The organism is Proteiniclasticum ruminis, assembly GCF_900115135.1.
Taxonomy (GTDB): Bacteria; Bacillota; Clostridia; order Clostridiales; family Clostridiaceae; genus Proteiniclasticum; species Proteiniclasticum ruminis_A.
This window is the reverse complement of sequence record NZ_FOVK01000008.1, coordinates 55567-101746: the sequence shown is the minus strand read 5'-3', so window position 1 is coordinate 101746 and position 46180 is coordinate 55567. Positions and strand designations below refer to the sequence as shown.

Here is a 46180-nt window from a genome sequence, read left to right as displayed (position 1 = left end):
CCATCTCCTGATAGATAGACTGTTCTAACTTTTTCCATATCATAGGTTTCTTCCAGATAATTGGCTACATCCAACCATAGAGACTCATTATCCGACAGAGCGGTAAAATAGCGTTTATGGATCAGCTGATGGCGATTTTTGGATAAGGGCTTACGCCCTTCATGGACATACACAATCTTGGCGATGGTGGATTTTCCATTCTGCAATGCAACATGATCCTCATCTGCTTCAATATAGAGCACAGAGGGTGTGCTATCCTTTCTGTCGGACATTTCCGCAGCCTCATTGGGGATAGGCTCTCTGCCTTTTATGACGTTCATCACACTCATCTTGGAAGTTATTCCACTGTAGGACAAAGCATCGATCGTTTTCTGATATGACATAGACGTTGCATGTTCCATAATCCTAGCTTTCAAGCCTAAATCCATTCTCTCATGTGGAGTGAGTCCTACCTGGTCGTCAGACAGGTAAGCGTACGCTCCTGTCTGCTTATGGACATAATACGTCCTCCTGAAAGTGATTTCGCCTAAAACCGTATTGAGTGTCTTCTCGTCGCCATTTCTTTCCACATACCAGTCTTTCTTTCTGCTTTTGCTTTCTTTGATTGCCTGATCCAGATTCTCCATGATTTCTTTTGCCACTAGGGCCGCTGTCTTTCTGAAATCCTCTTCCAATCTTGTTGTCATCTCACTGAAGTTTATCGTTCCAGCTAGAGCTCTATGAAGATTCTCCCCATAACTCCTAGTGATAATTTCCATAGCCTGTTGTATAATGTTCATGAGAATAGTCCTCCCGAGTGTGTTTTTTGGTTGCATATTAAGCATATCATACGGGGTTCTATTCTCTTTTATTTTTCCTACAATAATTTTACACTAGCAGTTTAAAGAAATCATGAACGAATGCATAAGAAAAGAGAGCCCTAAAGCTCTCTTTAAAGAACATTTTCTCATTTTGCTGAAAGACTGATGGTGACCTTCACATCCGTGACCTCTTTCAGCTCTTCTTTGCTTACAGGAAACAAGACATGCCGTGTGGCAATATCCATGGTGCCGATCTCTGCAGCCCGTCTTCTGATAAATACTTCAGCCACATTTCCTTTCACAAGGAGACTCTCTCCAGTGACTTCATTGGACCCTGAGCTTTCCACAAGTATCACTGCGATAAATCCTTGGGTTTTAAAATATTCCTCATTCACTTTTTGCAGGGCATTGAGGCTTTCATCATCAATAAAAAACGGATTTTCGAGGATGGTGTACTCCTCATTGTAGTCCGTGAACTCCTCATAGGTTCTGATGATTCTATGTTCACTCTTCATATCCAAGGAGTCTGAAGTTCTAAAATTCATCACATCCAGAATCTGGCCACTGTAATTCACAGCAACCTTTGGTGCCATCTCTAGGACCTCTTCTGCTGGAGCCTCTGCTGGAGCTTCCGCCGTATCCTCCGGAGCACTTTCGGTTACGCCAACCATATCTCTTTCTACAGCAGTCTCTTCCGCTGCCATTTCCTGTGCTCCACAGGCTGTCAGGAATAATAAAGATAGTATAATGAGTATTCCTTTCATCGCTTCACCTCCTATACTTATTTAAACATACACCGGCATGTCATAGATTGCGAAATAATAACAAAAATAATACAAATCATAACAGGAAAATGAGAACGGTGCAGCTATCTTCTGCACTGTTCTCACTTATTTTTTTATGCAATCTTACTCTTGATGAGGTCTGCGATTTTATGGGCAGCGGCATTGATCTCATCCTGATCTTCGCCTTCCAGCATGATTCTTACGAGAGGCTCGGTTCCGGATGGACGGATCAGCACCCGGCCTTTTCCTTCCAGACTTTCTTCCACTTCACGGATGAGGTCCATGACCTCTTCATCCACCTCATGGATGTTCTTGAACTCGTTTGGTATCTTCACATTGACCAGCACCTGTGGCAGCATTCTCATGACGGATGCCAGTTCAGAGAGGGTCTTTCCTTTCTTCTTGACAATGCCAGCCAGCTGAATGGCGGTGACAATACCGTCTCCTGTGGTGTTGAAGTCTTTAAAGATCACATGACCGGACTGCTCTCCGCCGATGGAGTAGTTGTTTAAAAGAATATCCTCCAGCACATAGCGGTCTCCCACAGCAGTGATGGATACCTTAAGTCCCAGTTCCTTCGCCGCAAGCATCAGTCCAAGATTACTCATAACGGTGACCACGATGGTGTCATCCTTGAGTTTTCCCATCTCTTTCAAATAAAGTCCTGCGATGAGGATGATGAAGTCTCCATTGACCAGTTCGCCCTTTTCATTCACTGCAAGGCATCTGTCAGAGTCTCCATCAAAAGCAAGACCCAGATCACAGCCCTTTTCCACCACAAACTTCATGAGATCCTCCGGATGGGTGGATCCGCACTTTTCGTTGATGTTCACGCCATTGGGCTCATGATGGATGACAAAGACTTCTGCACCCAGCTTTTCAAAAGCTTCCGCTGCAGCCAGGTAGCTTGCGCCATTGGCGCAGTCCAATGCAATCTTCAGTCCAGAGAGATCTCCCTCTAAAGTATTCACTGCAAAAGCCACATAATCTTTTGTGGCATTTTCTGCACGGCTCACATGTCCAATGTCTTTTCCTGTTGGCACTGAAACACCTTCAAAATCCCCTTCAATGAGCTTTTGGATTTCATCTTCCAACGCATCAGACAGCTTCAGACCTTCGCGGTTGAAGAACTTGATGCCGTTGAACTCCACAGGATTATGGGAGGCAGAGATCATGACACCCGCATCCGCATCATATTCACGGACAAGATAGGCCACAGCAGGTGTAGGCACCACGCCAAGGAGTACAGCTTCTGCACCAACACTTAGGATTCCTGCCACCATGGCAGACTCCAGCAAATCTCCTGAGATTCTTGTGTCTTTCGCCACCAGAATCTTTGGCTTATGCGCACCTTTCGTTAATACCAAAGCACCAGCCTTACCCAGCTGAAACGCCAGCTCCGGTGTCAGCTCACTGTTGGCGATTCCTCGAACGCCATCTGTTCCAAACATTCTTCCCATACAATACCTTCCTTATTTCAAATTAATTCTCTTGTGTTCTCTTAAACAATTTTCACATGTCTTATTATATATCAGATGTCGAAATCATAGCAAACCTTTTAGCCTTTTCCTTGATTTCCAAGGCATAATTCACTTTTTTACAGGTATATCCTATATTGACATTTACCCGGACAGATTATACTATGAAATCCTGGAGTGTCACGGTGATACCAACCTTTTTTCACAAGTCAGGCACCTGGGAAGGAACCCTATCATGATCAGTACCTTAAAAGAAATCTATGGCAGCTATCCTCTGAAAAAATGGGATATCGCCTTACTCTTTTTCTTCGTCCTCCTAAGTTTCATGCCACCCCTTTATTTCCACCTTACCCAGTCTCCCGCAGAAGGAGATAAAGTCATCATCGTGGAGAAGGATGGAAAAGAAATATTCAGGCATCCATTGGACGAATCCATGGCCCATGAAGTCCAGTTTCCCTTTGTCCACAACGGAGAATCCTATGAAGGGAATCTTGAACTGAAAGACGGCGCTGTGAAGCTTCACAGATTGCCGGAAGAGATTGTTCCCTTATCCATTCATGAGGATATGGGCTGGATCTCTGAAAGCTATGAAGTCATCGTGGCACTGCCTGTGAAAATGGTCGTCAGAATATCAAGCAGCGAAGTAGATGAGGTGGACATTACCACCTAGTCTACTTTTCTTTTTCTCCATTTCTGTTTTTATCATGATCTTTATGGAATCCAGGCTCCTGAACGAGATTGTCCATACCGCCCACACCAAAAGGCATGCCTTGGGACAGCATCTTGTCGTAGACCACCTTGGTGGGCATGAGCCACACTTCACCGGTGCCTCTGAAGACTTTGAGAAGTCCTTCACCGGAAAAACCGGAACCAATCAGGGTCTTGGTGGTTTTTTCCACAGTAAACTGTATGCCTGCCGTCCTTAAGATGGAGAAGCTTCCATCAATCTTCAGCACATCATCCACTAAAGAGTACTTGAAGATTTCAGTTTCAGGAACCGGAATCTCCAGCACCACAATGCCTGTGCCGGAGAGCTTTGTCTGAAAAAAGCCTTCCGAACCAAAAAGAGCACTGCTGATGCTTTTCATGGTGGTGACACTGATGTCGATGGTATCTTCTGCTGCAAAGAACAGTTCATCATCGATGATGATTTCTTCCTTTTCCAGCTGAAGGATGGCGTAATGTCCAAAGGATGGTTCCAGAAGGATCTCACCAACGCCTTTAAAGAGGGGTTTGATCACGGGTTCTCCCGAAATCTTGGAGGAGACAAACTTCTTGGACAGTCCCATGAGACCACCTGTGTTTGTGGAAACCTCAATGGGTCCTCTCATAAAGCTCAAGGCATTGGGCTCTGTATAGACGCCGCCTCCCTGCAGCACAATACGAAGCTGACGCAGCTTGATGTTCGCATCTCTCATATAAGAGAGCATGAACGCTGTTTTCACATCCGTTCCTCCGCGAAGATCATCATACTCCAGAACCTGAAAGGTGGAATTGTTTTTAAACTCGCTGAGCTTTGTCAGGGTGTTGTTCATTTCGATATTGGTTTTCAAGGACATCGCCGCCTTTTTCAGTATTTTCTCTCATTATAGCACTTGGTGGATGATCTTGTGAACCAATGAAAAAAGCTTCCCACTGCTGAGAAGCTCTCCTGAATCTTTACTCTTGTAAAACTCTATTCTACACTTCGATATAATGATCTACTATATCTAAAATACGTAGGATTTTTTCAATTCTGTTTTCCAAATCAAAACCATCCTTAGACTGCTTTATTCTCAGTATATTTTCTTCATCAAGATATCCACTTAATCTCAACTGGTCAAGTAACTGAATGTCATCTTGATTAGTACCAGTAAATACAAAGCCTTCATTGCTATTTCTTATAATTACTGTATTTTTCCCATTTCCATAGATTAGAGGTTGACCATAGTCTCCGAGACTCACAAATTTCGTTTTTTGCTCCTTGATGGCCATTAGATATGGATCCCAATGCTTTCCACTAAGTATTGTTCTATTCATCATCAAACACTCATACGTACGATTCGAATCAGGCCAGTAGTAATACCCATCCCAGTGGTATCTAAATGAACTGTAATTAATATAGTAATCAGCCCATTTCCAATTTATTCCCGATCTCTGGTATAGACTATTCTTCTTTTCATCAATTAGGGATTGGATCGTGATATCAGGATCCGAAAGCCTGTCCAATAAATTCATAAGAACGAATCTGGTTTTTTCAAATCCTCCTCTCCTATTGCTTGGAGTAAATAAATCTCTCCAAGTTACCCGTTTATTACTTGCCAAGAATGTTCGCCATTTTGCATTCTGAGTATAATCACCAATGGTCAGCATCGCCAAGATTATTGGGGTAAAGTTGCAGTTTGCCTCGAAGACATTTCTAAATACTTTTCCTCGTTCAGCAATCTTTTCTGTCAGCTCAAATATTGAGATGCTGCCTTGCAATAAATCATGATCCTCCAAACGAAATACTTCTTCTTGTAGCTGTGGAAACCGAGAAATAAAGCTAACCTTCTGATTCTCTTCCTCTACCTGTGACTTGTTGAACTTTGTATCTTGATCGACTTTACCATACTTCACTATTTCTTCAACTGATACTAGCAATGCCCCTAAGTTCTCATTACGCACGGTATCCTCAGATTTTTGTATTAAATTTCGTATTAACCTAATTTTCTTTCCAAATTCTTTCGTTGGACTTTCCATCTGTAGAATAAATGCGTAAAGAAGTATTTGTTCACCCAACGAGAACGGATTGATTCTTGAATCTGGTTGATAACTTGATGCACATTTTTTTAGCAGGTTCACAGTCGGACTTGTAAAAAAAATCCTCGTTTTTTCTAGTACAAACTCCGCTTCATTTATGTACAGAAATTCTTGAAAGAGAATGTTCCCATTCTTATAATAAAGAGCCAGAGTATCTAGAATACTGAACAGTCTATCAATATTATTATGATCACGAAAAACTCTCTCATATCTTATGAAATAGTCTTCCTCTTCTATCACATCGTTCAGTTTTGATTCCAAAATATCAGTTATATAGTTAAAAACTCTTATGAATCCATTGTCAACTTCGTGTGCGATATCATTAGTTTGGTTATCCTTAAACATGCTCCAAAATAAGTCAGACCATTCCTGATCAACTTTATGAATGAACTCATCCGTATAGTTTTTGGGAAGAAGCTCAGAGAACCTTATCTTAAAGTATTCAAATTCCGTAAGCTCCTTACCTCTGGAGTTCATTTTAATATAGAGTTCATCTGGCAAGTTAAGCTCATCAGTATACAGTATATGGAAAACAAAAGGAGCGTTTTCTAGCGATATCAACCTATCCCAAACATCCGTTTTACAATACTCTTCATATTTCATCTCAATTGCATCAAGCATTATCAGCATAGAATGAATTGTTGGGTCATTAATCCAACCTGCAAAAAACCAGGAAGCATCCATAATGCCTTTTGAAACAGTCATCCCTGACCAATCAGGCTGATATCTGACAAGTCCATTACAAAATACTCGTGAGCTGTGACGGACATCATAGGTAAATCCCCTCAGCACAGATTCTGATTCCTGAAGTTTTCCCTCCTTTGCTGCAATAAACCAATGCAGAAGAAACAATGTAGTTAATCTCTGCTGTCCATCTAATGGGTAAAACTTCTTATTAGCGCTGCCTTCACACTCTTCACTGAATCCGTATATAAAGTCTAATTCAAGAATAACATCAGAAGTGATGATTGTTTTGAACATAGCATTAAGAATATTCTCTCGAACTTTAGAAACCTTTTTAGAAGTTCTTCCGTGAACATAATCTCTTTGAATAACAGGAATTACAATATCATTATTGCTTAACAGCTTCCAAAAGCTAGTTTCCATCTTTAGACCTCACCTTCTATTTTAATAAGATATCCACTTCTTCTCAGCACAGCCTTAATTTCTTCGAGATAATTCTTTCGATCCTCATAACTCCAGAAATAGTAATTTCCTTGAGTTGCATTTTTATTATAGTATTTCAAAAACACCCTTTTAGTACATATCGGGATGTATTTACCGTCCTTATCCATTGATATGATGGTCCGTCTCTTGAGTTCAAACACCCCATTATTTAAAGCCGAATTTTCAGCTTGACCTAGTAATGCGAGGTTTGATAGTCCATGCATCTCATCAGAATATATCGTTTCTTTTTCAGAAAAGAATATTCCAATACGATTTGCTAGTAACATGAATTTATCCCAGTTAAGAACTTCATAATTAACCTCTAGAATTTCAGACTCCAATTTTCTGAGTTGCTCTTTCAGTTGTATATCTTCTATTTGATTCTGAAAGTCTACAATCAGCTTCAGATGAGAATCGGTCCATTGCTTCCATTGTTCTTTTTTGGTTTTATCAAGCCCTTCCGCATTCTGAGCATGTATATGCTCAATACTCCAGTTTGATTTTTTATGGAGACTGAATGGATAATAATCTAGTGCAGACTCGTTTGTTCTTAACGACTCTATGTTAAACAATGTTAGTACTCTATAGATTTTAGAATAGTCTCCTTTATTCTCATAACTTAATGACTCAAGATTAAATCTGATACTCTTAGCAATTTCTGAATCAATATAGTATGTAAATGCACTTTTGGGCTCCCCAAGCGATCTCTCCACAAGATCTGCTAAACTTACACCTATGGTAATTAGATATCCAATCTTATGATACAAATCTCTATTTTTATACCATTCAACTAAGGTCTGATCATATTTTTCAATATCTAACCACAAACTCCATAAATCTTTACTTTTACCATTCACCACTTTATAGAAGTGTAGAAAGGTAGACAACGGATCTTTATTTTTATCTGACTTCTTGGCGATCAAATCCAGAAGAAGTTCTATTTTATTTGAATAATCTTCTGGATTTTCATTTGTGATAAAAGCCCAGTATTTTTCATCATTAAGTCTTTGCTCCATGCTATCCCACAGGATTGCTATCTCTGTCTTCTTCTGTTCTTGCTTATCATCTTTCTCAAAACTCGTCTCTGAAAGAAATAATGCTTTTACAAGTTCTGAGTTTGTTAGCGGAATCTTGCCAAGATTAAGACGAGTAAAAAGCTCATTGCTGTTAACTTCAACAGGTACTTCATACCAGATGACTTGAACTGATTTCTCCTTGCCTTTTCTTCCTAGTAACGTACTCAAAAAATTAAACCTATCCGTTCTATTTTCAATATTATTGGAGTCAGTAAACCACTCTTTAATCGTCTCATATGTTGTATGCATATAATAATAGTCGATATTTGAATTGTCCTTTTCTAGATTTTTAAGAAATTTTGCACTTCCAGGTCGAGTTTCATACGATATTGTGAAGATTTCTTTTCCGTACTCTTCTTTGAGACTGTCAACTTTAAGAACTTCTTTCGTTAAATAGTACAGGAGAATATACAGCGTTGTGAGACGCTGTTGTCCGTCAACAACTTCCCAATATTCTTCATTGATTATCGTATTAAGGACCTTTTTCACAACCACAGGCTGCAAACAATAAAATTTGTCATTACCTTCTTTTTGAGTAAAACCCCATATATCGTTCAAAAGATCAATTACTTGTTGTTTCGTCCATCTGTACCCTCTTTGGTAATATGGAACATAGAACTTTTCATCCAACAAATCATTAACAGATTTGAACATCAAACGCGTTGACACATACAATCCCCCTTCTTTTCGATTTTAACCTTATAGAATAACTTATAAACGGATAATTGTTTAGAATTTTCAATCTATTATTATTGTATATCCTTTGCATTCTAAGTTCAACCTAACCTGTTTGGTATTTCTTATATATACTAAACAAGGCTTCCCATTGCTGAGAAACCTCGTCTATCTTTTTCTTCTATTACAGCTCTACTTTTTCTTTCACTTCTGCACTGCTGTGCACTTCAAGCTTTTCATTATACTCCACACGCTGGATTCTGCACCCAGGACCAACCTTGATTTTGTTCCCCCGGACCATCTTCGCTGTTGTGTTTTCCAGGTAGATGTCATCTCCTTCTATGAGATCGGAAGTTAAAGTGCCGCTTTTCCCTCTGGAAATGAGCCCTGAAAGCACTCCGTTAAAAAACTCCCCATCGGATTTCACAGAAAGACTTTCGCAGTAGATTTCTTCTACTTTAGAGTCTCCTACAAGCTTAAACTCTCCATGTCCCACATTAAGAACTCCCGCAATCTGAACTTCTCCGCTGAACTCCGCTTTTTCTGCATTGACTTCCTCTGCTCTTTCCAAAGCACCAAAGACGGTAAGCTTCTCTGCATCCAGCTTTTTCAAAGAGCATTCCCCGAATACCTTGAGATCCTGACATTGAAAGTGCCCAAAAATTTCTGCGTCTCCATAGATTTTCGCTTCTATGGCTTCCACATCTTTTCTGAACTCCGCATCTCCGTAAACTCTTAAGCTCTCCACCTTCACATTCTCTATGGCTTCCAGGTCCCCTGCCGCTTTTATGCTGTAAGCTTCCACTTCTCCCTTCAGGAGAAGATCTCCTGCACAGGAGATCTTCCCATAGAATCCTTTTTCCAGCGTGATGTCTCCAACACTTTTCACATCTTGTCTATCCATCCTTTACCTCCTACCAGCGCATCTTGATGATCCAATCTCTCATGGCTTCCAGCTGTACTTTATACATGTCATCTGTCTGATAATCTGTAGCAAACTCACGGCCATTCAGGAGATTTTTCATCTGGTAGCTGATGCCTTCTTCTTTTTGGTCCAGGATTTTCCCATCATGGGTCAGAACATGCATATTGAATTTATTACGTTTCATTTTTATCCTTCCTTTATTTCCAGAGATCCTATCTCTGATGAAGTCCTTTTGCCGACTGGTCTAAAACTCTTCTCTCCTGCCGCTGTACTGGGATTGACGCATATTCTACAGTTCGATTTTCTCGTCCACTTTTGCCTGCTGGTGCACTTCCAGTTTTTCGCTGTACTCCACTTTTTTCACTTTACATCCAGGTCCTATGGTTACTTTCGCTCCACGTACCACTTCTGCAGCAGTATTCTCCAGATAGATGTCATCTCCTTCTACGAGGGTGACCTTCAGTTGTCCGTTCCCTCCTCCAAAGAGGCTCTTCAGAAGCCCACCAGAGCTGAGTCCTTCTTTTACTACAATTTCAGAGCCTACCAATTCTCCCAAAGAAGAGCTGCTGGCTATTTTCAGTTCGCATTTTTCACAGTTTACGGTTCCTTTGGAGGTGATGGCTCCAGAGAGGTAAAACTCTTCGCATTCCATATTCCCATCCACCGTGATTTCTCCACTGAGCTTCAGGTGGTTGCTTCTGATGTCTCCATGAACCTTGATGCCTCCAGAAAGGGATATCTCATTTCCTTCCAGGAAGTCTCCTATAGAACTTCCCCCGGAGATCTTGATCTCCTCGGATCTTACATACCCCCTGACTTTACAGGCACCGGAGATTTTACAGGAGGTGGCGTCCACATTGCCGTCCACCGTGATGGCACCGGAGATGGACATGGTCTCGCAGGATATATCAGAAGTAATCTTACTGGCTCCGGATACCTTCACATCTCTATATTCTCCACCGGTGGCCACCGATGCACCGCTGATTCTTAAATCTCTTTTTTCCATGTTTTTTACCTCCCGCTATATAAGTTTCAGTTTCAGTTTTTCCAGAGCACCACGAATGCTGTAATTATCCACGATGGGTGCCTGGTCTGAGTAGAAGATTTCTCCTGATTTATGGAGAAGGGATACGGTTACGCCAAATCTTCTGTAGACAGATAAGGCGGGATCTTTATCCTTGATGTTTTCATACTGGTCACTGAGCATCTTGAGAATCCTTGAAAGGTCCTCTACACTAATATTCCCCTGGTGAAGCAGATCTTCCGAGATATACATATAGAGAATATCCTGAAAGTTATACTCTTCCTTGCCTTTGAAGATTTCCTCGTAAAGTCTGATGATCTCTGTGTGGAGCACCCCTAGTCCAATAAGGTCTTCCTTTTTTCTCATAAGCTCTTCTGGTATATCCGAGGAGAACTTGTCTGCAAGGTCATCCAAGGATGCACCATCTTTCATATTGAGAATCTGCTGAATCCTCTCGAGAATTCTTTCTCTTGGGAAGAAGGTTTCATGTCCTGTGTAGGTGGACTTTTTCATGAACCATTCTTCCGGAATCAGTTTCTTCCGTTTCCACCGATACAGCTGTCCATAAGAAATGTCCATTTCTGTCAGCAGATCTTTCTTGGAGATTAATTCTTCCATATCTCTCACCTCTTGAATATAATGTAACATAACATTGTTACGTTGTAAACCCCTAGGACAAAACAAACCTGAAAACTACGATATATTATGAATTTCAATCCAAATTACACTCCAAAATCAGATAGTATTACCATTTTTAGATAAAAACCCCGCCGATTTTTCACTTTATCAACGTAACAACCCTGATGACATTGGAAGGTTTGTTTTATTTCCTTTAATACAGCGTAATAACCCTATGCTGTCATTTCCTTTTCATCAGAAAAAACTGAATCATACTATGTGAATTATGGATATTTTCATAGAAAGATTACTTTTTTTTTGTTATGATATAGTTAACAGATATTTTTGAGGTGATGCTTTGACTACTGGAAATGCCTATATCAAACCAAGCCCCCTGGATCTTTATCTGGAGACATACAAAGCCATGCCAAAGTCAAATCTCTACATTGTTCTCTTCGCTCAGTTCGTATGGCTGGTCCTCCTCATTGCCTTTGTATGGCGATATATACAAGTGAAAAAAGGAAACCATGAAAGGATCAACGACTACATCGAAGACCTCTACAAAGGGGATGGTGTGTATGAGACCATGCTGAAAGGCGTCACAAGTTATGCCTTCTTTAATATGATCATCGCAATCTTGATTTTTACCGCTGGACTGCTCTTCCCCTCTTACCAGATTCAGCTCTTCAATACTTTACTTTTCACAGGAAACCGGCAGTACTGGAAGCAGCGGTTTGGCGAAAATCCAAACCCTACGTTTATTCATAGAGATTGACAAAAAACATTACCTGGAATCCTTTAAACTCTCTTTTGATCCCTATATCGGAATAATAGGATACCCATAATCCCTACTCCATATTCACACTTTTACTTAGAGGAGGCGGTATTTTGAAAGTCACAAGTAAGACTCTATTTTTAGTTACAATATTTGTTGGAGGTGGTTACTTACTTTTCTTCATCATGAAGAAAGACTGGTTCGGTGTAGCATTCTCTGGATATCTATTCCTAAAAGGTCTTCATCTGTCCTTTGATCAGGAAGCCTATGATGAAGGCAACAAAGAGGCTGATCTAAAGAAAACGCTGCATCGGAAGGCATTTGGAAAGTTTGCCCCCTTTGCCCCTTATGTTCCTTTTTTTTCCCTTTTCATCGCCTTGGGGTTGACCCAGGTCTTTGAAGTGACACTTTTCCTTCGTATTGCCTTGCTGTCCATTCTACTTTTTATATTTCTTTATATTCTATGGTTTGAACAGATCATCAAGAAAGAAAGACAAAAAGAAGAGCTTGTTCAGTCGGATGGTAGCGTAGAACAAGTGGAACACCCCACGTCATAAGTCCGCTTCATAAAAGCAAAACAACACATGAACCTGCAGTACTATCCATACTCCTATTTATTTTTGAAAGCGAGGATTTATCATGTTACTTGTACTTTACTTCATATTAGCAATGGCCAGTACCACAGGAATGAGTTTCGCCTGGAGACAAAAGACTATTGCTAAAAAAACAGCTTACTTTGCACTGTCTGCACTTCTCCTTGCACTCTTCACTTATCTGTTCCAAATGGAACTGAGAACAGTAGACTGGACCCCTTTCTTACCTAAGAACTAAAAAAAAGGCAACTTCTACTACATGCTTCCTCACAAAATGAAGCAATAGAATCCATTGCCTAAATAGAAAAGTCTATGTTCTGGTGGTCGAAATGACACAATGATTCATTGATGAGAAAAGCAACAGAAAATGAAGGCTCCATAAGATATGCTGAGCACGCTCACCCTATTTGTCTCCGCCTTCCTCTTTCTCAATGAACTTCCAAATGTCGACCTCTTAGTTCGTTACAAGCAAGTATTTTATTTCCAATAACGACAATGTATATGGAGGTTTACGATGAATTCTGAAGAAAGAGAAATGCTGAAAGAAGGAAACAAATCAATCTGGAGATTCTGGAAATCTGTTCTCTATACACTGGGAACACTCTTCGCTGCTGCAATCCCCCTTTCGATCATACCGATTACCCCGGAAGGACTTTACTTCGTTCTATTTTTAATCGTACTCGTTGTCATCTTTTACTGCACCTTTACCATTCTCGATGAGATCAGAAAGCGATGACAGGAGGATGATATATGAAAATAACATTTGTTAATCCAGGATTTGAAAAAATGATAGAGAGCATTATGATGTTTCAAACCGAGGGAGAATCTCCCTATTGGTCAGACTCACTATTTCATTTTTTTCCAAAACTAAATCAAGATGTATTTCAGACTCTTGATTATAACGCCAAAAAACAATATATTTTGAACGAAATGAAGGAAATATATCAGGAGCAAGAATCTCTGATTAATGAAAAAGTCGTAAAATATAACAGGCATTGGAGAAGATATAGACCACAAATTGAAGAAGCGCTGTCTGATGCATTTCAAGTAGATACACATCAGCTGTTTAATGATTTAAGAGCTGAGATAAGTCTAAATCCTGTGTCTCCAAGATTCCTGAAGGATCAGTATTTTCAAGTTTTCTATCTGAATAGTGAGCGCGGTGCACTTGGTATTTCATTACATGAGATGATTCATTTTCTATGGTTTCATGTTTGGAATCAAATTTTCCATGATAACTATGACGAATATGAGCGGCCAACATTAAAGTGGATTTTGAGTGAGATGGTCGTAGAATGTATTATGCGTGATGAAAGACTCAGTTCTATTAACCCATATTTTCCCAGGGAAAACGGCGGATGCGTCTATGATTATTTTCAAGATATGAGATTGGGTGATAAAATGGCACTTGATGTCATTGAAGAATATTATCAATGCGGGAACATCAGAAAGTTTATGCAGGACAGTTATGCTTATTGCCAAAAGCATGAAGAAGAGATCAGAGTACATATAAGTAAAGCAGAAGAACAATTTTAAGCAAAACAACTTCTATATAGCTGAAGAATGAGGGAATCCCGTTACAATATCTGAGTTTCAACATTCCCAAAAAACAAAGCCACAAAAAAGCAAAAGAGACCTCTCTGAATGTGTATACACACAATCAGAGAGGTCCTTCTATTTATTACGTATTCTTAAGCCTTCTTGGCGTATTCAATGCCCTTTTCAATGGCATTCTTATTCATCTCAAAGAAGGTTTCTTTTCCATGGCCTTTTAGAGATTCCAGAAGCTCATCCTTGGAGATGATTCCGGTCTTCTCTACCAAAGCACCCAGAAGAATCATATTGGCGATCTTCGCAGAACCAATGGCTTCTGCTTCTGTCTGGCTTGGGATTCTGATGACGGTGACATCATCTCTGTCCACTTCTCTCGTAACAAGATTGCTGTCCAGAATGATCAATCCGCCTGGCTTTACTGTTTTTTCAAACTTATCCAGGGAAGGTCTGTTCATCACAACGATGGTGTCAGGTGCAGAAATAATCGGTGCACCAATTTCCTCATCAGAAAGGATTACGGAGCAGTTCGCGGTTCCTCCACGCATTTCAGGACCATAGCTTGGACACCAGGAAACATTCATTCCCTTATCCATTCCACCGAAAGCCAGGAACTTCCCCATGGACAGAATACCCTGTCCACCGAAGCCTGCAAAAATAATTTCCTGTGTCATTATTTCGCTTCCTCCTTCTTGTCAAGATCCTTCTTTACGCCCAGTGGGTAGTAAGGAATCATGCTTTCTCTCAGCCAGTTCAGAGACTCTTCTGTGTTAAGACCCCAGTTGGTAGGACAGATGGAAAGCACTTCCACCATATTGAAGCCCTTACCGTCGATGGCATTCTGGAACGCCTTCTTGATGGCTTTCTTGGTCTTGGCAACGCCTGCAACCTTATCTACAGATACTCTTTCGATGTAATATGCGCCATCCAGCTGAGCCAGCATTTCAGAGAATCTGATGGGGAATCCTGCGGTTGCAACATCTCTTCCATATGGAGAAGTTTCGGTCTTTTGTCCTGGAAGAGTCGTAGGAGCCATCTGTCCGCCTGTCATTCCATAAATACAGTTGTTGACGAAGATGGTCACAATCTTTTCGCCTCTTGCTGCTGCATGGACTGCTTCTGCAGTACCGATGGCAGCGATGTCCCCGTCTCCCTGATAGGTGAAGACGATCTTGTCTGGATTGGCTCTCTTGATACCCGTAGCAACGGCTGGAGCTCTACCATGAGCGGCTTCAAACATATCACAAGCAAAATAGTCATAAGCTAGAACGGAACATCCAACAGGAGCCACCCCAATGGTCTTGTCGATGATATCCAGCTCTTCCATAACCTCACCAATGAGTCTATGGATTACGCCATGTGTACAACCAGGACAGTAGTGTGTAGGTACATCCAAAAGTCCTGTAGTTGGTTTAAATAGAATTGGTCTGTCTTTCACTTCCATTACTTGTTCCCCCCTACGATTTCGAGTGCCTTCACAAGAATCTCATCTGGAGTAGGAATCATACCGCCGGAACGTCCATAGAAATGAACTGGCTTTCTTCCTTCAACAGAGAGTCTTACATCTTCCACCATCTGGCCCATGCTCATTTCTACGGTGAGGTAGCCATGCTTGGTGTTTCCGATGGTGAGATCAAAGGCTTCCTGTGGATATGGCCACAGGGTAATAGGTCTGACAAGTCCAAGCTTTACGCCCTTTTCTTTGGCGAGCTTAATGACGTTCTTACAGATTCTAGCTGTGGTGCCATAGGCAACCAGAATGAGGTCTGCATCCTCTGTATTCATCAGTTCATACTTGACTTCTTTTTCCTTGATGGCTGCATACTTTCTGCCCAGATGGTTGTTGTGCTCTTCCAGGGCTTCTGTCTTCAGGAACAGAGAGTTGATCACATTGTGATGGGCTCTGCCCATTCTTCCATTGGCTGCCCAGGTCTTTTCAGGAAGATCTCTCTTTTTGAGGTTTTCCTTGAACTCTACTGGTTCCATCATCTGGCCCAGCATACCGTCTCCCATGATCATGCAAGGTGTTCTGTATTCATCTGCCACATCAAAGGCTTCCTGAATGAGATCCACCATTTCCTGAATGGAGGATGGGGCATAAACGGGCATGTGGAAGTCACCATGCGCTCCACCCTTTGTGGCCTGGAAGTAGTCAGACTGCGCAGGCTGAATACCGCCAAGTCCTGGGCCTCCACGCACGATGTTGATGATGACGCAAGGAAGCTCAGCTCCTGCTAGGTAGGAGATTCCTTCCGCCTTCAGGCTGATTCCTGGTGAAGAGGAACTGGTCATGCATCTTACGCCTGTACCAGCTGCTCCATAAACCATATTGACCGCTGCAATTTCACTTTCCGCCTGCAGGAACACTCTGCCGATGGTTGGCATCTTCTTTGCCATATACGCAGCCACTTCTGTCTGCGGTGTGATCGGATATCCGAAGAAGCATTTGCAGTTGGCTCTGATGGCCGCTTCTCCAATGGCTTCATTTCCCTTCATGAGTACCTTTTCGCTCATACCTAAACCCCCTATTTATACACTGTGATGACTAAGTCCGGACACATTCTTCCACAGGAAGTACATCCGATGCACTTCTCCATGAGCTCCGCAGGAATCCCTGCTGGTCTGTACCCTTTTTCATTGATTCTGTCTGTGAAACCGATGATGTTCACAGGACAGGCAATGACACACTGTCCGCAGCTTTTGCATCGTTCTTCCCTAAACACAACTTTTGGCATACCATATCCCCCTTTTATTTTAACTCCATGGCGTTTTCATAAAGATTTCAATGGGAAGAAGCTCCCCATTCAGTTTTCCTTCCAGTTCTCCAGCCAGATCTTCTCTGGCCACGGTGTACAGATGGGGAATCCCCAGTTCTTTGGAAAGCTCAGACACAATCTGGTCTCCCTTTAGAATCTCTTCCACTGTGGTCTCAAAAGACAGGTTGGTGTTGGAAATGAGATGGGTCACTTTCAGTCTTGAACTTCTCTCAATCCCTTCGATATACTCTTTGATCCCTTTTTCGTTTGGTGTCATAGGACGCTGAGTGTTGATGACAAAAAACAGATTGTAGCCTGTCTTTAAAAGCTCCCCGTTGTACTGTCCTAGAACCACGGCACCCATGTCGTCTCCCCCGATGTCCATGATATAGCTGGTATCTCTTTTGACAAAAATACCACTGACTTCCGCAGGCACCATCATGAGCTCCGCATTGGACCACTCAGGATTCGCTGCGATGACATCAATCCCCTCTTTCCCCAAGGTCTCCTTGAAGTCCCGGATACAGAAGAACGGATTCACGATGTCGAGATCCACCAGGGCGACTTTGTGGCCTTCCCGGTTCATTTTCTTGGCCAGATTGATGGACATTTCGGATTTTCCGCTGCCGAAATGTCCGGTGATGATCGTGATTCTCTCCAAAGGCCATACCTCCATACATACATACTTTCATGGTTCTATTTTAGTACAAATTCCTTTGAGAATCTAATTTTCAATTTCATGGCAAAGTTCTTCATCTGATTGAAAATTAATGAATTGTTTGTAAAGTGAGAGGAACTTTCACAACAGAAATGGCCATCTGTTATGAAAGACCCCTGAATACCTTTACAAATCACGATTTTTAACTTTTTTAAGATTTTTTCACTCTATATTATGAATTTGATAATTTTATGTCATTCAGTTCCCATTCTGTTGTCTATTCGTAGACGATGGCTTCCTCTTCTCCACTCAGCACACGATTGGCCGCTTCCGCCAGCGCCAAGAGCTCATCTTCTCCAGGATACACCACCACTGGCGCAATGAATTCTACCCTTTCTTTGATGAAATTCACCATCATCTTGGAGTAGGCAATTCCTCCGGTAAGAAGGATGGCATCGACTTTTCCCATAAGTACCGGTGCAAGAGAACCGACTTCTTTTGCCACCTGATACCCCATGGCATCATAGATCTTCTTTGCTTCCACATCTCCTGCTTCTGCGCGGTTTTCCACTTCTCTTGCATCGTTGGTTCCTAAGTAGGAAACAAAGCCGCCTTTTCCTGTGATCATCTTGAGGATCTCTCCCTTGGTGTACTTTCCGGAGAAAGAAATTTCCACAAGGTCTGCCGCAGGAAGGGTTCCGCTTCTCTCTGGAGAGAACGGTCCTTCTCCATTCAGCGCGTTGTTCACATCCACAACCTTTCCATTTTTATGGGCCCCGACACTGATGCCTCCACCCAGATGCACCACAATGAGGTTCAGCTCATTGTAGTTCAGATGATTTTCCTTGGCATAGCGCTTTGCCACAGCCTTCTGATTGAGGGCATGGAAAATGCTCACTTTTTCAAACTGGCTGTTTCCGGAGATTCTTGCCAGATCTTCCATTTCATCCACCACCACAGGATCTGCGATGAAGGCTTCTTTCCCGTATTCTGTAGCGAGGCCCTGAGCAATCATGGCGCCAAGGTTTGAGGCATGCTCTCCCTTGATGCTCTTTTTCAGGTCCGCCAGCATCGCTTCATTGACTCTATAGGTACCGGACTTGATGGGCTTTAAGAGGCCCCCTCTGCCCACATAGGCATCAAAGGAATCCAAAGCTTCCCCTTGATCTGCCAGCACTTTCTTGATTTCCTCAATTCTCCACTCATACTGGTCGATGACACTGTGGAAGCTCCCAATAACGGATGCCTCATGACGCAGTGTATGGGATGCCACTTCTGTGTTTCCGTCAAAAATACCGATTTTTGTGGATGTGGATCCTGGATTGATGATTAATAATTTACTCATGTTTTCCCCCAAACGATTCAACTAAATTTTACACACTGTTTCCTGAAAAAAAAGTTTTCTATTAGGCGTTCAGCACAGCCATGGCGATGCTGTTGACTTTGCTTTCGAAGGAGTCTGCTCTGGAGGTGACCACCACTGGGGCTTTTGCTCCCAGAAGGACACCGCCGGACTTGCTTTCTGTGGTGTAGGTCAGTGCTTTATAAAGGACATTTCCGGACTCGATGTTCGGCATGAGAAGAATATCCGCATGACCGGCCACAGGGCTCTTGATGCCTTTGTGCTCTGCTGCTTCCACACTGAGTGCGTTATCCAGAGCCAAGGGGCCATCCATGATGCATCCCTTGATCTGTCCCCTGTCATTCATCTTGGACAGCATGGCTGCATCCACCGTAGCCTGCATGGCTTCGTTGACCACTTCCACAGCGCAGATTCCTGCCACTTTAGGCGTTTCCACACCTAGGCTTTTCACAAAGGAAACCGCATTGGTGAGAATCCCCACCTTTTCCTTGAGACCAGGGTACGTATTCATGGCTGCATCCGTGACAAAGAGCATCCGGTCATAACCAGGCACTTCAAAGGCTGCGATATGGCTGATGAGGTTTCCTGTGGCAAGACCTGTCTCTTTGTCCAGCACAGCTCTTAGAAGGGACTTGGTGTCCACCAGGCCTTTCATGAGAATGTCGCATTCTCCTTCTCTCACGAGATTCGCTGCAATCCTTGCTGCCTTCGCCGGGTTCTTTTCTCCGATGATTTTAAAAGTGTTCTCCAAGGACAGCTCGCTTAGAAGGGACAGAATTTTTTCCTCGTCTCCCACCAGCACCGCATTGCAAAGCCCCAGTTCTTTGGCTTTTGTCACCGCCTGGAGTACTGGCTCATCCTCTGCAGCAGCCACGGCGATGACTCTTTGCCGGTCACTGCCCTTGATTTTTTCATAGATCTCACTAAAACTTTTCACTCAGTATTTCCTCCCTGTATCTCAGCGGTTTTTCTTCCCCGCTCAGCACTCTTCTTGCCCCTTCATAAAGGGATTTCATTTCCAGTTCACCAGGCACTCTCAGCACCGGTGCAATGAATTTCACATATTCCTCCACCATACCCATGAGCATGCTGGAATAAGCAAGGCCTCCGGTCATGATGATGGCTTTCACATCGCCCTTCAGCACTGCAGCGGATGCACCAATTTCCTTGGCAATCTGATACGCCATGGCTTCATAGACCTTAGCTGCATAATCATCTCCATCATGGATCATTCTTTCCACTTCTCTGGCGTCTGATGTGCCAAGATGGGACACAAGCCCCGCACTTCTCTGGAACTTTCTAAGTAGAGACTTCTTGTCATACTCTCCGGAGAAGGCGTACTTCACCAGAATTCCTAGAGGCAGCGTGCCCACACGCTCTGGACTGAAAGGTCCCCCGTGGTTTGCGTTGTTCACATCCACCAGTCTTCCCTTTTTCAGTGGTCCGATGGAAAAGCCCCCGCCCAGATGCGCCACAATGAAATTATCCTCATAAAAACTGAATCCTTCTTCTTCGCAGACCTTTCTTGTGACGCCTTTGATATTCAGGTAGTGGGCAAGTGAGCCTCTTTCTTCTCCCTTAAGACCTGTAAATCTCGCCACATCGTCCATTTCATCGCAGGCTACAGGATCGACAATATAAGCTTCTACACCAGCCTCATCGGCAATCTCTTTGGCAAGGATGGGCCCCAGGTTCGAGGCATGCTCCCCTTGCACGGAAGCTTTCAGATCGTTCACAATATCCATATCCACAAGATAAGTGCCCCCTCTTATGGGTCTTAGAAGTCCACCGCGGCCAACCACGCAGGCAAGATCCTCTTTTCCGATTTTCTTCTCCCGGAGGACCCTTATGATTTCTTCCCGTCTTACTTCACTCTGGTCGATGATGTGTTCAAAGGCTTTTAACGCTTCCACATTGTGTTCCACCACTTCTGTATGAATCTCCATGGATTCAGTACTGTAGATGGCAATCTTTGTGGATGTGGATCCAGGATTGATGACAAGCACATATTTCATACGCATTCCCTCCCAAAATATTTCTATTTAATCATAACAGAAACCCTTTACATTTGAAAATATGTAAACTCTCTTATTTTTAAACCATCTGTTGTAGATATACCAAAAAAATCCTTTTCCCATTGTCTTATTCATATTTTACGTAGAAACTTACACAATTATATTGTGTATTTGTCAAAAAATCATCTGGACCTGTCCAGATGATTCTTCTCTATTTCATGGGTTTGTACTTGCGGATCACCGCTTCGGCCACCTTGATGCCGTCCACTGCACTGCTCACGATGCCTCCGGCATAGCCTGCTCCTTCCCCACAGGGATAGAGGCCTTCGGCGGAAGGGCTTTCTAAAGTTTCTCCCCGGAGAATCCGCACCGGTGCGGAGGTCCTGGTCTCCACGCCTGTCAAAAGTGCCCCATGCTTTGTGAATCCCTCAATCTTCTTCTCAAACTGAAGGAGTCCATCTTCCAGGCCTTCTGTAATATAGGAAGGGAAAAGATCCTTCAGAAGCACACTCTTCACCCCAGGCTCGTAGGAAGGATGCACTTCTCCAAAGGTCTCTGTGAGCTTCCCTGCTAAAAAATCCTCCACCTTCTGCACCGGTGCATGATAGCCGCCTCCCCCCATTTGGAAGGCTTTCTGTTCAAGATCTCTTTGAAAAGCGATGCCCGCCAGAGGATGGGAACCATAATCACTCGGTGTCACGGAGACCACAAGCGCAGAATTTGCATTTTCCTTGTCCCGGGCATGATAACTCATGCCATTGACCACAAGACGTCCCTCTTCACTGGCAGCTGGCACCACAAGACCTCCTGGGCACATGCAGAAGCTGTAGACCCCTCTGCCATCTCTGGTTTTCGCCGCCAACGTGTACTCTGCCGGACGAAGCTTCGGATGCCGGAAAGAGGGCCCGTACTGACTTTCACTGATTCTCCACTGCAGATTCTCAATGCGCACACCCACAGCCATGGATTTGGCTTCCATGGTGACGCCTCTGGAAAACAGCATTTCGTAGGTATCCCGGGCACTGTGCCCCAGGGCAAGGATCACCACTTCTGTTTCAAAAGGCTCTCCATTGACAGTGATTTCTTCTAGCACTCCATCCTTTATTTTGAGATTTTCCATCTGGCTGAAGAAGCGCACTTCTCCGCCCAGGTCTTTGATTCTTTCCCGGATTCTCACCACCACTTCTTTCAGAAGATCGGTCCCCACATGGGGCTTGGAAAGATAGGCAATCTCCTCCGGTGCTCCTGTGGAAAGAAGCGTTCCGATGACTTCGTGGATTCTAGGGTCTTTGATTCTTGTGGTGAGCTTTCCGTCCGAATACGCACCTGCACCCCCTTCGCCAAACTGGATGTTGGTTTTCACATCCAGGATGCCGGTCTTCATGAAAAAGTCCACCTTCTCATCCCGCTCTTTCATGGGCGCTCCCCTCTCCAGGACCAGGGGGCAGTATCCTTCTTCCGCCAGCTTCAGGGCAGCGAAAAGACCTGCCGGACCAAGGCCCACAACTACCGGTCTGTGCTTGAGGAGCATATTTCCCTTTATGAGGGGTTCCCGGTGTGTTTCCTCATAATAGGAAACCTTTGGACTTCTATTTTTACGAAGGACCCGTTCTTCCTCCTTCACTCTAAGGTGAACGGTGTGCACAAACTTCAGCGGTTCTTTTCTTGCATCCACAGACTCCTTCTGAATTTCCAGAGATAAAATCTCACTTTCCGGGATTCGTAAAATCTTCGCCGCTTTTCCTTTCAGCTCACTTTTTTCTTCTTCTAAGGTCAGCTCCAGATTTGTAATCTTTATCATAATCCTCACTCCAAAAATGGAAGCCCGAAGGCTTCCATCTGTATTTTGTACTTGCTATTATCCTGCTGGGGTCTCCTCCGGCGGCAGCTCTTCTTCACCTTCCACTGTGATGGTCACAGAAATGACCAGAGGGTTCACAGAGACTTCAATCATATCCACCGGCAGCACAATCTTTGGTGTCAGCTCGTATTCCCCAGGCTGCAGTCCTGTCAGATCGATTTCTGCGGTGATGGATTCTTCTGTGATTTCGTCCAGTGCGCTTTGGGGTCCACTGACCACGATGTTCACCGAGTTTGTGGAAAGGGTGACACTGAGTCCTTCTGCCATGCCAATGGTGGTGACCCGTTTTGAAATGGTCTTTGTTTCAAAGGCTTCCAGCACCAGCGATACGGTAGCGCTGGAGTTTCCTTCCACTGCTATGATGCCCTCTGGAATCACCAGCCGTTTCAGATGGTCTCCGGATTCATTGATCTCTGACAGGTTCAGCTCTTCTGTGGAGATCTCGCTGATCTGATTCAGCAGACTGTCTGGTCCTGCAATGAGAATGGTGGCAGGTGCCACAGAAGTGCTTAAGAGTTCAAAGCCTTCTGGCACTTCTCCTGCGGTATCCACCACAATGGGCACAGACTTCGTAGAAAAGACTTCAATATTCATCTCCACATAAAGAGGAGAGAACTGCACGTGGTTTACCACCTGATCCTTTTCATCGATGGCCACAAGGGAAAGAATTTCTTTATAGTTTTCCTCCAAGCCTTCCCGCTGGCCTCTGGCCGCAAGAGCCTTGACCTGATTCACATACTGAGCAGGTCCTTTCACCATCACGGAAGCGGGATTGAAGGTGGTGCCTGCCACATAATGGCCGTCGGCTGCCACTGCATCAAACTGCGATACGATGGGCACTTCTCTTTCCAGATAATCATCCAGATACACAATGGCCTTCACATTGCTGCTGGGTGTCACATCCAGGTCCGCGGGGTAGGACGTGATTTCAATGGGCACCTCGTTGATGCCTGCTTTCAGGGGAAGATCATCGAGGTTCGCCACCACTCTGAAGTTGCTGGCCACACTCCGGTACACTTCAGACGCAGGCCCCTTCACCGTCAGAGTTACCATGATGTCCTGATTGGGCAGAAGCGCCAGATTCTGCTCTGTGATGTTTTCCAGGTTTTCCAGTCTCACCGGCACATTGTACACCTTCATGGTCTTGATGGGGTTTTCCACATTGATGATGTAGATCCAAAGACTGAAGGATAAAATGAGACTGACTATTTTCAGGAGGAGATCCGATCCTTTTTGCTTAGCCATGATTCAATCTTCTCCTTCCATGTAATTTTCTTTTCAATCTTGCTGGTCAGTATTTTCACAAGAATCTTCTGAAGCCTCTCCTTGTCGTAGTTTCGGACAAGCTTGCCGTTGAGGGCAAGAGAGATGGTGCCAGTTTCTTCTGAAACAATGAGCACCAGAGCATCAGACACTTCCGACAGCCCCAGAGCTGCCCGGTGCCTTGTGCCAAGGCTCTTGCTGATGTCTTTGTTGGTGGTGAGAGGAAGTACGCATCCCGAGGAAGAGATCCGGTCTCCTCTTATGATGGTAGCTCCATCATGAAGCGGTGTATTGGGCACAAAGATGTTTTCTAAAAGTGCTGTGGAGACCACCGCATCAATTTTAGTGCCTGTCTCACTGATGTCTCCAAGACCTGTGTCCTGTTCGATAACGATGAGTGCTCCGGTCTTGCTTTCACTTAAATTGTCCACAGCTTCTACGATTTCATTCACAACTTTGGTCAGGATATCCGCATCTCTCAGCACCCTTCTGTCGCTGAAGGCAGATCTTCCCAGATGCTCCAGAATCCTTCGGATTTCCGGCTGGAAGATGATGACCAGAGTCAGCACTCCAATGGTGATGGTTTTACTGATGATGGTATACACCATGGTGAGATTAAAAATATAGCTGATGGGAATGAGCAGCAAAATCAGCACAATGCCGCGAAGAAGCAGCTCCGCCCTTGTTTCTATAATGAGTTTATATGCTCTATAAATCAGATACGCCACGATGAGAATATCAATGACGGAAGAAATATTCATGTTTCTGACAGTATTCAGTATGGTATTGAGCGTTTCCACGGGACACCTCCCCTGCTTTTCTCAGCAGATTTTAGTCAATATATTTAAATTATACAATAGAACGCGCTTGGATTGTGCACAATTTTCGGTTTTTGGCAATTTCTTTGCAGTATTCACCGATGTTTCATATTATGCACCGATGAATAGGATCCTCTTCCACTGCATGCTCCTCTCCCATTGTAGCGGATGAACTAAAAAACCTCTTAAAAGAACGGGTCTTTTAAGAGGTTTTTAATATCTTTTCAAGATTTCTAAAGAATGCAGTCCTTTTCAGGTGATTTTCCTTCAGAATAGATCCTCAATTGCTGCTCTGCACATAAGTTTCTAGAGGTCTTTTCCACTCTCCCCTTAGATTATCTGATCGTAGCCTTCCTTTTATGCTGCCGTTCTTTGATGACATAAAGAGAACCCCACAGGGGTCTTACGCTTACGGCGTAACTAAGGACGCAAAAACCCCTTCCAAAAGCACAGCTTTCAGAAGGGGATCTTCAATTACTTATTTCTGTTGATGAATGCTCGCAGCTCTTCCTTTGGTCTGAAACCAACAATCTGGTCCACCAGCTGTCCATTTTTAAAGGCAAGAAGTGTAGGGATGCTGGCAACTCTGTACTTTGCTGCCTGCTGTGGGTTGTTGTCCACATTGAGCTTTACAAATTCCACATCCTCAATTTCGTCGTTGAGTTCTTCAAATAGGGGTGCAAGCATTTTGCAGGGTCCGCACCAAGGTGCCCAAAAATCCACCAGTACGAGTCCTTCTTTTCCAAGTACATCACTTTCAAAAGTGCTGCCTGTTACTTCCTTAATCATATCTTTTCCTCCTGAGTCTTTAAATTATATTACCCATTATACACATTCTTTTTCATTTTTGCAGTTGGTCGTGAAAAATTAACAGAAGGTTTTCTTAGACAAATTCTGACATCAAAACGTTTACATACTCTTCAGAAAGAACCTGGTTTCAGGTCCTTCTTCCCACTATAGGGAGGCCAGCCAAGCTTCAGCGTCCACCTTCAGAATCTGGGTGATCTTCTCTTCCTGAAATGGACTTTCATGTCCACCTCGCTGAAGAAGCACATATCGGTTGTTTTTGGTCCGATAGAGAATCTCCTCAAATCCTTTTGGATCTCCAAAGTATCCCTTGGTGACTCTTCTGATTTCTGTGGCTGTTTCAAGGTTGGGTGTCTTCTTTGCCATGCGGTTCCCTCCTTCCAAACGTAAAAGGTCTTTTTCATTATATCACCATCTGATGAAATCTTCAAAGTTCCTCTCTCCAATGGCTTTTCGTTGTTTTTTACGTGATTTCAAGCCTAAAAATAACTGTTTTTGGTACTTTTAGGTCTCAACATCTCTTAGTAGATGAACACCACCAGTAGATCCCTTCTATTCCATGGACTTTTCATTCTCTACTCAGTTAACATGGAATCCATGAAAACAGAACCTATACTTAACAAATAAAGTTTATGATAGTGCTATCAAACATAGATACGACTACTACTTCATCCAAGGAGGACTACATCCCAATGACTGGCACCATGGAAGCACTTTCCAGAATTATTGCTGAAAAAAAGCTGTATGCTGTCTTTCAGCCCATTCTATCCCTATCCACAGGCACGATTCTTGGATACGAAGCCTTATCAAGAATCAGTGAGGATGGACTCTTCTCATCACCAGAAGAGCTTTTCATCGCTGCTAAAGAACAGAATCGGCTATGGGAACTGGAACAGCTGGCGAGGAGTATTTCTCTAAAAGCAGCCAGGTGCTTCATGGCACCCCCAATATCAAAAAAGCTGTTTCTTAATGTGAATCCACATATTCTACAGGATGACTCCTTCATCCGGGGTTTCACCAAGGAATTTCTTATGGAGTACGGCATTTCTCCAAGACAAGTGATCTTTGAGATTACCGAAAGAAATGTCATCTCTGATATGAAAAGCTTCAAGACGATTATCTGCCACTATAAGAGCCAGGACTATACCATCGCCATCGATGATGTGGGAGCGGGCTATTCAGGTCTCAATCTCATCAGTGATGTGGACCCAACCTTCATCAAGATTGACATGAAGCTCATCCGTGACATCCATGTGAGCCCACTGAAACGCGCCATTGTCAAAGGACTGATGGAGTTCTCCAAAGCTTCAAAGATTATGCTCATCGCAGAAGGTGTGGAAACCTACGAAGAACTGGACTGCGTCCTTCATCTTGGTGTACAGTATGCTCAGGGGTATCTCATCAAAAAGCCTGAAAGAGAGATTACCCCCATTTCGTCTGAGGTGCTGGACTTCATCCACAGCCAGAAGCTGAGGAAGAATCCCCAGTCCGTACTTCCATACAGCTATCAGGAAGTTCGGCATCTGGCCGGCCCCATTGAGATCCTATCCCCAAAGTCCACTGTCTTTGAAGCCTATCATCTTCTGAAACTCCAGAAAGATAGCTTAGGCATCTGTATTCTTCAGGACTCAAAGGTAGAAGGGATTCTCACAAGAGAAAAGCTCTCTTTACTTCTGAGCGGTCAGTATGGGTTCACCCTCAATCAGAATAAACCACTTTCCCAGGTCATGGATAAGGATTTTCTCTCTGTGGAAGGAAGCAGTCCAGTAAACCTCGTCTCTTCCCTCGCCATGGAGCGTTCCCAGGACAAGCTCTATGACTTCATCGTGGTGGAAGAGAAAGAGCGCTACTTCGGCGTCATCACCATCAAGGATCTTCTGGAAAAGTCCTATGAGATGGAACTCTATAAAGCCAAGCACCAGAATCCTCTCACTGGTCTTCCTGGAAATCTCTTCATTGAGCAGAAGCTGCATGAGCTGGTGAAAAAAGAGAAGGAGTTCTATGCCTATTATCTGGACATCGACCACTTCAAAGCCTTCAACGATGTCTATGGTTTTGAGAAAGGAGATCTTGTCATCCGGCTCCTTGCAGATAGTCTTACAAAAGAGCTGCCCAGTCATCAGTTCATCGGTCACATCGGTGGGGATGATTTCGTGGTCTTACTGAACGATCCTTCCTGCATCCACAAAGTTCTTCAGGCCGTGGAGAGATTTGAAAAAGAAATCCTGTCCTTTTACACCAATGAAGACAGAACGCATGGCTATATTCACACAGAAAACAGAAATGGGTATCCGGAGAAATTTCCTCTTATGACACTCACTGCGGTATGCGTCAGGAGTGCTCCACCCAACCATCTGAGTCTCACGGAAATCTCAGAGCGTCTAGCAAAAGAAAAGGTTTTGGAGAAGAAGAAGAAAAACAAGATCCACCACAGAGAAGAGAGTCTGGCATAAAAACCAGACTCTCTTTGTTTTTTCATTTCAAAATATCTCACTCAGGTGCCAATGCTCAGACAGTCGCCGACCTTCACTTTACCCTGAAAAACCCCACTTTCTGCTTCTACAACGGATTTTGCCCCTCTAATCACCTTACTGATTCTCCAGGGCTTCATATCAAAGATGGTATGAACAACACAGAGATTCTCATCCAGAAAAAGCACATCGATGTTCATTCTCATAAAGAAGCAGTGAATGCTGTTGCATGGAGTGATTCTGAGTCCTTCATTATCTGGCAGAGATGTCTTTCCCATGAGTCCCTTGAACCGGCCCATAAAACCTTGTGCTTCCTTCAGATTTTCAAGAAGCACCTCTCCATTTTCCTTTTTAAGAACCACCGTCATTTTTCACTCTCCTTCAAAAGATTCTTGGCTTTTGTCTTTCTCTTCACTTCTTCTTCCTCATACCAGAAAATATAGTCTGCCGTTTCGAATACATTCCCATCATAAAGCATTCTTCTGGTGAGAATGGTCCCATCGAAACTCAGCACTCCAGGCTGGGTTACTTGAATACGAAGCCTCGGTGTGTCCTCTTTCCCCAAAAGAGCCTTATATCCTTCGATGAACTTTTTGGAAGGGTCCTCCGCTTTTTTCATGAGCATCATCTGATAGTCAGATCCCTTGGCAGGCAGATAGAAATCTCCCTCCTGCTCTTTACCAAGACTTATGATGATCTCTTTTTTCTTTTTGTCTGAGAGATGAAGGGCTCCTTCTTCCTCCAAGGACGTCCGGTCCTTTTTATAATGAAGGCTTCCACGGACAAGATACTTCGGCATCACAAGCACCGCGTAAAAAATTCTGCCCAGAAGATAGAATAGAAGAAGCGCAATAAGAAGTACGACAAGAAGGCTTAGAAGAAGGGACCTGTATGGGGACACATTCTGTAGCAGCCCCCCAAGAAAGCTCACCACCCTCACTTCAACAGCGATGGGAGTTCCTGTCAAAGACCTGTTCTCTCTTTGTGCCAGCACGGAAATTACTAAATTAACGGACTCATCCTTCATATTCTCATGGGGCTTATACCGCAGCGATATTCTTTTTTCTTCCTGAGCGCCAATCTCCTGGGTTGGGTTCAAGATTTCTCCTTTTCCTTCTTCCAGAGAGAACGTAAGGGTTTCTGGAAAAATGCTGTCGTTCTTTAGTAGAATCTCCAGAAGTGCGGACTCGCCAGATTTCACGGAAACCTCAGAAGAAACTGATGACACCGAAATCTCCTTCAGTACGCCTATATTGACCTCTCCCAGCTCTTTTTCCTGCACAAAGGGTTCCCCTTTGTAGCTTCCACGAAATCCGATGCGAAGATGCACTTTTCCCTCTTTTTCAAAAGCCACTCGGGTACTGTATAGGCCATCGCCAGCGCGAAGATCCCCGGAAGCCTCCTCTCCATCATCTTTGAAAGCATAAAGAACCTCACTGCCATCTTCAAAGGTGAGGTGAAGCACATATTCTTCCAGAAGAAGATCTCTTCCTGGAACAAGATCCACACCACCTGAGGAGAGACTGCTTCTGACGATCCTTGAGGAGTATAAAACCTCCAGTGCACTGACTATAAAATAGTCCGATGTGATGACTGGAACGTTCTTCACAGTAAAGGCACTGCCTGCAGTGGCGATGGTTTTGCCTTCTTCCTTCAAGAGAACTTCCACCTCATAGAATCCATGGTCTTTGGTGTCCTCAAAGGTCCCCACATAGACATCGTTCTCTAACGTCAGCCCAATGGGGGTACGGCTTCTCACACCGTTTTTGGTGACCACGGCTTCCAAGGAGGCTGTGTCGGGAATGGGCGTGCTGGAATACACGCTGAGTCTCAGCGGTTCATTCATGGGATGTACCGCATTCATCACAGGCTCTTCCATCCATAGTTTGAAGAAAAAGTCCGTGCTGCCGAAGGCCTTTATGGTGGGAGCCGCAGTCTCACCTGGCGCTGGGGTCAGTTTGACACTCCAAGTGCCCACCTGCTCCTCCTCTTTCTGATTGAGGGTCAGCAAGGTGTATCCCCTTTCTTTATACAGGGCAAAGCCCTCTGTGATGCCCGCTCCTCCAGGCCCTGTGACGTCCACCTGATAATTGTCTGTATTCTGTGTAAGAAGCAGTGTGGTCTGGCTGATATAAGGATCCATCTCAAAAGAAATGGTCTTTTCTTCTGAAAGGACAAACTCTTCTTCCAGGAGAGGACTCCTGTTTTTCAGACTTTCCACAATGCCAAAAAAGACCTCTGCCAATGTGCCAGGGTCCTCTGTCATGGTGGCTGCACCCAAGGTTTCCAGAGACATTCTTTCCAGGATTGAAGGATCAATATCTCCAAAGCCAACGGTATAGATGGGAATCTTCTCTTCCGCTGCCCTTCCTGTGAGATTCCATAAGCCGTTCATATAGTTTTCCATATAACCAGGCTCTTCTCGCCTTGCGGGGTCAGGGTCCGGAATTCCGTCTGTGACAAAAAGAATGACTTTCCGGGCTTCGTTCTCCACCTCTTCCAGCTGGGTCAGGGCAGTTTCCATGGCTTTCACATAATCCGTGTCTCCTGCAGGAAGAAGATTTCCAGTGAGCGCGTTTTTCATGAGATTCTTATTCACCGTGCTTTCCACCTTCTGGAAAGGAACCGCAGTTCTCACATTCTCATCGAAGGTGATGACACCGATGGCATCCTCCGGACTTAAAAGATCAATGAACATTTTGGCCGCGGTTTCCCGTAGTCCTTCCGGGTCTGTCTGTCCCATGCTGCCTGATACATCCACAACGAGACTCACCGCAAGGTTTTCAAGCCTTACTCTTTCCTCCGCCTGGACTTTTGCCAGGGGAAGATGCGCAGCAAAAAGACAGATCGCTAAAAGTAGTGACCATGACTTTTTGTTTTTTCTCATACTACCTACCTCAATATATCGGTTCCGCTCAGTGCCTCCAGTACGTTCAGAAGTGCCGGTCCTAAAATGATGATGAAGATGGCGGGAAGGAAGAAAAAGACCAGAGGAAAAATCATCTTCACAGGCAGCTTCGCCACGGCCTGCTCAATCCGCTGTCTTCTTCTTGTTCTTGCGGACATGGACTGGACTCGGAGCATATTGGCTATGTTTGATCCCAGCTGGTCCGCCTGGATCACTGCTGTGACAAAGGTATTGAGATCCTCTACACCAGTTCTTCTGGATAAAGAACGTAGAGCCTCCGATCGATTACGACCTTTTGAAATATCATCTAGAACCGCTCTGATTTCTTCTGCCAAAGCACCCTTCATTTTTTCAGCGGAGCGCTTCATGGCCATATCAAAGCCTAGACCAGCTTCCACAGAAACGTAGAGAAGATCCAGAAAACTAGGGAGAGACACTTGAATCTCCTCCTGCCTTTTTCTGGCGATGCTCCGGTACTGCACATAGGGAAGCATCCATCCTATAAAGGCCATCACTGCTGTGAATAAGAGCGCTGGAAGGTTTGCAAGAATTGTTACGGCATACATGAGCCCACCGAAAATAACAGCACTGACCAGCTGAAGAAGAAGAAGCTTATTGGTGTTCATGATCTTCTGCTTTCCAGCTTGGATGATCAGTGTCTCATACTTGTCCTTGATGCCGGAAGGAGTCATTCTTCCCACGGCCTTGGCCATGCGGTCCACCAGAGGTGCTATGACACGGTCAATGAAGGGCGTCTTCAGTTCATCTTCCTCGTAATCCACGCCTATGGCTTTAATGGACTGAAGCCTTTCAGAAACCATAACTCTTTTTCCAAAGAAGAACTGATAGAATACTACCGTGATGAGTGTTACAGTAACGAGCGTGAGTAAATAAAGTAGCGGCTCCATACAGTCTCCTCCTTACATTTTTACTTTGATGATTTTCACTAGAATCAGCACACCAATGGTCTGCATGGTCAGTACTACACCTATGAGGATATTTCCAATGAGGGTGTTAAAGAGCGGCAGCATAAACTCCGGATTGAGGAGATTCAGGATGATTGCCAGCACAAAGGGAATGGATCCCACCACAACGGCGGACATCTTACTCTGAGCGGTGATGGTCTTAATATCTCCACGTAGCTTAATACGGTCTCTAATGGTATTAGCCAGCACATCCAGAATCTCAGAAAGGTTTCCCCCTACCTGACGCTGAATGAGGATGGCGGTGACAAAGATGTCAATGTCTTCATCATCGGTTCTCTTGGAAAAATCGGAAAGGGCTTCATCGATGGGTTTTCCAAGGGAGTTGTCCCGGACGATCTTATTGAACTCAAAAGCGATGGGGTCTTCCATCTCTTTCCCAGCCACCAGCATGGACTGGGTGAAACTAAGTCCTGCACGAAGTCCATTGGAGAGAATCGATAAAGCCTCCGGAAGCTGATTGTTCAGCTTCTTTCCTCTGCTTACCTTAGCCATTCTTACATAAAGCCCTGGAATCATATAGAGAATCAGCATAACGATGATCACGATAAACACCGGAACTTTCAAGAGGTACAGCAGAATTCCAACTGCGCCACTTAAAAGGACCGAAATACCAAAAAGTTCTTCTGGCTTCAAAGGCAAATGGGCTTTGGTCAAGGTATCCTTATTCTTATCGTAGATTTTCCCAATGAATCCAATTCTTGAAAGCTTCGACAAAAAGAGCTCGTTTCTGGGGAGCTGCTGATTTTCTCCACGCTCTTCAGCGTAATTCTCCACATCAGAAGTTCTGATTTTCTCCATACGGTGCTGAATCTGTGCAGACTTTCCAAAGAACAGGAGATACAGTCCCACCAGAAGGAGAAGGACACTGAAGAATACTCCTGCATAGATTGCATAAATCATTCTTACTACCTCCTCATCTGAGATGGATCCGGAGGCATCTCATATTTTTTGAAAATGGCCGATGGCACATTCTCTCCATAGGTTTTCAGTTTCTCTATGAACTTCGGTACAATGCCCGTAGCCACGTGTTTTCCCATGACCTTCCCTGTCTCATCAAAGCCTTCCTGACGGAAGACAAAGATGTCCTGAAGGGTGATGGTATCATTTTCCATGCCCACCACTTCGGATACTTTTGTGATTTTTCTGGAACCGTCATTAAATCTGGACACCTGCACAATGAGATCCAATGCCGACGCAATCTGCTCACGGATGGCTTTGGAAGGAAGCTCCATACCAGCCATCATGACCATGGTCTCCAATCTGGACAACGTATCTCTTGGCGTATTAGCATGGATGGTGGTGAGAGAACCATCATGACCTGTATTCATAGCCTGAAGCATATCCAGCGCTTCTGCCGAACGGACCTCACCTACAACGATTCTATCCGGTCTCATACGAAGGGTGTTGACCACCAGGTCTCTGATGGTGACTTTTCCTTTTCCTTCAATGTTCGCAGGACGGCTTTCCAAGGTCAGCACATGCTCCTGCTGGAGCTGAAGCTCTGCCGCATCCTCCACAGTGATGATACGTTCATCATGAGGGATAAAACTCGAAATGACATTTAGAAGCGTCGTCTTACCACTGCCGGTACCACCGGAAACAATGACATTGCATCTGCCCCGGACACTGGCCCGTAAAAACTTCGCCATATCCATATTTAGGGTTCCAAAGGTGATCAGGTCTTCCAAAGTAAAGGGATCTGTAGAGAACTTTCGGATGGTGATGGTGGGGCCTTTTATGGCCAGTGGTGGAATGATGATATTCACACGGGATCCATCCGGGAGTCTTGCATCCACCATAGGACTGCTTTCATCCACACGTCTGCCTAAGGGTGCAATGATTTTATCGATGGTATGGAGCACATGCTGATCGTTTCTGAAAGTCACCGTGGTAGGTTCAATCTTACCGAAACGTTCAATATATACATGATTGGGACCGTTGACCATAACTTCTGTTACTGATGGGTCATGCAGATAGGACGTTACAGGCCCATATCCAAAGACTTCATCCATGACATACTTTGTGATTTTCTGTTTGTCACTGATGAGCCAGTGCTTTCTATGACGGGTGGAAAGGTCATTGATGGAAGCGCCAATCTGCTCCTTGATGATTTTTTCCTGCTCTTCAAGCTTGCTGTCCGGATTCATCACCACATCATCGATGACTGCTTCCAGTACAAGTGTTGAAAACTCCTCTATCTCTTTTTTCTTTTTTTCGCTTTGTTCTTCCTGCTGATCCTTTTTCGCATCCTGATTGTTTAATCCAAAACTGTTCAGCATCATTTGTCGTCACCTCTCTCTTCCTCTGACTTTGCTGTTAGGACTCTTTACCATCTCCAATGGTCTTCACCATTTTGCTGATGGATCTTGTGATGGAACCTCTGGGATGCTTCGTAACATAAGGAATCCCTTGATTCAGCGTTGAAGTTGCTTTCTTATAGTCTGCGGGTACCACATACTGAATTTCATAGCCCAGTGTTTTTTCAATATCCTTTGGTCTGATTTCACTTCTTCTGCTCTGCTTGTTGAGTAGTACAGAAATTTTAGATTTTGGAAAGTTGAAGTCCACAAAAGTGGCGATGGCTCCTTTGACATTTCTCACTGTTGCCACTTCAGGGGTCGTCAGAAGAAAAACCTTCTCCGCAAACACAAAGGCCGGATTCACTGGGTCATAGAATCTGGAGGGCATATCCACAATGACATAATCATAGGCCAGTTGAAGGTTCTTCAGAATCAGCTGAATATGTTCTGCATTGATGAATTCATTCATTCTCGGCTCGATATTTGCCGCAAGCACTTTGACCCCGGACTCATGACTTGTCATGTAGGTATTCAGGTATTCCGGATCCAGGTTCCGGATGTCATCCACCACGTCTGAAATGGTATAGCGTGGTGTCAGGTTCATCGCCAGCGCAATGCTGCCAAAATCCAGATCAAAATCCACCAAGGCTACTTTCTTCCCCGTATTTTTCGCAAGGGAAACCGCAAGGTTTGTGGAGAGAAAAGTTTTTCCCACACCACCTTTGGTGCTGAAGAGGGTGAAAATCTGCCCATACCCTGTTGATTTCCTCTGCTTGGCTGGTGTCACCTTCTGAAATTCCATTCTCTTTCTGGTGAGCTTATTGGCCTGATAGATAGAGTCCACCAGCTTATTAGGCTTAATCGGTACTAATACCACATCCTTTGCGCCTGAAAAAAGTGCCCGGTGCATGATGTCTTCATGGACTTCTGATTCAATAATAATCACCGCTTTGTCCATATACTCTGTGGTGACACGTTCGCAAAAGTCGTATCCGTCTCCATTGTAGTTGGAAGAGACCAGAACCACATCCACATTCTCCACATCGATAATGGCCAAAGCATCCTCCATGGTATCTGCATCTCTTGCGATGGAGATGTAGTCCACATTGGTAAGAATATTTTCTATCTCAAATTTTTCTTCCAAATTGGTACTTAAAATGAGTACTTTAATGGTATCCACTTACCTCGACCTCCATTCTGCAAAGTTATCAATGCCAAACTGAGTCAGGTTCACCGTCTCACCATCCAGGGGATTTCTAAGGGTCATGTTGAGGGCCCCGAACTGGCTGGCAAAAACCAGCACTTCTGCCTGCTCCGGGGTCACCAGGAGCGTCAGACTGCTTGTGAGGCCACCATTGGCTGCTAAAGCTTCCGGACTGTTTTGCGGATTAATGCCTTTTTTGATGATTTCAATATTCTGAAACTGGGTGATGGTAAGGGGTGTTGGATTAATACCTGGCTCCGTATATGTGGCAAGGATGTCCACCTTATCTCCTACGGAGATATAACCTGCTACGCCAGACACTTCTCCAATGGCCAGCGTCAGCGCTCTCATGTTTTCAGGAATTAAATAGGCAAGTTCTGTACCTTCCTGATCGAAGGCAATCCTACTTTTCAGCACCTGCTCTCCTGTGATGATTTCTGATTTTGTAATGAAGCCCACAATCTCCGCTGCATCTTTTACGGCATCTGGATGCAAAGCACCTTCTGGAATGTTCGTCACCTGAAGCATTTCCTCTGTGATTCTGGTGTTTTCCGGAATGGTATTGATGGCTGTAATGACAGCAGCTGTTTTGATCTCCGGTGGTGGAGGCTCTTCAATCCCTGAGATGTAGTTATAAAGCAGCACCACCGTGATAAGTGCCAAAAGCACTGCAATGACCAGGACACGTTTTTTCAGTTTCACAGTTTCTCCCCTCTCTTTCATCCACTAAAACATAAAAAGGGTCCATCCGCGCTACGAGGAACACCCCTCCAGGCAGATGAACCACAAGCTTATTTCACAAGTTTACTGTATTTTGCAGCATCAGGCTCCACTGGATTAAACAATTGATCTCCGCTGACAATAATCACTTCCAATTGTCTAACCTCCCCAGTCATTCGTCCAAGTATCGTACCTTTTGGATAGTCCACACCCTCGGGCGTTATTGGATAGGATCTTGCGTTTCCAGATCCTAGTGATGTGTAATTCGGACCAAGGAGTGCATGCTCTGACCCCACTGCATCTTTATTGTTCTTTGATCCGTCCACGATGATATCCAATATTTCATATACAGCAAACTCTTTGATCTCAAAGTACAGTGTATTACCTTGGGACCTCACAAAGTCTGCTATTGGAATCAGCCCATACATAAACCTTTCTCGCTCTAATTGTGATGGGAGACTATTTGCTTTTTTCATTCTATCTTCTACGGAGCCTATGAGTGAATTCGCCTGTCCGGGCTTTCCTTCAAACTCTTGGTCAATGAACATGGTAATTTTACTGGAGTTACCAGCGAGGGCACTGTTGATGACATTCTGACCATTCCATGCAGGATCCAGATAAATGTATCCTGTATTATTAGGATACTCCACTCCATTGACGGTGATTTTCTCACTGTGCAGATAATCTCTGCCAACCTCATAAGATTCTCTTGTCAGATAAATAGGAAGAATATGTCCACCGGCGGTCTTTTTGACATAGCCCCAGGTAGCAACTGCACTGGCGCTGACATCCTGGTTGTTGAACCCAAGGAGTCTCGCAAAAAACAAACTGTCATTTTTCTGCGGGGATACTACGATGACATCACGATAATCACTTGATCCATTTTCAAGGGTGATATTCATTTTCTTGATTTCTACAAAAGGAACTCCCTCGGCCCCATTGCTGATTGCCGTTTCTTTTGCGATTCTAATGGCCTCAGATTTAATACCAGCCAAAACCAAAGCATCTGTAACACCCATGGTTTTTTCCATTTCTCTGGCTCCTGCAAGAGCTCCTGCATCAGCCGCTGTTACCATCTGCCTCCTGCTTGTATACAGCATTCCTGCATCTACAACAATGGCCGAAAATCCTAGAATTACCATAAACAGAAAGAGAAGCATAAAAATACCCGCTGCACCTTTTTCATCCCGAAACAGCCTTTTTAGCAGCATTTCCATTCTCCTCCTTTACTCAATTCTCATAACGGCTTTGGCTTGAATCTCCACCGGTCCATTGAAGAACAATCCCACCAGTGGCTGAACCAATCCTTTAATTTCAACAATCGCATTATTGGTATTGTTGATGATCTCATCATTGGTCGAATACTTAAAGTGTGTACTATCATTAGGAATTGTGATTCCGCTCACACCTGCCACCGCTTCAGAGGATGCGATGTAGGCACGGTTTCTCTGATCTATGGTAGACACTACCGCAACACGTGCACCTTCACGGGCCGCACTGGTCAGTGTAATCTTCGCATTAAAGAGCCATCCGAATTCTAGAATGCCAAGAAGAACAAATAAAACCAAAGGAATTGCGATGGCAAACTCTGCAATTCCCTGGCCATCTTCCTCTTTCATTCTCTTCCATCTTCTTAACATAACCTTTCACCTCATTCGGTTCAAAAAAAACTGGGAATCCAATTGGTATAGACCAAAGTAGCACCTATGGAAATGGGAATTGCATAGGGAATATAGAGCTTATTAGTACTTGCTTCATTCTTCTTCATCGCTCCGTACCATTCAATAATTTTGTGTTGTCCCGTCAACCGATAAAGAAATTTCAATAGCGGACTTATGAGAAAGCCTCCAAAAAGTTTGAATGATGTACCTAACCCTCTTTTATAGATCCCATATCCAATGGCAATGATCCCACCGACAATGGCAGTATAGATAAAAGTCAAGAACACAAACCTTGCTCCCATGACCGCCCCTATGGCTGCCATGAGCTTCACATCTCCCGCTCCCATTCCTCCTAAGATAAAAGGGAGAAGAAAAATAAGAAAACCAACGATAAACCCCAAAAGACTTGACCATAACCCAGAAACACCAGAATAAACTGTTGAAAGAATCACTCCTGCTGCTATGGCTGGAACCGTAATCTTATTGGGAATCTTCTGAGTCCGATAGTCATGGTAAACACTCATGACGAGTAAAAGAAATAACAGAACTGTGAAGATTGTTTCCGCCATGTGTACCACCGCCTTCTAGTGTAGTAAAGCCCCCCTGATGAGGGGGGCTTTACAATGATTAGTTATACATCAGCTTCAAGCACCAGATTCTAAATTTGGTGCACCTTGGATATTATCTCTTATTCTCTCGTAAATTCCTTGAATCTCATCACCAAAAATACCAACAACAGCTACTGCGATAACTACCATCAGTAGCAGAATGAGTCCATATTCAACTAAGCCTTGCCCCTCTTCTTCTTTCCAAAGTCTTTTCAATAGATCCATCGTTCTCTCTCCTTTTAAATAAGATAAGTAAACAGAAATGTTTTTTATATACCTCATTCTAAACTCGTCTGATTATTTTGTCAATTGATTTTCTATGAATTATTCTATTTTCTTAAGTTAAAACTAAATAAAATAGCCTTAATCGACATAAAAACTTAAAAATTCCTCAAATTATTAAAATTATACACTACTGTATAATTTTAGAATTAATTATATTAAATATTTAAACAACTGTAACTATTCGCTAATTTTTTTAAATCGCCATAGGTTATTTCACAATAATTCTGATAATTGATGTTCTATAAACAATCTATAAAGCCTGCAGTAAAGACCCTTGAAATCAAAGCTATAAACCCTTATCCTTTTCACTATCTTATCAATGTCCCCGTTAGAATATTCAATCATTTTATGTCTATCTGCTATCACCACCCGCAGATTTTCTACGATACCCGAAGAATAGCCCTCTCTTTTCTAAATCTCATTGATTTTCCACTATAATTTTCCGCCAGAAAAGACAAAAAAAGAAGAAGCCAGCGGATATACTGACTTCTACTGTCTATGATATTGATTCTTTTGCTTTTATTCCTGTTCTAGTATAACCTGCTTTGCTCTTAAGATGGAGGAAGCAGACATGGAGAATTCATCCAGACCATACTCCACAAGTGTTGGAATTGCAGTCTCATCTCCTGCCATTTCTCCACACATACCACACCATTTCCCCTGGGAATGAGCTCCATCAATGGTCATCTTGATCAGTCTCAGCACCGCTGGATGCATTGGATCGTAAAGGTAAGAAACCTTCTCACTCATACGGTCCGCAGCTAAAGTATACTGAATCAGGTCGTTGGTGCCGATGGAGAAGAAATCCACATGCTTTGCCAGTTCATCTGCCATGACAGCAGCGGCTGGGATTTCCACCATGATGCCCCACTCGATGGATTCAGAAACATCGTGCCCTTCCGCCTTCAGCTCCACAGTGCATTCTTCCACCAGTTCCTTGGATTTCTGGAACTCACTTAAGGAAGACACCATAGGGAACATCACCTTGAGGTTTCCATAAACGGATGCTCTTAAAAGCGCTCTCAGCTGAATCTTGAAAAGATCTGTACGGTCCAGACACAGTCTGATGGCACGGTAACCAAGGAATGGATTCATCTCATTAGGCATTGCCAGGTAAGGCAGCTGCTTGTCTCCACCAATGTCCAGGGTTCTGATGACCACAGGCTTTCCTTCCATCTTCTCCAGCACATACTTATAGGATCCAAACTGTTCTTCTTCTGTTGGCATATCATCTCTATCCATATAGAGGAACTCTGTACGGAAGAGACCAATGCCGTCCGCTCCATTTTCCAGAACCTTATGGACATCCTCAGGCTTTCCGATATTTCCTGCCACTTCAATGCGCTTGCCGGACTTGGTCTTTGCCTTTACGTCCACCAGCTTCTTCAGTTCTTCCTTTTCCTGATTGTAGGCTTCCTGAAGGGCCACATACTTTGTTACAGTTTCATGGTCCGGATCAATGATGACTCTTCCTTCAATTCCATCCACAATGAGGATATCCCCATTCTGAACAGATTCTGTGATGTCATGAAGACCCACCACCGCAGGAATCTCGAGAGTTCTCGCCATAATGGCGCTATGGGAGGTTCTTCCACCGATATTAGTCAGGAAGGCAATGACTTTTTCCTTATCCAGCTGCGCTGTATCAGAAGGTGTCAGATCATGGGCAATGACAATGGTATTGGTTTCTTCAATATCAAAGCTGTCCTCAATGCCCGCAAGATTGTTCATCAGTCTCTTGGCCACGTCCTTGATGTCCGCAGCACGTTCTCTCATATACTCATCTTCCATGGATTCGAAGATCGCCACATAGCTGCTGCTCACATCACTTGCTGCTTTCAGCGCATTAAGACCGTTGTTCTCGATTTCTCCTTCGATGGCTCCGATAAACTCAGGATCATCAAAAAGCATCAGATGCGCATCAAAGACCATGGCTTTTTCTTCTCCCATGGAATCCAGTGCTTTCTTCTTGATTTTCTCCAGCTGGACCTTGGACTTTTCGCAGGCCTTTCTTAAAAGATCCTTCTCCTTGGCCACATCCTGGACCTTCTCCTCCGTGATGTTCAGCTCCACATGTTTCTTGATAAATGCTTGTCCGATGGCATAGCCTCTTGACGCCGGTATTCCGATTTTCATTTTACCCCTCCAATATATTCGTATTGCAATATGATTTTTGGTTCTCTTACTTCAATGTCAAATCGTGGTCTTCCAGATACTGTGAAACCATCTCTTCCATATAAGCCACCAGTTCTCCCACCGGATGACTCTTCTCTTTGGCACAAACCTTGGCCGCTCTGTCACAGAGAAAACACTTTCTCGGTTCATAGGAAAGTTCGATCCTCCCCACCGCATAGTCTTCATCGGTATCATAAACATCAATGTCCACAAACCGTCCCAGATCATGCTGCTGTTCAATGAAGATGGAATTCTCCTTCAAGGTTCTGGCATCACCTTTCACCACATAGAACATGGTGGGTCCTTCTGGAGTCTCATAGACTTCATGGATGAGTATCTTCTCTTTGAAAATTTCTCCAATGGTTTTTGAGATTTCTGCATTAATGAGTCTTGTGATGTCGTTGTTCTTCTCCACGCCGGGATAGTTTGCCCGGACCGTCAGCACAGGATACATATGCACCTTATGAAGGTTTTCGATGATGGTGCATTTCTTCTCCTGATATCGTACGAGTTCCTCATATCCTTCTTTTGTCATTCTCTTTAGTGCAGGCATTTCTTTTGTTCTTGGCTTCTCCAAATGGTTCCTCTCCTTGCCCTCTTAGTGCGAAACGTGACACAAGAAAAAAACACAACCGTTTACTTCATTATATCACAGGTTTTTTACTCAACTGACAGAAAGAAATTGAAAAAAAAGAAATCACCAAAAGGAACTAAATCGTTCCCCCCGGTGATTTTAGTTTTTCAACTACATATTCATCTACTCATAGTTTATAGGAGAAAGGGACGGGAATCAAGAAATGTTTCAAAAAAACTGCAATTTTTAACCTCATTTCTCTTGAAAAATGACAAATTTCCTGCGAAAAGCATCGATTCCCTTCTCCCAGATAGAAAAACACGAACGGGAGAAAACCACAGTTCGGATTTTTCCACTCACCTTAAAAAAATCAGCTGCACAAAAAAACAGAATCAGAAGTTTTCCTCTGACTCTGTAAATCAAAAACTATACCATCTTGAACTCTGTGCCTGAGATCTTCTGCTCCATCATTCTTTTTACGACGCTGGCCAGATGAGCTCCTGCCTCAGAAGGATTGATCCCATTCTCATGGATATTCGAGATGACATTTCGAAGAGACTCCGGCATACCTACTTTCCCTTTATAGGAAAGATATGCACTCATGGAGGCAAAGGTCGAAAGACCTGGCCTTTCTCCAATGAGCATGATGGTTACCTTCGGCTGGAGAAGCTCTGTAATGACATCCATGGCAGGGACTCTTGCATACTTCACGTATAAAGGTGCGCCACTTGTCAGTCCCTCGATCTTCAGCCCTTGTACAAGAGCCTGATAGACGCTGGAAGTGTTTTTCTCCATGGCTGTGCTGGAAAGTCCTTCCGAGAGGATGATCTGCACATCTGCATTTTTGATGCAGCTTTCTAAAATATGCTTCTTCGTCTCTTCATCAAACATCCTGCCCAGGTCCGGTCTTGACAGATATTCATCCTTATCTTGGCACTGGGTTTTTACCATGACCATCCGAAGGTCTTTGGCGATGTCCTCCGGTGCTTCTGATAAAGCAGCGTCATAAGCCCCTGCATGGTCCATGAGCATTCTTAAGTAGGCTTTCGTTCGATATCTAGGGCCGCATCTTCCAAGGCCCATTCTGGCATCGGTCTTCTTTTTGATTCTTAAAAACTCTGGCCCATTCACAGGATTCTCAAAGTCCAGATAGGAAGTATAGTCATCCAGAAGGATATCCGGAATCACATCGTCTTCCACCACGGTACCTTGAGGTGCTTTTCCTGATTCTACAGCTTTTGGCTCTTCTTCCAGAGGTGTGCTCTTTCTGAGGCTTTCTTCACTTTTCTTCATGGTTTCCAAAACTTCTTCAACAATTCTTTTCAGCTGATCATCATTCATGTTCATCGCCTCCTACAAGAAGATGGAAGCGTCGCCTGCCAAAGCAGTAAGCTTTCCAAGTTCATCCATGAGTCCTTTTTTCATGAGCCATCTGTGGAACTCCGGTGCGGGTTTTTTCCCCATGAGCTCCCGAAGACAGGCATCATCATGAAAACTGGTGTCCTGATAGGCAAGCATGACATCATCCCCATGGGGTATACCCATGAAGAAATTTGCACCTGCCATGGTAAGAAGCATGGTACCGATCTGCTGATCGTCCATATTGATTGGGGTATGATTTGTGAAGCAAGGGGCCATGCCCATGGGCAGTCCCATGAGTTTTCCCATGAAATGGTCTTCCAGGTTTGCCCGGATCATTTCCTTGCCATCATAGATGGTCTCCGGTCCAATGAATCCACTGACATTGTTCACCATGAATGGATCAAAATATCTGGCAAAGCCGTAGGTTCTGGCTTCCAAGGTCATCTCATCAACGCCTTCATCAGCATCCACAGACACTTCTGAGCCTTGACCGGTTTCAAAATATAGAAGGTTCGGTCCGGAACTGATGCCAAACTCAAAAGCCACCTGATAGGCTTCCTGTATGAGTTTTTTTGTGACACCGAAGCTGTCGTTGGTCTTCTCGGTTCCTGCTATGGACTGGAAGATCATGGAAAGAGGTGTGCCTCTTCTCATGGCATCCATCTGGGTCGTGATATGGGACAGCACTGTAATCTGCGTTGGCACATCGTATTTTTTCACAAACTCAAAGACTTTCTGTGCAATACGGTTGGTGCTTTCAAAGTTATCCTCCACAGGATTGATCCCGATGCAGGCATCTCCAGAACCGAAGGAAATCCCTTCCATCACTCCTAAGATGATGGTTTCCGGATTGTCTGTGGTGCTGTTGGCCTGAATGCGGTAGGACAGGGTCCCCGGGTGACCGATCTCTGTGTTGCATCTGGTGATTTTATGGATTTTGCTGGCACCATAGACCAGGTCCATGGAACTCATAAGCTTTGCTACCCCTGCTGCCACTTCTCCACTGATGCCTCTGGAGATTCTCTTCAGATCATCGTTGGTGGTCTTATGGTCCAGAATGAGTTCCCGTAAGTTTCCTATGGACATTCTTCGGATTCTCTCATAGGTCTTTTTGTTCATGCCATCCAGATTCACTCTGGTGACTTCATCTTTTTCATAGGGCACTGTTGGATTCTCCACAAGATCCTCCACCAGCATCTCCGACAGCACGACCTTGGCCGCTACTCTTTCTGTTTCATCACTGGCTGCAATCTTCTGCAACCTGTCACCGGCCTTGGGCTCATTAGCCTTGGCCAGCACGTCTTTCACATCTTTAAACTGGTATACTTTTCCGTTGACAATTGTTTTGAGTTTCATGCTGCGCTCCTTTACATGATACTTAACCGGAATCATGGCCTTCCGGTTAGCGTGTACTTTAGCTCCTGCACATGAGGCGGCAGTATAGTAAAGAATACCCACCCGTACTCTTTAGACTGCCTTTATTATTCACCTGGTACAAAACAACGGAAAACAACATAGAATAAGACTTTACACCTCTTTAAAAGAACAACTTACGAATAGATGAGCATATTTTCTATATACCATCTATCTCCGTGCCAAGTTTTCTATGTTATGTCGCTATTGTAGCAATGATTGAATTTTCTGTCAATAAATTGTTGAAGTCGTTTACGATGCTCTGTTATGGGTGTTAGAGCATCTTTACGCACTATAAAAGAGCACTCGAAGGTGCTCCTATCCTGCTATTATACAAGTTATTCTTACTCTTTCTTCAAACTTCTTCTAATCCTTCTGCAGTATTACGCTGAGCCACTTGTCATCCTTACGTTCCTCGCGTACATCAGATGTGACATAAATCTCCATAATACAGTATCTATTAAAAACAGAGTCCATTCTTGAATAGATTTTTAGTCATAAGAGTAAAACCGGCTTCTTTCTTTAAACTTTCTTTCCCCATCACTTCTCAAAAAAAATGCTAGCACTAGTGGATCATGGCATATAACAGCATAACAGAACTGTGCCCCCGTGAATAATAGGAGTTTACCCACATTTCATGACATGATATAATATGAGTGCACTCATATTGAGGGAGAGGTATAATTATGGCAAGGATTACTCCAGAAAACAAATCGGAAACCAGAGCTGCCATCATAAAAGAGTCAATGAAGCTTTTTAATGATTTTGGTTATGCTAAAACAAACACAAAAACAATAGCTCAGCGGTGTAACATAGCTGAAGGGACAGTTTTCAACTATTTTGCAACAAAAGATGATATCTTAATGGCAGTCTTTGAAGACTTATCATCACGGTCCGACTTCACAGAGACTCCATCGTCTATTCATCCTTCAGACAAAATCATAGATATTTTCATGATTCCCTTGAGAAATCTGAATCGCATCCCAAAACAGTTCGTTATGGACATCATGATTTCGGCTATGAAGTTGTCCAAGAAGAACAACACGCTACTCCATAAGCTGCTAGCTCTGGACATGTCCTATATAAAAAAAGCGGAAGAATATATGAAAGTCTCATTAGCCTTTGAGCAAAGTGAAATGACCCCACAGTTGCTTGCAGAAGTGTTTTATTCAACTGTTGCTACAGAATATCTGTTATACATTTTTAATGAGACTATACCATTCGTTGAATTTGAAAACACTGTCAGAAATAAACTACGAATACTCATGAAACCTTATCACAAAGACTTCTGCTCTTCAGTTCAGCAGGGCTAATTGCTACAAAAGGAAGCAATACACTTTGCATGGTTGCTTGTAACATGACACAGAAACAACAAGAATGCATTAGTACCCTTTTCTCTCTATTAGCCCTATACAGCTAAGCACATATTAATGTATGGTGGAAAAAAGCTATTTTAGTTCCAAAGGAGTACTTTAACATGAAAACATCTATACGCATTCCAAAGTTCCTTCATGAGCTGTTTGGCATCCAACAACAACGAACCGAGTTCATCATAATTGTAGTTTTTGCAGCAACAGCAACACTACTAACCTTCTTATCCACTTCTTCTTATTGGCTGCAGCTAAAATGGTATCAAACTTTAGTCTTATGGCTTTTATTTTTTGATATCTCTGGAGGCGTAGTCGCCAATCTCAGTACAGGTACCAATGAATATTACAACTACC

General features: G+C 43.7%; 47 protein-coding genes (1 of these 47 cut by a window edge). 9 read left to right on the top strand and 38 right to left on the bottom strand.

The window, feature by feature from the left end; genetic code table 11:
• The 3 genes from BM243_RS11400 to glmM form a co-directional block, all read right to left on the bottom strand.
• Window positions 1–779, bottom strand: a 779-nt coding sequence (locus BM243_RS11400) for a UPF0236 family transposase-like protein (RefSeq protein WP_177213512.1), incomplete at its 3' end; no start/stop codon positions are given.
• 167 nt (window positions 780–946) lie between these two features.
• Window positions 947–1564, bottom strand: a complete 618-nt coding sequence (locus tag BM243_RS11395; RefSeq protein ID WP_074912480.1) for a hypothetical protein — start codon at window positions 1562–1564, stop codon at window positions 947–949.
• 134 nt (window positions 1565–1698) lie between these two features.
• Window positions 1699–3045 carry a phosphoglucosamine mutase gene (gene glmM / locus BM243_RS11390; protein WP_074912479.1) on the bottom strand — a complete coding sequence of 449 codons (1347 nt, stop codon included), beginning with the start codon at window positions 3043–3045 and terminating at the stop codon, window positions 1699–1701.
• A gap of 253 nt (window positions 3046–3298) precedes the next feature.
• Here glmM and BM243_RS11385 point away from each other — a divergent pair, with 253 nt between their 5' ends.
• Window positions 3299–3733 (top strand): NusG domain II-containing protein, encoded by a 435-nt coding sequence (locus tag BM243_RS11385; RefSeq protein WP_074912478.1) that lies wholly within the window; start codon window positions 3299–3301, stop codon window positions 3731–3733.
• Window position 3734: 1 nt separating this feature from the next.
• On the opposite strand, the gene BM243_RS11380 is transcribed toward BM243_RS11385, so the two are convergent.
• The 7 genes from BM243_RS11380 to BM243_RS11350 form a co-directional block, all read right to left on the bottom strand.
• Window positions 3735–4616 (bottom strand): AIM24 family protein, encoded by an 882-nt coding sequence (locus BM243_RS11380; protein WP_074912477.1) that lies wholly within the window; start codon window positions 4614–4616, stop codon window positions 3735–3737.
• Window positions 4617–4743: 127 nt separating this feature from the next.
• A complete protein-coding gene (locus tag BM243_RS11375; protein WP_074912476.1) occupies window positions 4744–6951 on the bottom strand; it encodes a DUF262 domain-containing protein in 2208 nt (735 codons plus the stop codon).
• A gap of 2 nt (window positions 6952–6953) precedes the next feature.
• A complete protein-coding gene (locus BM243_RS11370) occupies window positions 6954–8756 on the bottom strand; it encodes a DUF262 domain-containing protein (protein WP_083422775.1) in 1803 nt (600 codons plus the stop codon).
• A 190-nt stretch (window positions 8757–8946) separates the two neighbouring features.
• Window positions 8947–9666: a hypothetical protein gene (locus BM243_RS11365; RefSeq protein ID WP_074912475.1), complete on the bottom strand. Its 720-nt coding sequence runs from the start codon at window positions 9664–9666 to the stop codon at window positions 8947–8949.
• A gap of 10 nt (window positions 9667–9676) precedes the next feature.
• Complete coding sequence (locus BM243_RS11360) at window positions 9677–9871, bottom strand: hypothetical protein (protein WP_074912474.1); 195 nt, start codon at window positions 9869–9871, stop codon at window positions 9677–9679.
• Window positions 9872–9976: 105 nt separating this feature from the next.
• Window positions 9977–10693 (bottom strand): polymer-forming cytoskeletal protein, encoded by a 717-nt coding sequence (locus BM243_RS11355; protein ID WP_074912473.1) that lies wholly within the window; start codon window positions 10691–10693, stop codon window positions 9977–9979.
• Between the two features lie 15 nt (window positions 10694–10708).
• Window positions 10709–11329 (bottom strand): DUF4004 family protein, encoded by a 621-nt coding sequence (locus BM243_RS11350; RefSeq protein ID WP_074912472.1) that lies wholly within the window; start codon window positions 11327–11329, stop codon window positions 10709–10711.
• A 358-nt stretch (window positions 11330–11687) separates the two neighbouring features.
• Here BM243_RS11350 and BM243_RS11345 point away from each other — a divergent pair, with 358 nt between their 5' ends.
• The 5 genes from BM243_RS11345 to BM243_RS11325 all read left to right on the top strand — a co-directional run bounded on the left by BM243_RS11345 (window position 11688) and on the right by BM243_RS11325 (window position 14233).
• Window positions 11688–12104: a hypothetical protein gene (locus BM243_RS11345; protein ID WP_074912471.1), complete on the top strand. Its 417-nt coding sequence runs from the start codon at window positions 11688–11690 to the stop codon at window positions 12102–12104.
• 113 nt (window positions 12105–12217) lie between these two features.
• On the top strand, window positions 12218–12661 hold the full coding sequence (locus tag BM243_RS11340) for a hypothetical protein (protein WP_074912470.1): 444 nt from the start codon (window positions 12218–12220) through the stop codon (window positions 12659–12661).
• A gap of 82 nt (window positions 12662–12743) precedes the next feature.
• Window positions 12744–12935, top strand: a complete 192-nt coding sequence (locus BM243_RS11335; RefSeq protein ID WP_074912469.1) for a hypothetical protein — start codon at window positions 12744–12746, stop codon at window positions 12933–12935.
• Between the two features lie 276 nt (window positions 12936–13211).
• Window positions 13212–13433 (top strand): hypothetical protein, encoded by a 222-nt coding sequence (locus BM243_RS11330; RefSeq protein ID WP_074912468.1) that lies wholly within the window; start codon window positions 13212–13214, stop codon window positions 13431–13433.
• A 14-nt stretch (window positions 13434–13447) separates the two neighbouring features.
• Window positions 13448–14233 carry a hypothetical protein gene (locus BM243_RS11325; protein ID WP_074912467.1) on the top strand — a complete coding sequence of 262 codons (786 nt, stop codon included), beginning with the start codon at window positions 13448–13450 and terminating at the stop codon, window positions 14231–14233.
• A 155-nt stretch (window positions 14234–14388) separates the two neighbouring features.
• Here the strand turns inward: BM243_RS11325 and BM243_RS11320 are convergent, their stop codons facing one another.
• The 13 genes from BM243_RS11320 to BM243_RS11260 form a co-directional block, all read right to left on the bottom strand.
• Window positions 14389–14925 (bottom strand): 2-oxoacid:acceptor oxidoreductase family protein, encoded by a 537-nt coding sequence (locus BM243_RS11320; RefSeq protein WP_083422773.1) that lies wholly within the window; start codon window positions 14923–14925, stop codon window positions 14389–14391.
• Complete coding sequence (locus BM243_RS11315; protein WP_074912465.1) at window positions 14922–15692, bottom strand: thiamine pyrophosphate-dependent enzyme; 771 nt, start codon at window positions 15690–15692, stop codon at window positions 14922–14924. The genes BM243_RS11320 and BM243_RS11315 overlap by 4 nt, the downstream gene beginning before the upstream one ends.
• Window positions 15692–16762: a 3-methyl-2-oxobutanoate dehydrogenase subunit VorB gene (locus tag BM243_RS11310; protein ID WP_074912464.1), complete on the bottom strand. Its 1071-nt coding sequence runs from the start codon at window positions 16760–16762 to the stop codon at window positions 15692–15694. Before BM243_RS11310 ends, BM243_RS11315 begins: the two co-directional genes overlap by 1 nt.
• Before the next feature lie 11 nt (window positions 16763–16773).
• Window positions 16774–16983, bottom strand: coding sequence for a 4Fe-4S binding protein (locus BM243_RS11305; protein WP_031577256.1), 210 nt, complete (start codon window positions 16981–16983; stop codon window positions 16774–16776).
• A gap of 19 nt (window positions 16984–17002) precedes the next feature.
• The gene (locus BM243_RS11300) at window positions 17003–17665 is read right to left on the bottom strand and encodes a nucleotide-binding protein (protein ID WP_074912463.1); all 663 of its coding nucleotides are present in this window, start codon (window positions 17663–17665) and stop codon (window positions 17003–17005) included.
• A 274-nt stretch (window positions 17666–17939) separates the two neighbouring features.
• Complete coding sequence (buk, locus tag BM243_RS11295) at window positions 17940–19007, bottom strand: butyrate kinase (RefSeq protein ID WP_074912462.1); 1068 nt, start codon at window positions 19005–19007, stop codon at window positions 17940–17942.
• A 61-nt stretch (window positions 19008–19068) separates the two neighbouring features.
• A complete protein-coding gene (ptb, locus tag BM243_RS11290; protein ID WP_074912461.1) occupies window positions 19069–19962 on the bottom strand; it encodes a phosphate butyryltransferase in 894 nt (297 codons plus the stop codon).
• Window positions 19949–21040, bottom strand: coding sequence for a butyrate kinase (buk, locus tag BM243_RS11285; RefSeq protein WP_242943547.1), 1092 nt, complete (start codon window positions 21038–21040; stop codon window positions 19949–19951). The genes ptb and buk (BM243_RS11285) overlap by 14 nt, the downstream gene beginning before the upstream one ends.
• Before the next feature lie 211 nt (window positions 21041–21251).
• On the bottom strand, window positions 21252–22844 hold the full coding sequence (locus BM243_RS11280; RefSeq protein WP_074912486.1) for an NAD(P)/FAD-dependent oxidoreductase: 1593 nt from the start codon (window positions 22842–22844) through the stop codon (window positions 21252–21254).
• 54 nt (window positions 22845–22898) lie between these two features.
• Entirely contained in the window at window positions 22899–24146 is a 1248-nt protein-coding gene (locus BM243_RS11275; RefSeq protein WP_074912459.1) for a CdaR family protein, read from the bottom strand.
• On the bottom strand, window positions 24113–24964 hold the full coding sequence (gene cdaA / locus BM243_RS11270; RefSeq protein WP_074912458.1) for a diadenylate cyclase CdaA: 852 nt from the start codon (window positions 24962–24964) through the stop codon (window positions 24113–24115). The genes BM243_RS11275 and cdaA overlap by 34 nt, the downstream gene beginning before the upstream one ends.
• A 492-nt stretch (window positions 24965–25456) precedes the next feature.
• Complete coding sequence (gene trxA, locus BM243_RS11265) at window positions 25457–25771, bottom strand: thioredoxin (protein ID WP_074912457.1); 315 nt, start codon at window positions 25769–25771, stop codon at window positions 25457–25459.
• A gap of 165 nt (window positions 25772–25936) precedes the next feature.
• On the bottom strand, window positions 25937–26155 hold the full coding sequence (locus BM243_RS11260) for a hypothetical protein (RefSeq protein ID WP_074912456.1): 219 nt from the start codon (window positions 26153–26155) through the stop codon (window positions 25937–25939).
• A gap of 326 nt (window positions 26156–26481) precedes the next feature.
• Between BM243_RS11260 and BM243_RS11255 the strand changes: the two genes are divergently transcribed.
• Window positions 26482–28242 carry a GGDEF domain-containing protein gene (locus tag BM243_RS11255; protein WP_074912455.1) on the top strand — a complete coding sequence of 587 codons (1761 nt, stop codon included), beginning with the start codon at window positions 26482–26484 and terminating at the stop codon, window positions 28240–28242.
• Window positions 28243–28283: 41 nt separating this feature from the next.
• Here the strand turns inward: BM243_RS11255 and BM243_RS11250 are convergent, their stop codons facing one another.
• The 15 genes from BM243_RS11250 to eutB all read right to left on the bottom strand — a co-directional run bounded on the left by BM243_RS11250 (window position 28284) and on the right by eutB (window position 44399).
• On the bottom strand, window positions 28284–28628 hold the full coding sequence (locus BM243_RS11250; RefSeq protein ID WP_074912454.1) for a DUF192 domain-containing protein: 345 nt from the start codon (window positions 28626–28628) through the stop codon (window positions 28284–28286).
• Window positions 28625–31147, bottom strand: a complete 2523-nt coding sequence (locus BM243_RS11245; RefSeq protein WP_074912453.1) for a vWA domain-containing protein — start codon at window positions 31145–31147, stop codon at window positions 28625–28627. Before BM243_RS11245 ends, BM243_RS11250 begins: the two co-directional genes overlap by 4 nt.
• A 5-nt stretch (window positions 31148–31152) precedes the next feature.
• Complete coding sequence (locus tag BM243_RS11240) at window positions 31153–32076, bottom strand: type II secretion system F family protein (protein ID WP_074912452.1); 924 nt, start codon at window positions 32074–32076, stop codon at window positions 31153–31155.
• A 12-nt stretch (window positions 32077–32088) separates the two neighbouring features.
• The gene (locus BM243_RS11235) at window positions 32089–33054 is read right to left on the bottom strand and encodes a type II secretion system F family protein (protein WP_074912451.1); all 966 of its coding nucleotides are present in this window, start codon (window positions 33052–33054) and stop codon (window positions 32089–32091) included.
• Window positions 33055–33059: 5 nt separating this feature from the next.
• Entirely contained in the window at window positions 33060–34436 is a 1377-nt protein-coding gene (locus BM243_RS11230) for a TadA family conjugal transfer-associated ATPase (RefSeq protein ID WP_143093585.1), read from the bottom strand.
• Between the two features lie 34 nt (window positions 34437–34470).
• On the bottom strand, window positions 34471–35634 hold the full coding sequence (locus BM243_RS11225; RefSeq protein ID WP_074912450.1) for a CpaE/TadZ family protein: 1164 nt from the start codon (window positions 35632–35634) through the stop codon (window positions 34471–34473).
• Complete coding sequence (cpaB, locus tag BM243_RS11220) at window positions 35635–36360, bottom strand: Flp pilus assembly protein CpaB (protein WP_074912449.1); 726 nt, start codon at window positions 36358–36360, stop codon at window positions 35635–35637.
• Between the two features lie 89 nt (window positions 36361–36449).
• A complete protein-coding gene (locus BM243_RS11215; RefSeq protein ID WP_074912448.1) occupies window positions 36450–37589 on the bottom strand; it encodes a pilus assembly protein TadG-related protein in 1140 nt (379 codons plus the stop codon).
• A 15-nt stretch (window positions 37590–37604) separates the two neighbouring features.
• Entirely contained in the window at window positions 37605–38018 is a 414-nt protein-coding gene (locus BM243_RS11210; RefSeq protein WP_074912447.1) for a TadE/TadG family type IV pilus assembly protein, read from the bottom strand.
• A 20-nt stretch (window positions 38019–38038) separates the two neighbouring features.
• Window positions 38039–38608, bottom strand: coding sequence for an A24 family peptidase (locus BM243_RS11205; protein ID WP_074912446.1), 570 nt, complete (start codon window positions 38606–38608; stop codon window positions 38039–38041).
• Window positions 38609–38683: 75 nt separating this feature from the next.
• Window positions 38684–38872: a Flp family type IVb pilin gene (locus BM243_RS11200; protein ID WP_074912445.1), complete on the bottom strand. Its 189-nt coding sequence runs from the start codon at window positions 38870–38872 to the stop codon at window positions 38684–38686.
• A 579-nt stretch (window positions 38873–39451) separates the two neighbouring features.
• A complete protein-coding gene (gene ptsP / locus BM243_RS11195) occupies window positions 39452–41068 on the bottom strand; it encodes a phosphoenolpyruvate--protein phosphotransferase (RefSeq protein WP_074912444.1) in 1617 nt (538 codons plus the stop codon).
• A gap of 46 nt (window positions 41069–41114) precedes the next feature.
• Window positions 41115–41684, bottom strand: coding sequence for a citrate lyase holo-[acyl-carrier protein] synthase (citX, locus tag BM243_RS11190; protein ID WP_074912443.1), 570 nt, complete (start codon window positions 41682–41684; stop codon window positions 41115–41117).
• Window positions 41685–42107: 423 nt separating this feature from the next.
• The gene (gene eutC, locus BM243_RS11185) at window positions 42108–43022 is read right to left on the bottom strand and encodes an ethanolamine ammonia-lyase subunit EutC (RefSeq protein ID WP_074912442.1); all 915 of its coding nucleotides are present in this window, start codon (window positions 43020–43022) and stop codon (window positions 42108–42110) included.
• A gap of 12 nt (window positions 43023–43034) precedes the next feature.
• Entirely contained in the window at window positions 43035–44399 is a 1365-nt protein-coding gene (gene eutB / locus BM243_RS11180) for an ethanolamine ammonia-lyase subunit EutB (RefSeq protein WP_074912441.1), read from the bottom strand.
• 743 nt (window positions 44400–45142) lie between these two features.
• On the opposite strand from eutB, the gene BM243_RS11175 reads away from it, so the two are divergent.
• Entirely contained in the window at window positions 45143–45769 is a 627-nt protein-coding gene (locus tag BM243_RS11175) for a TetR/AcrR family transcriptional regulator (protein WP_074912440.1), read from the top strand.
• 164 nt (window positions 45770–45933) lie between these two features.
• Window positions 45934–46180: the 5' end (the start) of a hypothetical protein gene (locus tag BM243_RS11170; protein ID WP_074912439.1), read on the top strand. Its footprint extends 305 nt past the window's final position; 247 of the gene's 552 nt are visible here — the first part of the coding sequence; it begins with the start codon at window positions 45934–45936; its stop codon lies beyond the right edge, outside the window.

Coding starts and splice junctions, on each gene's coding strand:
- BM243_RS11240 (WP_074912452.1), bottom strand. CDS start 32,076: ATGGAGCCGCTACTTTATTTACTCACGCTCGTTACTGTAACACTCATC.
- BM243_RS11235 (WP_074912451.1), bottom strand. CDS start 33,054: ATGATTTATGCAATCTATGCAGGAGTATTCTTCAGTGTCCTTCTCCTT.
- BM243_RS11230 (WP_143093585.1), bottom strand. CDS start 34,436: ATGATGCTGAACAGTTTTGGATTAAACAATCAGGATGCGAAAAAGGAT.
- BM243_RS11315 (WP_074912465.1), bottom strand. CDS start 15,692: ATGGAAGTGAAAGACAGACCAATTCTATTTAAACCAACTACAGGACTT.
- BM243_RS11335 (WP_074912469.1), top strand. CDS start 12,744: ATGTTACTTGTACTTTACTTCATATTAGCAATGGCCAGTACCACAGGA.
- BM243_RS11310 (WP_074912464.1), bottom strand. CDS start 16,762: ATGAGCGAAAAGGTACTCATGAAGGGAAATGAAGCCATTGGAGAAGCG.
- BM243_RS11275 (WP_074912459.1), bottom strand. CDS start 24,146: ATGGCTAAGCAAAAAGGATCGGATCTCCTCCTGAAAATAGTCAGTCTC.
- BM243_RS11375 (WP_074912476.1), bottom strand. CDS start 6,951: ATGGAAACTAGCTTTTGGAAGCTGTTAAGCAATAATGATATTGTAATT.
- BM243_RS11365 (WP_074912475.1), bottom strand. CDS start 9,666: ATGGATAGACAAGATGTGAAAAGTGTTGGAGACATCACGCTGGAAAAA.
- eutC (WP_074912442.1), bottom strand. CDS start 43,022: ATGAATGATGATCAGCTGAAAAGAATTGTTGAAGAAGTTTTGGAAACC.
- BM243_RS11255 (WP_074912455.1), top strand. CDS start 26,482: ATGACTGGCACCATGGAAGCACTTTCCAGAATTATTGCTGAAAAAAAG.
- buk (WP_074912462.1), bottom strand. CDS start 19,007: ATGAGTAAATTATTAATCATCAATCCAGGATCCACATCCACAAAAATC.
- BM243_RS11330 (WP_074912468.1), top strand. CDS start 13,212: ATGAATTCTGAAGAAAGAGAAATGCTGAAAGAAGGAAACAAATCAATC.
- BM243_RS11385 (WP_074912478.1), top strand. CDS start 3,299: ATGATCAGTACCTTAAAAGAAATCTATGGCAGCTATCCTCTGAAAAAA.
- BM243_RS11360 (WP_074912474.1), bottom strand. CDS start 9,871: ATGAAACGTAATAAATTCAATATGCATGTTCTGACCCATGATGGGAAA.
- glmM (WP_074912479.1), bottom strand. CDS start 3,045: ATGGGAAGAATGTTTGGAACAGATGGCGTTCGAGGAATCGCCAACAGT.
- ptsP (WP_074912444.1), bottom strand. CDS start 41,068: ATGAAAATCGGAATACCGGCGTCAAGAGGCTATGCCATCGGACAAGCA.
- BM243_RS11350 (WP_074912472.1), bottom strand. CDS start 11,329: ATGGAAGAATTAATCTCCAAGAAAGATCTGCTGACAGAAATGGACATT.
- BM243_RS11250 (WP_074912454.1), bottom strand. CDS start 28,628: ATGACGGTGGTTCTTAAAAAGGAAAATGGAGAGGTGCTTCTTGAAAAT.
- eutB (WP_074912441.1), bottom strand. CDS start 44,399: ATGAAACTCAAAACAATTGTCAACGGAAAAGTATACCAGTTTAAAGAT.
- BM243_RS11215 (WP_074912448.1), bottom strand. CDS start 37,589: ATGCTGCTAAAAAGGCTGTTTCGGGATGAAAAAGGTGCAGCGGGTATT.
- BM243_RS11175 (WP_074912440.1), top strand. CDS start 45,143: ATGGCAAGGATTACTCCAGAAAACAAATCGGAAACCAGAGCTGCCATC.
- BM243_RS11395 (WP_074912480.1), bottom strand. CDS start 1,564: ATGAAAGGAATACTCATTATACTATCTTTATTATTCCTGACAGCCTGT.
- BM243_RS11245 (WP_074912453.1), bottom strand. CDS start 31,147: ATGAGAAAAAACAAAAAGTCATGGTCACTACTTTTAGCGATCTGTCTT.
- trxA (WP_074912457.1), bottom strand. CDS start 25,771: ATGATTAAGGAAGTAACAGGCAGCACTTTTGAAAGTGATGTACTTGGA.
- BM243_RS11205 (WP_074912446.1), bottom strand. CDS start 38,608: ATGGCGGAAACAATCTTCACAGTTCTGTTATTTCTTTTACTCGTCATG.
- BM243_RS11200 (WP_074912445.1), bottom strand. CDS start 38,872: ATGGATCTATTGAAAAGACTTTGGAAAGAAGAAGAGGGGCAAGGCTTA.
- BM243_RS11260 (WP_074912456.1), bottom strand. CDS start 26,155: ATGGCAAAGAAGACACCCAACCTTGAAACAGCCACAGAAATCAGAAGA.
- BM243_RS11305 (WP_031577256.1), bottom strand. CDS start 16,983: ATGCCAAAAGTTGTGTTTAGGGAAGAACGATGCAAAAGCTGCGGACAG.
- buk (WP_242943547.1), bottom strand. CDS start 21,040: ATGAAATATGTGCTTGTCATCAATCCTGGATCCACATCCACAAAGATT.
- BM243_RS11325 (WP_074912467.1), top strand. CDS start 13,448: ATGAAAATAACATTTGTTAATCCAGGATTTGAAAAAATGATAGAGAGC.
- BM243_RS11210 (WP_074912447.1), bottom strand. CDS start 38,018: ATGTTAAGAAGATGGAAGAGAATGAAAGAGGAAGATGGCCAGGGAATT.
- BM243_RS11355 (WP_074912473.1), bottom strand. CDS start 10,693: ATGGAAAAAAGAGATTTAAGAATCAGCGGTGCATCGGTGGCCACCGGT.